Annotated in this window: 53 protein-coding genes and 1 pseudogene (1 of these 54 running past the window's edge); 29 read left to right on the top strand and 25 right to left on the bottom strand. The window is 69.9% G+C overall.

Annotated elements, in window-relative coordinates; all coding sequences use genetic code 11:
• The 6 genes in view from ABN273_RS49375 to ABN273_RS49350 are tightly spaced (at most 36 nt apart) and all read left to right on the top strand, a layout consistent with a single transcriptional unit that may run on beyond the window.
• Window positions 1-636, top strand: the 3' portion of a protein-coding gene (locus ABN273_RS49375) for an ATP-NAD kinase family protein (protein WP_349456595.1). 564 nt of this gene lie to the left of the window's left edge; only the last 636 of its 1,200 coding nucleotides appear in the window; its start codon lies off the left edge, out of view; it ends in the stop codon at window positions 634-636.
• Window positions 633-1,394 carry an SDR family NAD(P)-dependent oxidoreductase gene (locus ABN273_RS49370; RefSeq protein ID WP_349456594.1) on the top strand — a complete coding sequence of 254 codons (762 nt, stop codon included), beginning with the start codon at window positions 633-635 and terminating at the stop codon, window positions 1,392-1,394. The genes ABN273_RS49375 and ABN273_RS49370 overlap by 4 nt, the downstream gene beginning before the upstream one ends.
• A gap of 36 nt (window positions 1,395-1,430) precedes the next feature.
• A complete protein-coding gene (locus ABN273_RS49365; protein WP_349456593.1) occupies window positions 1,431-2,717 on the top strand; it encodes an ABC transporter substrate-binding protein in 1,287 nt (428 codons plus the stop codon).
• A gap of 2 nt (window positions 2,718-2,719) precedes the next feature.
• The gene (locus ABN273_RS49360; RefSeq protein WP_349456592.1) at window positions 2,720-3,646 is read left to right on the top strand and encodes a carbohydrate ABC transporter permease; all 927 of its coding nucleotides are present in this window, start codon (window positions 2,720-2,722) and stop codon (window positions 3,644-3,646) included.
• A 10-nt stretch (window positions 3,647-3,656) separates the two neighbouring features.
• The gene (locus tag ABN273_RS49355; RefSeq protein ID WP_349456591.1) at window positions 3,657-4,478 is read left to right on the top strand and encodes a carbohydrate ABC transporter permease; all 822 of its coding nucleotides are present in this window, start codon (window positions 3,657-3,659) and stop codon (window positions 4,476-4,478) included.
• Window positions 4,478-6,013 (top strand): amylo-alpha-1,6-glucosidase, encoded by a 1,536-nt coding sequence (locus ABN273_RS49350; RefSeq protein WP_349456590.1) that lies wholly within the window; start codon window positions 4,478-4,480, stop codon window positions 6,011-6,013. The genes ABN273_RS49355 and ABN273_RS49350 overlap by 1 nt, the downstream gene beginning before the upstream one ends.
• Window positions 6,014-6,145: 132 nt before the next feature.
• Here the strand turns inward: ABN273_RS49350 and ABN273_RS49345 are convergent, their stop codons facing one another.
• Window positions 6,146-6,880 carry a helix-turn-helix transcriptional regulator gene (locus ABN273_RS49345; protein ID WP_349456589.1) on the bottom strand — a complete coding sequence of 245 codons (735 nt, stop codon included), beginning with the start codon at window positions 6,878-6,880 and terminating at the stop codon, window positions 6,146-6,148.
• Window positions 6,881-7,281: 401 nt separating this feature from the next.
• Here ABN273_RS49345 and ABN273_RS49340 point away from each other — a divergent pair, with 401 nt between their 5' ends.
• From ABN273_RS49340 to ABN273_RS49330, 3 genes are read left to right on the top strand one after another with little or no spacing between them, the layout of a single operon-like run.
• A complete protein-coding gene (locus ABN273_RS49340) occupies window positions 7,282-8,709 on the top strand; it encodes a polysaccharide deacetylase family protein (RefSeq protein WP_349456587.1) in 1,428 nt (475 codons plus the stop codon).
• On the top strand, window positions 8,706-9,233 hold the full coding sequence (locus ABN273_RS49335; protein WP_349456586.1) for a SigE family RNA polymerase sigma factor: 528 nt from the start codon (window positions 8,706-8,708) through the stop codon (window positions 9,231-9,233). The genes ABN273_RS49340 and ABN273_RS49335 overlap by 4 nt, the downstream gene beginning before the upstream one ends.
• A gap of 1 nt (window position 9,234) precedes the next feature.
• Entirely contained in the window at window positions 9,235-10,389 is a 1,155-nt protein-coding gene (locus ABN273_RS49330; protein WP_349456585.1) for a hypothetical protein, read from the top strand.
• A gap of 73 nt (window positions 10,390-10,462) precedes the next feature.
• Here the strand turns inward: ABN273_RS49330 and ABN273_RS49325 are convergent, their stop codons facing one another.
• Entirely contained in the window at window positions 10,463-10,669 is a 207-nt protein-coding gene (locus tag ABN273_RS49325; RefSeq protein ID WP_349456584.1) for a hypothetical protein, read from the bottom strand.
• 86 nt (window positions 10,670-10,755) lie between these two features.
• Here ABN273_RS49325 and ABN273_RS49320 point away from each other — a divergent pair, with 86 nt between their 5' ends.
• The 3 genes from ABN273_RS49320 to ABN273_RS49310 all read left to right on the top strand — a co-directional run bounded on the left by ABN273_RS49320 (window position 10,756) and on the right by ABN273_RS49310 (window position 14,253).
• The gene (locus ABN273_RS49320; RefSeq protein WP_349456583.1) at window positions 10,756-10,935 is read left to right on the top strand and encodes a hypothetical protein; all 180 of its coding nucleotides are present in this window, start codon (window positions 10,756-10,758) and stop codon (window positions 10,933-10,935) included.
• A 95-nt stretch (window positions 10,936-11,030) separates the two neighbouring features.
• Window positions 11,031-11,387: a hypothetical protein gene (locus tag ABN273_RS49315; RefSeq protein ID WP_349456582.1), complete on the top strand. Its 357-nt coding sequence runs from the start codon at window positions 11,031-11,033 to the stop codon at window positions 11,385-11,387.
• 580 nt (window positions 11,388-11,967) lie between these two features.
• Entirely contained in the window at window positions 11,968-14,253 is a 2,286-nt protein-coding gene (locus ABN273_RS49310) for an SCO7613 C-terminal domain-containing membrane protein (protein WP_349456581.1), read from the top strand.
• Between the two features lie 148 nt (window positions 14,254-14,401).
• Here ABN273_RS49310 and ABN273_RS49305 read toward each other — a convergent pair whose 3' ends face one another.
• The 7 genes from ABN273_RS49305 to ABN273_RS49275 are packed head-to-tail and all read right to left on the bottom strand — an operon-like array spanning window position 14,402 to window position 21,120.
• Window positions 14,402-14,968, bottom strand: coding sequence for a gluconokinase (locus ABN273_RS49305; RefSeq protein ID WP_349456580.1), 567 nt, complete (start codon window positions 14,966-14,968; stop codon window positions 14,402-14,404).
• Entirely contained in the window at window positions 14,958-16,187 is a 1,230-nt protein-coding gene (gene manD / locus ABN273_RS49300; RefSeq protein ID WP_349456579.1) for a D-mannonate dehydratase ManD, read from the bottom strand. Before manD ends, ABN273_RS49305 begins: the two co-directional genes overlap by 11 nt.
• A gap of 51 nt (window positions 16,188-16,238) precedes the next feature.
• A complete protein-coding gene (locus ABN273_RS49295) occupies window positions 16,239-16,862 on the bottom strand; it encodes a bifunctional 4-hydroxy-2-oxoglutarate aldolase/2-dehydro-3-deoxy-phosphogluconate aldolase (RefSeq protein ID WP_349456578.1) in 624 nt (207 codons plus the stop codon).
• Between the two features lie 2 nt (window positions 16,863-16,864).
• Window positions 16,865-18,013: a galactonate dehydratase gene (gene dgoD / locus ABN273_RS49290; RefSeq protein WP_349456577.1), complete on the bottom strand. Its 1,149-nt coding sequence runs from the start codon at window positions 18,011-18,013 to the stop codon at window positions 16,865-16,867.
• Between the two features lie 5 nt (window positions 18,014-18,018).
• On the bottom strand, window positions 18,019-18,834 hold the full coding sequence (locus ABN273_RS49285; protein WP_349456576.1) for a carbohydrate ABC transporter permease: 816 nt from the start codon (window positions 18,832-18,834) through the stop codon (window positions 18,019-18,021).
• Window positions 18,831-19,772, bottom strand: a complete 942-nt coding sequence (locus tag ABN273_RS49280) for a carbohydrate ABC transporter permease (protein WP_349456575.1) — start codon at window positions 19,770-19,772, stop codon at window positions 18,831-18,833. Before ABN273_RS49280 ends, ABN273_RS49285 begins: the two co-directional genes overlap by 4 nt.
• Window positions 19,773-19,830: 58 nt before the next feature.
• Complete coding sequence (locus ABN273_RS49275; RefSeq protein WP_349456574.1) at window positions 19,831-21,120, bottom strand: ABC transporter substrate-binding protein; 1,290 nt, start codon at window positions 21,118-21,120, stop codon at window positions 19,831-19,833.
• Window positions 21,121-21,257: 137 nt separating this feature from the next.
• Between ABN273_RS49275 and ABN273_RS49270 the strand changes: the two genes are divergently transcribed.
• From ABN273_RS49270 to ABN273_RS49260, 3 genes are all read left to right on the top strand, one after another.
• Entirely contained in the window at window positions 21,258-22,019 is a 762-nt protein-coding gene (locus ABN273_RS49270) for a FadR/GntR family transcriptional regulator (protein WP_349456573.1), read from the top strand.
• Between the two features lie 82 nt (window positions 22,020-22,101).
• Window positions 22,102-22,692, top strand: coding sequence for a matrixin family metalloprotease (locus ABN273_RS49265; protein WP_349456572.1), 591 nt, complete (start codon window positions 22,102-22,104; stop codon window positions 22,690-22,692).
• A 10-nt stretch (window positions 22,693-22,702) separates the two neighbouring features.
• Complete coding sequence (locus ABN273_RS49260) at window positions 22,703-23,464, top strand: hypothetical protein (protein WP_349456571.1); 762 nt, start codon at window positions 22,703-22,705, stop codon at window positions 23,462-23,464.
• Window positions 23,465-23,492: 28 nt separating this feature from the next.
• On the opposite strand, the gene ABN273_RS49255 is transcribed toward ABN273_RS49260, so the two are convergent.
• The gene (locus ABN273_RS49255; RefSeq protein ID WP_349456570.1) at window positions 23,493-23,897 is read right to left on the bottom strand and encodes a DUF8820 family protein; all 405 of its coding nucleotides are present in this window, start codon (window positions 23,895-23,897) and stop codon (window positions 23,493-23,495) included.
• Window positions 23,898-23,928: 31 nt separating this feature from the next.
• A complete protein-coding gene (locus tag ABN273_RS49250; RefSeq protein ID WP_349456569.1) occupies window positions 23,929-25,236 on the bottom strand; it encodes a DUF6745 domain-containing protein in 1,308 nt (435 codons plus the stop codon).
• Between the two features lie 186 nt (window positions 25,237-25,422).
• On the opposite strand from ABN273_RS49250, the gene ABN273_RS49245 reads away from it, so the two are divergent.
• Together ABN273_RS49245 and ABN273_RS49240 are read left to right on the top strand one after the other, a co-directional pair.
• Complete coding sequence (locus ABN273_RS49245) at window positions 25,423-26,343, top strand: TIGR02996 domain-containing protein (RefSeq protein ID WP_349456568.1); 921 nt, start codon at window positions 25,423-25,425, stop codon at window positions 26,341-26,343.
• Window positions 26,340-28,223 (top strand): hypothetical protein, encoded by a 1,884-nt coding sequence (locus tag ABN273_RS49240; RefSeq protein WP_349456567.1) that lies wholly within the window; start codon window positions 26,340-26,342, stop codon window positions 28,221-28,223. The genes ABN273_RS49245 and ABN273_RS49240 overlap by 4 nt, the downstream gene beginning before the upstream one ends.
• 74 nt (window positions 28,224-28,297) lie before the next feature.
• On the opposite strand, the gene ABN273_RS49235 is transcribed toward ABN273_RS49240, so the two are convergent.
• Together ABN273_RS49235 and ABN273_RS49230 are read right to left on the bottom strand one after the other, a co-directional pair.
• Window positions 28,298-29,113: an ABC transporter permease gene (locus tag ABN273_RS49235; RefSeq protein WP_349456566.1), complete on the bottom strand. Its 816-nt coding sequence runs from the start codon at window positions 29,111-29,113 to the stop codon at window positions 28,298-28,300.
• Between the two features lie 20 nt (window positions 29,114-29,133).
• The gene (locus ABN273_RS49230) at window positions 29,134-30,039 is read right to left on the bottom strand and encodes an ABC transporter substrate-binding protein (protein ID WP_349456565.1); all 906 of its coding nucleotides are present in this window, start codon (window positions 30,037-30,039) and stop codon (window positions 29,134-29,136) included.
• A gap of 266 nt (window positions 30,040-30,305) precedes the next feature.
• On the opposite strand from ABN273_RS49230, the gene ABN273_RS49225 reads away from it, so the two are divergent.
• The 3 genes from ABN273_RS49225 to ABN273_RS49215 all read left to right on the top strand — a co-directional run bounded on the left by ABN273_RS49225 (window position 30,306) and on the right by ABN273_RS49215 (window position 32,082).
• Complete coding sequence (locus tag ABN273_RS49225; protein ID WP_349456564.1) at window positions 30,306-31,091, top strand: ABC transporter ATP-binding protein; 786 nt, start codon at window positions 30,306-30,308, stop codon at window positions 31,089-31,091.
• A gap of 2 nt (window positions 31,092-31,093) precedes the next feature.
• Window positions 31,094-31,378: a hypothetical protein gene (locus ABN273_RS49220; protein WP_349456563.1), complete on the top strand. Its 285-nt coding sequence runs from the start codon at window positions 31,094-31,096 to the stop codon at window positions 31,376-31,378.
• Between the two features lie 278 nt (window positions 31,379-31,656).
• Window positions 31,657-32,082 (top strand): Ohr family peroxiredoxin, encoded by a 426-nt coding sequence (locus ABN273_RS49215; protein WP_349456561.1) that lies wholly within the window; start codon window positions 31,657-31,659, stop codon window positions 32,080-32,082.
• 277 nt (window positions 32,083-32,359) lie between these two features.
• On the opposite strand, the gene ABN273_RS49210 is transcribed toward ABN273_RS49215, so the two are convergent.
• Together ABN273_RS49210 and ABN273_RS49205 are read right to left on the bottom strand one after the other, a co-directional pair.
• The gene (locus tag ABN273_RS49210) at window positions 32,360-32,965 is read right to left on the bottom strand and encodes a TetR/AcrR family transcriptional regulator (protein ID WP_349456560.1); all 606 of its coding nucleotides are present in this window, start codon (window positions 32,963-32,965) and stop codon (window positions 32,360-32,362) included.
• Between the two features lie 75 nt (window positions 32,966-33,040).
• Window positions 33,041-33,466, bottom strand: a complete 426-nt coding sequence (locus tag ABN273_RS49205) for an LLM class oxidoreductase (protein ID WP_349456559.1) — start codon at window positions 33,464-33,466, stop codon at window positions 33,041-33,043.
• 7 nt (window positions 33,467-33,473) lie between these two features.
• Between ABN273_RS49205 and ABN273_RS49200 the strand changes: the two genes are divergently transcribed.
• Complete coding sequence (locus tag ABN273_RS49200; RefSeq protein WP_349456558.1) at window positions 33,474-33,719, top strand: molybdopterin-dependent oxidoreductase; 246 nt, start codon at window positions 33,474-33,476, stop codon at window positions 33,717-33,719.
• 15 nt (window positions 33,720-33,734) lie between these two features.
• On the opposite strand, the gene tnpA is transcribed toward ABN273_RS49200, so the two are convergent.
• Window positions 33,735-34,151 (bottom strand): IS200/IS605 family transposase, encoded by a 417-nt coding sequence (gene tnpA / locus ABN273_RS49195; RefSeq protein ID WP_349456557.1) that lies wholly within the window; start codon window positions 34,149-34,151, stop codon window positions 33,735-33,737.
• 65 nt (window positions 34,152-34,216) lie between these two features.
• Between tnpA and ABN273_RS49190 the strand changes: the two are divergent.
• From ABN273_RS49190 to ABN273_RS49180, 3 genes and pseudogenes are all read left to right on the top strand, one after another.
• Window positions 34,217-34,288 (top strand): annotated as a pseudogene (locus ABN273_RS49190) (hypothetical protein); the annotation flags it as partial.
• Between the two features lie 586 nt (window positions 34,289-34,874).
• Window positions 34,875-35,336, top strand: coding sequence for a zinc ribbon domain-containing protein (locus ABN273_RS49185; RefSeq protein WP_349456615.1), 462 nt, complete (start codon window positions 34,875-34,877; stop codon window positions 35,334-35,336).
• A gap of 511 nt (window positions 35,337-35,847) precedes the next feature.
• Window positions 35,848-36,405 carry a CGNR zinc finger domain-containing protein gene (locus tag ABN273_RS49180; RefSeq protein WP_349456556.1) on the top strand — a complete coding sequence of 186 codons (558 nt, stop codon included), beginning with the start codon at window positions 35,848-35,850 and terminating at the stop codon, window positions 36,403-36,405.
• Here the strand turns inward: ABN273_RS49180 and ABN273_RS49175 are convergent.
• Genes ABN273_RS49175 through ABN273_RS49165 form a run of 3 tightly spaced genes read right to left on the bottom strand, consistent with a single transcriptional unit; the run spans window position 36,384 to window position 39,311 of the window.
• On the bottom strand, window positions 36,384-36,554 hold the full coding sequence (locus ABN273_RS49175) for a hypothetical protein (protein ID WP_349456555.1): 171 nt from the start codon (window positions 36,552-36,554) through the stop codon (window positions 36,384-36,386). The two genes, ABN273_RS49180 and ABN273_RS49175, sit on opposite strands and share 22 nt — an antisense overlap.
• Entirely contained in the window at window positions 36,529-37,959 is a 1,431-nt protein-coding gene (locus ABN273_RS49170) for a class-II fumarase/aspartase family protein (RefSeq protein WP_349456554.1), read from the bottom strand. Before ABN273_RS49170 ends, ABN273_RS49175 begins: the two co-directional genes overlap by 26 nt.
• Entirely contained in the window at window positions 37,956-39,311 is a 1,356-nt protein-coding gene (locus ABN273_RS49165; protein ID WP_349456553.1) for a hypothetical protein, read from the bottom strand. Before ABN273_RS49165 ends, ABN273_RS49170 begins: the two co-directional genes overlap by 4 nt.
• A gap of 371 nt (window positions 39,312-39,682) precedes the next feature.
• Here ABN273_RS49165 and ABN273_RS49160 point away from each other — a divergent pair, with 371 nt between their 5' ends.
• Genes ABN273_RS49160 through ABN273_RS49150 form a run of 3 tightly spaced genes read left to right on the top strand, consistent with a single transcriptional unit; the run spans window position 39,683 to window position 43,360 of the window.
• Window positions 39,683-41,536, top strand: coding sequence for a RiPP maturation radical SAM C-methyltransferase (locus tag ABN273_RS49160; RefSeq protein WP_349456614.1), 1,854 nt, complete (start codon window positions 39,683-39,685; stop codon window positions 41,534-41,536).
• Window positions 41,533-42,780 (top strand): MFS transporter, encoded by a 1,248-nt coding sequence (locus ABN273_RS49155; protein WP_349456551.1) that lies wholly within the window; start codon window positions 41,533-41,535, stop codon window positions 42,778-42,780. The genes ABN273_RS49160 and ABN273_RS49155 overlap by 4 nt, the downstream gene beginning before the upstream one ends.
• Before the next feature lie 31 nt (window positions 42,781-42,811).
• Entirely contained in the window at window positions 42,812-43,360 is a 549-nt protein-coding gene (locus ABN273_RS49150) for a DUF5825 family protein (RefSeq protein ID WP_349456550.1), read from the top strand.
• A gap of 18 nt (window positions 43,361-43,378) precedes the next feature.
• Here ABN273_RS49150 and ABN273_RS49145 read toward each other — a convergent pair whose 3' ends face one another.
• The 6 genes from ABN273_RS49145 to ABN273_RS49120 are packed head-to-tail and all read right to left on the bottom strand — an operon-like array spanning window position 43,379 to window position 50,787.
• The gene (locus ABN273_RS49145) at window positions 43,379-45,076 is read right to left on the bottom strand and encodes an ABC transporter ATP-binding protein (RefSeq protein ID WP_349456548.1); all 1,698 of its coding nucleotides are present in this window, start codon (window positions 45,074-45,076) and stop codon (window positions 43,379-43,381) included.
• 1 nt (window position 45,077) lies between these two features.
• On the bottom strand, window positions 45,078-46,874 hold the full coding sequence (locus tag ABN273_RS49140) for an ABC transporter ATP-binding protein (protein ID WP_349456547.1): 1,797 nt from the start codon (window positions 46,872-46,874) through the stop codon (window positions 45,078-45,080).
• A gap of 46 nt (window positions 46,875-46,920) precedes the next feature.
• A complete protein-coding gene (locus ABN273_RS49135; RefSeq protein WP_349456546.1) occupies window positions 46,921-47,694 on the bottom strand; it encodes an ABC transporter ATP-binding protein in 774 nt (257 codons plus the stop codon).
• Entirely contained in the window at window positions 47,691-48,740 is a 1,050-nt protein-coding gene (locus ABN273_RS49130) for a FecCD family ABC transporter permease (RefSeq protein WP_349456545.1), read from the bottom strand. Before ABN273_RS49130 ends, ABN273_RS49135 begins: the two co-directional genes overlap by 4 nt.
• A 2-nt stretch (window positions 48,741-48,742) precedes the next feature.
• Complete coding sequence (locus ABN273_RS49125) at window positions 48,743-49,771, bottom strand: FecCD family ABC transporter permease (RefSeq protein ID WP_349456544.1); 1,029 nt, start codon at window positions 49,769-49,771, stop codon at window positions 48,743-48,745.
• A complete protein-coding gene (locus tag ABN273_RS49120; RefSeq protein WP_349456543.1) occupies window positions 49,771-50,787 on the bottom strand; it encodes an ABC transporter substrate-binding protein in 1,017 nt (338 codons plus the stop codon). Before ABN273_RS49120 ends, ABN273_RS49125 begins: the two co-directional genes overlap by 1 nt.
• Window positions 50,788-51,153: 366 nt before the next feature.
• On the opposite strand from ABN273_RS49120, the gene ABN273_RS49115 reads away from it, so the two are divergent.
• Both ABN273_RS49115 and ABN273_RS49110 read left to right on the top strand, forming a co-directional pair.
• Complete coding sequence (locus ABN273_RS49115) at window positions 51,154-52,935, top strand: putative Ig domain-containing protein (RefSeq protein ID WP_349456542.1); 1,782 nt, start codon at window positions 51,154-51,156, stop codon at window positions 52,933-52,935.
• Between the two features lie 16 nt (window positions 52,936-52,951).
• Window positions 52,952-56,302 carry a putative Ig domain-containing protein gene (locus ABN273_RS49110; RefSeq protein ID WP_349456541.1) on the top strand — a complete coding sequence of 1,117 codons (3,351 nt, stop codon included), beginning with the start codon at window positions 52,952-52,954 and terminating at the stop codon, window positions 56,300-56,302.
• The last annotated feature ends 46 nt before the right edge of the window (window positions 56,303-56,348 follow it).

Genomic DNA, 56,348 nt, shown 5'->3' with positions numbered 1-56,348 from the left:
GAGGACGCCTACCGCCGCGGCCTGGTCAGCCCCCGGCTGTACGGCAGCCTGCGCGTCCCCGCCGCCCGCGCCGCGCTGTCGGGGCGCAAGGCCGGATCGTCAGGCGTGGCGCCCGCCACCACCGAGGGCGTCGCACGGGAGGTCGTGGCCAGGATGCGGCCCGGCGTCCGTTACGTCCTCGGGCCGGGCGCCACCACGCGGGCCGTCGGCCGTGCCCTGGGCCTCGCCACCACGCTGCTCGGCGTGGACGTGGTGGAGCTCGCTCCAGCAGGCGGCCGCCTGGTGGCGGCGGACGTCGCGGAGGCCGAGCTGTTCGGCCTGGTCAGCGGCAAGGAGTCGATGCTGGTTCTGTCGGTCATCGGCGGGCAGGGGTTCGTGCTGGGGCGCGGGAACCAGCAGGTGTCGCCCCGGGTGCTCGACGCGGTGCTCGATGGGGGCCGCTCGGGCCCGGGCGAGCGGCTGCTCGTCCTGGCCACCCAGCAGAAGCTCGCTTCGCTGAAAGGACGGCCGCTGCTGGCCGACAGCGGCGACGAGGACCTCGACAAGAAGCTCGGCGGGCACGTCCAGGTGATCACTGGATACCGCGAAAGCACGATTTATCGCATTTGTGCGGCAAGTGAGGAGTTCAACGGATGAAGACGCTCGACGGCAAGGTCGCGATCGTCACGGGCGGCGCCTCGGGCATCGGGCGGGCCACCGCCCTGCTCTTCGCCAAGGAGGGCGCCCGGGTGGTGGTCGCCGACATCGACGCGGCCGGCGCGGACGCCACCGTGGCGCAGATCGCCGCGGAGGCGGGAGAGACGACCGCTGTGGCGGTGCGGGCCGACGTCTCCGACCCCGAGGACTGTCGGCGCGTCGTCGGCGCCGCCGTCGAGACCTTCGGCGGCCTGCACGTCCTGTTCAACAACGCAGGCATCATCCGCCGCACCACCGCGCTCGACCTCGACGTCGAGGAGTGGGACCGCGTCATGGCGGTCAACGTCCGCTCGGTGTTCCTCATGTGTAGGGAGGCCATCCCCGCCATGACCGAGGGCGGCTCGATCGTGAACACGGGATCGGGATGGGGCCTCAAGGGCGGCGGCAACGCCATCTCGTACTGCGCCTCCAAGGCCGCCGTGGTCAACATGACCCGCGCGCTCGCCATCGACCACGCCAAGGCCGGCATCCGCGTCAACTCCGTCAACCCCGGCGACACCGACACGCCCATGCTGCGCGACGAGGCCCGCCAGCTCGGCGAGGACTGGGCCGCTTTCCAGTCCGACGCGGCAGACCGGCCGATGGGCCGCGCGGGCACCCCGGACGAGATCGCCCAGGCCGTGCTCTTCCTGGCCGGTGACGCGGCCAGCTACATCACCGGGTCCGCCCTCGTCGTCGACGGCGGCGGGCTCGCCTGACCCACACCCCCCACGCAACCCCCGAAGGAGCCGACCATGAACCGTGCCCTGGCAGTCCTGGGCATCCTCGCCGTCGCGACGACCGCGTGCAGCGGCAGCGGCGGCGGGAACGTCCCAGGAGTGAGCAGCGGATCCGGCCCGGTCACCATCCGCTGGTCCACCTGGGGATCGGCCGAGGACATCAAGCTCTACGAGAAGTTCACCGAGGACTTCGAGAAGCGCCATCCCGACATCAAGCTCAAGCTGGAGCCGGTCGCCAAGTACGAGGACTACCACCCCAAACTGCTCGCCCAGCTCACCAGCAAGACCGCCCCCGACGTGTTCTTCGTGGGCGACGACAACATCGGCAAGTTCGTCTCCGCCGGGGTGCTCACCCCGCTCAACGACAAGCTGGCCGGCCCCTCCTCCAAGAGCAAGCCCGAGGACTTCTTCGAGGGCGTCTACGGCGGCGCCAAGAAGGACGGCCAGATCTACGGCGTCCCCAACGACACCAACCCCGAGGTGCTCTGGTTCGACAAGAAGGCGCTCAAGGAAGCCGGCATCACCGAGGACCCCGCCGCGCTCAACGAGGCCGGGCGGTGGACCATGGCCACGTACCTCGACATGAACGCCAAGCTCAAGGCCGCCGGCAAGGCCGGGTCGATCTTCTGGAACTGGTACGGCTCCACGTACTCCATGATCAACGGCTTCGGCGGGAAGATCTGGGACGGCGGGAAGTTCGTCGCCACCACCGACCCCAAGGCACGCGAGGCCCTGCAGGCTCTGGCCAAGGGCTACCAGGACAAGACCTTCCTCAGCGCCGACACGCTGCCCGACAGCAACGGCCCGAGCACGCAGTTCCTCAAGCACAAGGCCGGCTTCTACGCCGGAGGCCGGTGGATGATCGACTCCCTGAAGAAGGGCGGCGAGCTGGCGGACTACGACATCGTGCCGTTCCCCTCCCAGACCGGCCGGCCCATGCCCGGCGCGGTGGCCGCCTCCTATCTGGCGCTCAACAAGGACACCAAGCTGCCCGAGCAGGCGTTCACCTTCCTCACCGAGTTCGTCAGCAAGGAGGGCCAGCTCATCAGGCTCAAGGGCGGCGGCGCCGCGCCGTCCGTGAAGGGTGCCGAGCAGGTCGTCCTCGCCGACGGCTACCCCGCCCACGCCCAGACCTTCCTCGACGTGCGCGACACCGGCTTCGCGAACTACCCCGAGGAGGTCGCCGTGCCCGGCCTCACCGCCGACATCAACGAGCACCTGATGAAGGTGTGGACCGGCAAGGTCGGCTTCGACGAGGGCATGACCCAGCTCCAGAAGCTCGTCGACGGCAAGCTGGGCTAGCCGTGACCGTCCTCACGCGGGCCCGGCCCCGTACGGTCCACCGCGCGCGGCCCGTGCGCAACCGCGACGGCTGGTGGGCCGCGTTCTTCCTCGCGCCGCAGGTCGCCGCGCTGCTGGTGTTCCTCGTCTTCCCGCTCGGCTTCGCCGTCGTGCTGGCCTTCATGCGCTGGGACGGACTCGGGCAGAAGGAATGGGTCGGCTTCGACAACTTCGCCGCCCAGCTCTCCGATCCCGAGTTCGGGCTGGCGGTGTGGAACACGGTCAAGCTGGCGCTGCTGACCGTGCCCTTCGGGCTCGGCCTCGCGCTGCTCATCGCCGTCGCGCTGAACAACGTCAAGGGCGGCGGCTGCTACCGGGTGCTGTACTTCCTCCCGGTGGTCACCAGCTCCGTGGCCGTCGCGCTGATGTGGCAGATCATCCTGGCCGGCAACGACTACGGCGTCCTGAACTCGTCGCTGGAGCGCTGGTTCGGCATCACCGCGCCTGACTGGCTCGGCGACCCCGGCTGGGTGATCGTGGCCATCGCCGTCGTGACGGTCTGGTCGTCGCTCGGCCTCAACGTGGTGATCTTCCTGGCCGGGCTCCAGACGATCCCGCCGCAGATCGTCGAGGCCGCGCGCATGGACGGCGCGGGCAGCCTGCGCATCTTCCGCTCGGTCACGCTGCCGCTGCTCTCGCCGACGATCTTCTTCTCCACCGTCGTCGCGGTGATCAGCTCGTTCCAGGCCTTCGACCAGATCTACGTGCTGGTGGACCCCGAGGACAACGAGGGCGCGAGGACGATCGTCTACCAGGTCTACGAGCTGGGCTTCAAGGACTTCCAGTTCGGCATGAGCAGCGCCGCCGCGCTCATCCTCCTGGTCCTGACGCTGCTCGTGACGCTCGTCCAGTTCGCGGCGCAAAAGCGCCTCGTCCACTACGACTCGTGAGGGGGCCGGCATGCGACCCAGGCAGGTAGCCTTGCACGCCGGGCTCACTCTCGGCGGGCTGGCGATGCTCTTCCCGTTCGTCTGGATGCTGCTGACGTCGTTCAAGGGCGTGCGGCAGATGCTGAACAACCCGCTCGACTGGCTGCCCGACCCGTGGCGCTGGGAGAACTATCCCGACGCGCTCGGCGCGATGCCGTTCGGCGCCGCGTACTGGAACAGCTTCTACATCGCCGGGCTGAACGTCACGCTCACGCTGCTGACCTCGGCCATGGCCGCCTACGCCTTCGCCCGGATCAGGTTCCGCGGTTCCGGCGTGCTGTTCGTGGTGTTCCTGGCCACCCAAATGGTGCCCGCGCAGGTGACGGTCGTGCCGCTCTACCTGATGCTGGCCAGGTTCGGCTGGATCGACTCGCACCTGTCGCTCATCGTGCCGAGCATCGCGAACCCGTTCGCGGTGTTCCTGCTGCGCCAGTTCATCAGGGCCGTGCCCGTGGAACTGGAGGAGGCCGCCAGGATCGACGGGGCGGGCCGCTGGCGCTGCTTCTGGAACGTCGTGCTGCCGAACATCCGCCCCGGCCTCGGCGCGCTCGGCATCATCGCCTTCCTCGCGTCCTGGAACGCCTTCTTCTTCCCCCTGATCTTCCTGAACTCGCCCGAGCTCGCCACGGTGCCGCTGCTGCTCAGCCAGTTCTCCGGCCAGCGCACGGCCGTGGACTACGGGCTCATCCTGGCCGCCTCCGCGATCGCCGTCGTGCCGACGCTCATCGCCTTCCTCATCGGCCAGCGGAAGATCATCAACTCGATGGCCGCTTCCGGCCTGGGAGGTCGCTGATGCCGGACCTACGCGAACGCCCGTTCACCGACCGCGACTCGCGGCTGCTGGTGATGGCGGCGGACGACGGCTCGCTCTGGATCGCCAGAGCCCGGTACGAGACCAGGCTCGTCGACGCGACGCTGCTCACCGGCCTGCGGATCCTTTCGGGGAGCGGCGAACTGCCGGTGCTGCGGGTGCTGCCGGACCGCGTGGAGTTCGCGGCCGGCGTGGCCATGGCCTTCGCGGGACCGGACACGCTCGTCCTGACCGGTGCGGGCGCGCGGGCCGTCTGGGACGGCGGCGAGGCTGACATCGACGGCTGCGTCACCCTCATCGGCCCGGATCGCGCGAGGCACGACGCGGCGGCGGTGCTCGACGCGGCCGCCGCACGGTGGCGCGACTGGTTCGCCCGCATGCCCGCCGTGCCTGCGGACCTGCGCGAACGAGCGGAGGACGCGTGGTGGACACTGGCGGTGAACCTGGTACGGATCCAGGGCCGAGAGTCACTCGTCCCCGCCAAGAACGGCTACGTCGGCCTGTGGAACTGGGACTCCTACTTCCACGCCATCGCGCTCAGGCACGCCGACCCCGCCCTGGCCAGGGAGCAGATCCGCATCCTGCTCGACCACCAGCGCCCCGACGGCCTGATCCCCGACGTCGTACACGACCACGGCGTGCTGGCCGAGACCACCGACCTGCCCCGCTCCGACCTGGCCAGGCTGGCCGAGCACGTCGGGGGCGGGCCGATCGGGGACGTCGTCCCCGTCACCAAGCCGCCGCTCACTGCCTGGGCGGTGTGGAAGATCCACGAGGTGGACCCCGACCCCGACTTCCTCGCCGAGGTCTACGAGCCACTGGCCCGCTCCCAGAAGTGGTGGTTCAGGCACTCCGACCCGGACGGCGACGGCCTGGCCGAATACCTGCACCCGTACTCGTCCGGCCTGGACGACAGCCCCATCTGGGACGGTGGCCCCCGCGCCGAGCCGCCCGACCTGAACGCCTACCTCGCCCTCCAGCACGACCGCCTGGGCGACATCGCACAGGCGCTCGGCAAGGACGCCGCACCGTGGCGAGCCAGGGCGCAGGCCCTGGTGGACCGCATGATCGCGCGCCGGTGGAACGGCACGAGGTTCGCCACCGTGGTCGGCGGGCGCGAGGCGGACGTGCGCACCCCGCTGGAGCTGATGCCGCTCTTCACCGGGCGGCTCCCCGCGGGGATCGCGGACCGGCTCGTCGCCGACCTACGCTCGCCCAGCTTCTGGGCCGAGCACCCGGTGCCGACCGTCGCCTTCGACGACCCGAGATTCGACCCCGAGGCCATGTGGCGCGGACCGGTCTGGCTGAACGTCAACTACCTGCTCATCGACGGCCTGCGCCGCTCGGGGCATCGGGGGACGGCCGCCGAGCTGCGCGAGCGTACCCTGGCCATGGTCCGCGACGGTGGCGGCCTCCACGAGTACTGGAACCCGCTGACCGGCCGCCGCGCGGGCCGCGCGACGACCGCCTTCGGCTGGTCGGCCGCCCTCTTCCTGGACCTCGCTCAGGAGGGCTGACCGGCACCAGACGGCCGAACCTGCCGGCCGCCGGTTCAGCCTGCCGGGCGGGCGCGGAACACCATGTTGGCCAGGTACGTGCCGTTCGCCCGGTGGACGGTCGCGCCGCGAACTCGGCACTGGTGGGCGGGGTCAGCTCATCGGACGGCGTTTCCACTCGGCGGTCAGCTCGGCCAGGCTGCCACATCCCGTCTTCTCGAGGATGCGGGTGAGGCGTTTCTCGACCGTGCTCTCGCTGACGTTCAGCCGCCGCGCGATGTGCTTGTGGCCCAGCCCGAGCACCACCAGTTCGGCCACGTCGCGCTCACCTGAGGTGAGGTCCCGCACGGAGGCCGGTACGAGGTTCGCGTCGAAGTACGGGCTCAGCAACGGGCCCAGCGTGGCCGCCATCAGCAGGTCGCTCGGCCCGATGGCGTGCCGATCACCGTCGAACGGCACCCCCAGCGTGCTGACCGCGCCCGTGGCCGGGGACCTGACGACGATCTTCAGCATGTCGTCGATGCCGTGGCGGCGCAGGAACGTGTCGGCGAAGTCCCGCTCCGGCTCGGTCGCCCGCAGGCGGAGCTGTCCGAGGGTCGCCGCACCGTGGCGGGTCAGGCGGGCGACCCCGTCGTGCGAGGCGAACGGATTGTTCCAGCGCCAGCGCTCGACGTATTCCTCCACGAAGTCCGGCTGGAACATGGTGAGGTACTGCTCCTCACCATCGCTTCCCAGCGCCAGATACGCGGGGTTCTTGGCGACGAACGCGTCGATCCACCCGAGATGGACGGCCACAGCCTCGGCCAGCACCGGATAGAGCTCCCCCTCCCGAGCCCCGGCCACTTGCTCCAGCACCTTGATGAGCCTTCGGTATTCCAGCTGTTCCACGGATCCGCCATCGCACTCGTTGCTCGCTTCGGGGGCAGCCGGTGTGGTGGGCTGCGGCGTTCTCGCCTGCTCAAGGATTCCGTAATGGGCGGCCGTTCATCCATTACTTGACCAAGGAATCCGCTTCAAAGGCCCATGTCCCACGGCACCCGCGGTCGCGGGTGCTGGCGAATCCGGCAAATGCCTCAATCGGGCCCTCCGTGGTGGCTCCGGCCCACATGGTTGGTGTTCCTCTCGGCCGATCGCGGTGATCGCGAAAAACTTCCGCGCCAGGTCGCAAAGATCGCCCCACCCTGGCGCGTCCTTATGCCAACAAAACGCGAGGAACGTGCATCTATCTGATTACAGGCCCAGTGCGTGTTTTGTCCTCGTTTGTCAAGAAGAGCGGAGTTCTGGCGGCCGTGAAACCCTCAAACATGATCATCATGCTGCTCGTCCTCGCCGGGCTGGCGGCGGCGGGCTGTGCGGCCACCGGTTCGGCACCGACGCAGGCAGGCCGGCGTACCCCCGCGGTCCACGCGGCGTCACACCACGCCGACGAGATCGCGACCGTCTCGCCGACCTGGATCGACGGTCTGCGGGTGGTCCGTCCCAGCGGTAACGACCCCTCCTGCCCCTGGTCGATCGCCTATCCGCAGGTGCCGGGCGCCGAAGCGTTCACTGCGGCGCTGCGCCGCATGGTGGAGGCCAGGCGCACCGACTTCCTCGCCCAGGCGTGCGACCAGGCCGATCCGGAGCTGAACCTGGACTTCGCGTTCCTGGTCGCCTCGGGGGACGTCATCGGGGTGCGCTACACCGAGTGGTGGCTCGGCGGCGCCGGCGACGGCCTGTCCACCACCACCCGCTGGTACGACGCCCAGAGCGGCACGGTCCTGCCCGCGACCGCGCTCGTCGAGCCGGGCTCGGTCGGAAGGCTCACCGCCGAGCTGGACAAGGCCCTGTCGAGGAAGGAGGGCTTCGACGCGCAGGCGCTGCGCACCGTCATGGCCGACAGCGCCTCGCGAGCCCGCTACCTGGACGATCTGGCGTTCACCGCAGGCGGGGACCTGGTGGTGACCTTCGATGAGAGCGTGGCAGGGGTGGCGCCCGCCGGGCAACTCCAGGCCGTGCTGCCGGCGGCGGTCGCACGGCCGCTGCTGTCGGGCTTCGGCCGGCGGGTGCAGCAACAGGTCTTGGAGCCCGAGCGGCGCCTCGACCTGGACGGCCGCGCCTCCCCGACGCCCACCCTTCCCCCGGCAGGCTCGGCGGAGACCGCTGACTGTCACCGGGTGAAATGTGTGGCCCTGACGTTCGACGACGGCCCCGGACCTTACACACAGACGCTGCTGGCCCATCTGGCCGGGTTCCATGCCCGCGCCACGTTCTACGTCGTCGGGCAGAACGTGGCGATGAGCCCGAACGTGGTGCGCCAGACCGCCGAGGCGGGGCACGAGATCGGCAACCACAGCTGGTCCCACCGCGACCTGACCAGGCTGACGGCGGCCCAGGTGCGCGATGATCTACGCCGTACCGACGAGGCCATCAGAAAGGCAGCGGGTGTGACGCCGAACACCGTCCGTCCCCCGTACGGGGCCGTCAATGACGTCGTGCGGGCGCAGACGCCGCACCCCCTCGTCCTGTGGAACGTGGACACCCTGGACTGGAAGCACCGCGACGCCGCCCAGGTGACCCGCGCTGCCGTGTCGGGGGCCAGGCCGGGCGCGATCATCCTTTTCCACGACATCCACCCGACCACGGTGGCGGCCATCCCGCGGGTGCTGCGCACGCTCTCCGCCCGCGGCTACCACTTCGTGACGGTCACCCAATTGCGTGGCGAGGTCTCCCGATGATCAGGGATTCCGCGGGCCGGCGCGCGTTCGACGAGTTCGTGGCGGCGCGCTCGCCCGCGTTCATCCGCCTGGCCTATCTGCTGACGGCCGGGGACCAGCACGCGGCCGAGGACCTGCTGCAGGCCAGCCTGGCCAAGACGGCGCTGAAATGGCACAAGATCGAGGACCCGGAGGCATACCTCCGGCAGGTGATGTATCGCCAGCAGATCTCGTGGTGGCGGCGCAGGAGGGAGTACGCCGTCGCGGAGCTCCCCGAGCGGCCGGCCGCGGACACGACGCACGACGTCGAGCTCAAGATCGTGATCCAGGACGCGCTCGGCAAGTTGACCTCCAAGCAACGGGCCGTGCTCGTGCTCCGCTACTTCGAAGACCTGTCGGAGTCGACCGTGGCCGCCACACTCGGCTGCAGCATCGGCACGGTACGCAGCACCGCCCACCGGGCCCTGGCCCGGCTCCTGCGGCTGTGCCCCGAGCTCCACGACCTGTACGCCCGATCCACGGCCACCCACGGGAAGGAACGCTGACATGAGCACTGAGGAACTGGTGAAGGACGCGCTCGGTGCGGTGGCCGACCAGGCCAGGCTGCCGGCCGGCGTAGCGCAGGCCGCGTGGCGGCAGCGCACGCGCATGCGGATCAGGCGGGCGGCGACCACCGCGGCCGCCCTGGTCGCCGCCGTCACCGTCGGCGTGATCACGGTGCCCTCCCTCGTCGCACGGGAGAATCCGGAGGTCGCCACCGGCCGCATCGCGGGAGACATCGCGGCCGATCCCGGCCGCTCCACGCCGGTGGAACGCGTCGCCGCCGGGCGCGTCACGCTCACCGCGTACGCCTCCTGCGAGCACAACTGCTCCTGGTACCTGCTCACCTACGCGGGTACCGGAGGCTACACGCACGGGCGATGGGGATGGGTCGACGTGGCGCCCTCGGGCCGGACGGCCGCGGTGCTGGAAGAGACGCTGCCCGCCCGCCGGATCGGCCTGGTGGACACCACCGCCGCCAGCGTACGGCGCTGGATCTATCTGGGCCGCGCGGCGGCAGGGAGCGTCGCCTGGTCCCCGGACGGGAAGCGGCTCCTCGTAACCACATACGACCGCGTCCCCGGCATCTTCGCCGACCCCGCAGCGGAGCCGGACGCACGCCAGGTCAGGACCGGTTTCGCCATCGTGGACGTGGAGAGCGGCAAGGCCGCCTTCCACGCCCTGCCCGGCGCCCGTGACTCCGCCGGCCTGCGCAACGACCTGTCGTGGAGCCGTGACGGCTCGCTGATCTGGGAATGGACCGGGGCGCGTCAGCAGCCCCGCAAGTACTACGACCTCACCGGGCATTCTCGTACCGGCCCCGCCGAGGAGTCCTTGAGTGACCAGACGGCCGGGCTGTCTCCCGACGGCCGGCGGCTGGCCATGGGCGGCAGGCTCGGCTCAGCACCTTTCGTCACCGACGTCGCCTCCGGCGAGACCACCCTTCTGGCGCCAGGCGGCGGTCTCGCGATCACCCAGTTGCTGGCCTGGGCCGACGACACGCACCTGATCGCCTGGGCCCGGTACGGCGCGAACGACAAGTCCCACTACCGCCTGGTGCTGGTCGATGTGACGGGCAAGCAGAAGGTCACCTCGCTCACCGGCTGGACCGGCGCCCTCAGCCGTCCGAACTGGCTGCCCGTCCTCACCACCGGACCGTGATCCGCGGCGGTCTTCCCTCCCTGACATCGCCTCCCGCGCTGCTCGAGGCCCGAGTCCGCGCCACGCGCTCCGGTCATTCGCCGCCCAGGTCCAGCAGGACCTTGGCCGCCATGGAACGATCACCGGCCAGGTCGAACGCTTCGACCGCCCGGGCCAGCGGACGGGTGTGGCTGATGACAGGATCGACCGCCAAGCCCGAGGCCAGGAGCGACAGCGCGTCGTCGAATTCGTGGTCGAAGCGGAAGGCGCCCCGCATGGTGATCTCCCTGGTGACGACCACGTTGCCCAGGAACCCGGTCTTGCCGGGCGGGAGCAGCCCGAGGAGGACGACCGTTCCGCCGGCTGGCGGACCGCACCAGCCATTTCATGCCGCCCGCACTGCTGCGCTCGCAGCTCGAGGCACTGGACCCGCTGGAGGCGGACGAGAAGGGCGTGACGGTATCCGTGGACGCCGCGCCGGGCGAGATCACCCGCCGTGCGCTGGCCGCGATGCCATCAAAGCTCGCGATGGAACCGAAACCGGACTTCCGACCGTCCTCTCGATAGAAGGGATAGACCAGTTGCCTACCAGTAGCATCCGCGCCATGACACTGCGTAGGTAAACTCCACTGGACCCCCGTTCGAGCAAGGAGTACGAATCGGTGAATCCGCACGCACTTGCCCATCGGGCACACCGACACGGCTGGGATGTGCAGACCGTCCCGCGATCCTCCGGCCCTACGGTCATCCTGGAGCGTGACGGCTGGCGTCTGGAAATCGCGTTCGACGGTCACGCACCCAAGGAGGCCACCGCCAACGAACCCGGTCACAACGTCGGCAGACAGCTCAACCTCCGCTCGATCAACGACTTCGTGCACCAGCCACGGACAGATCGGTTAGCTCGCCCATGCCGCGACCGGCGGCAGGGCGCCCGTCGCGCAGGCGACCACGCGGGCGAGCATCTCGACGACGGACACGGCGACCGCGAGCAGGACGCCCTGCGGGATGATGATCGATGATCGTCATCCGACATGGGTGACGATCATCTGAGCATCCAGGGCTCGCCGTTGCCACGCCTCGGGCCCGGCTCGCGCTGCCATCGGTGGTGTCGCGGCGCTCGCCCGCCGTAGCCGGAACGGTTACCTGAGCGCCATCGGCTCCTGAAGGCCGAGCCGTCTGCGCAGCACTAAAAGATCTTGCTTCTGATCCGGCGGTCGCGCGCCGTCTCCCGCGCGGCTTCGTGGGCGACCACCGGCAGCACTGATACGCAGGTGCCGGCGGTGGGCACGATGCCGGCGTGCATTGCCTGCACCATCTTCCGATCGGTGTGCGCGGCCGGCGCTGAGGTTGCGGGCGTGAGCGCACAGGTGTCGATCCGTTCGCGGAGGACCGCTGTTCCCGCTGACAGTGGTTCGAAAGGACGTCGCGGTGAAGTATGGGTCACCTCGACAGGTTTAAGGCGGAGTATCGGTGCGTGGAAGTATGAACTGTCCGGACTGCGGTGCGGTGTTGTCTGGAACCGGGCCCCAGGAGCCGGTGTCCAGGTGCCCGAGGTGTGGGCTGCCTCTGCAGGGACCCGCCGCGCACGAGCTCTGGCAGGTGGACCAGGCTCTCGCCGGGCTGAGGGATCAGCAGGCCAGGCTGCAGGCCCGCCGTACGGAACTGCTCGGCGTCCTGCGCGCCGGCGCGGCGGATGACGGGGCGGCAGGCGCGGGGGCCGGACCCGGAGCTTCGGGGCCCGGTGCCCCGACGCGGGAGGTCTCCCCGGGCGCCGCGAAGAACGTCCTGCTCATCCTCGGCGGCCTGCTGCTGACGGTGGCGGCGGTGGTGTTCACCGTGGTGAGCTGGGGGCGGCTGGGCATGGGCGGGCGCGCGGCCGTGCTGGCCGCGTTCACCGCGCTGGTCCTGCTGGCGCCGGTCGTGCTGATCCGGCGCAGGCTCACCGCGACGGCCGAGACCGTGGCCGGGTTCGCGGTCGCGCTGCTGCTGCTCGACGGGTACGCGGCCAGGCGGGTGGGATTTCTCGGGGTCGACGCCCTCGACGGGCTGCACTACACGGCGGGGGTGCTCGGGCTCACTGCGCTCATTCTGGTGGCCTATGCCCGGGTCACCCGGCTTCGCGGACCCGCTCCGGTCGCCGTGGTGCTGGCGCAGCCGGTCCTGCCGCTGCTGGTCGGCGACTTGTCGGCGACCTGGCTGGTGGCCATGCTGGTGGCCACGGCGGCGCTGGACGTCGCCCTGGTCCGCTACGGCCGGGGAGCGGTGAGGGTGACGGCCGCCCTGGCCGGCAGCGGGATCGCGAGCCTCGCCCTGCTGGGCGGCGCGCCGTACGCGCTGGGGTCACCGTCCGCCGGTCAGGCCCTGGTCAGGTCGGTGCCGCTGGTCGCGCTGGCCCTGCTCGGCGGGTTCGTGACATGGCTGCTGGCCAGGCCGGGCAAGGCTCAGGAGGAGATATGGGCCTCCGCGGTCACCGTCGGAACCGCGCTCACGCTGATCGCCGTGCCGGCCGCGCTGGCACAGCCGGCGCTGGACGGTCCGGGCACGGACTGGCGTTCCCTGGCCTACCTCGTTCCCGCACTCGCCGTGGTGCTCGCCGCCGCCTGGCTGCCCTGGCGGAGGGTACGGCTGGCGGGCATGGCCACCGGCGGGCTGGTCGCGCTGCTGACCACGCTGACGCTGCTGCCTCGGCTCGTGGCCACGCTGGCGGCGCCGCTCGCCTGGCTGGACGTGCTCTGGACGGGCACGTGGAACGGACGGCAGTGGCAGCTGGGCGAGATGGCGTCGCCGGCGGACGTGGTGGTGCTGGGCGTGGTGGCGGCCGGCCTCCTGGCGGCGGTCGTGCGCGGCGCCGGCGGGTGGCCGATGAAGGCTGCGGTCGTGCGCGGCACTGGCGGGTGGCCGATGAAGGCGGCGGCGTCCGGCGCACTGCTGTCCGGGGCGCTCATGGTCGCGGTCGCCCCCCAAGCCTTCGCGATGCCCCACGCGGCGGCGGTGGCGGTGCAGGCGGTGCTGGCCGTCGCGCCGGCGGTGGCCGCCACACTGGGCCGGGCGCCCTGGTGGGCGGTGGCATGCGCGCTCGTCGCCGGTCCGGCCTCGGTACGGGCGGCGGCGTACGCGTTCGGCAGCGAGCCGGCGACGCTGATCGTGCTGCCCATCCTGGCGGTGGCGGCCGCCGCCATGGCGCTGTCGGCCAGGCTGAAGGAGCTCCGGGTCTGGGGACTGGGCTTCGCCGCGCTGTTCCTCGGGCTGGAGGCCGTGGCGGTGGGGTTCTCGCTGGGCCTGCGCGTACTCGTTGCGGCGAGCGCGGGGTTCGCCGTGGCCGGGGTGCTGGTGCTGCTCATGTCGCTGTGGCCGGGCTCGGCCGGCCGAGGCGGCGTGAACGGCCTCAGGTACACCGGCGCCACCCTGCTGTTGCTGGCCTCGTGGCTGCGGCTGGGGGCGGACGAGGTCACCGTCGTCGAGGCGTACACGGTGCCGTGCTCGCTGGTCCTGCTGGGATCCGGCTGGTGGCGGCGGCGCGGCGCACCGGTTTCGTCCTGGGCGGCCTATGGTGCGGGCCTCTCCTTCACGATGTTGCCCAGCCTGGTGGCGGTCTACTCGGACACGGAATGGCGGCGGTCGCTGGCGCTCGGCGTGCTGGCGCTGGCGGTGTTGTTCGCCGGAGCCCGGTTCCGGCTCCAGGCGCCCACGGTGATCGGAGCCGTTGTGGTCGCCGGGGTCGCGGTGCGGGAACTGGCACCGTACGTGTCGGAGTTGTTCCTCGCGGTGCCGCGCTGGGTGCCGATCGCCGTGGGCGGGCTGCTGCTCGTGGTGGTCGGGGCGACGTACGAGGCCCGCATGCGGGACCTGCGCCGGTTGCGTGACACCCTGACGGCGATGAGTTGAGGTCCGCCATCGCGTCGCCTACCCTCGCTGGTCGAGCGGCAGCGTCGATACGCGATCGGTCTGCCGCTGGGACCGACAGGAATCCCAGCCGTCAGTCCGCTGCGATCCAGCCAGAGCTCAGCAAGACGTTTGTCAACGCCCTCATCAGTCATCGCAGGGTCGGCGAGTCGCCAGTTAGATCCCAGCGTTCCGCCGGCGGCAGGCCGAGCTGGGCGACCGCCGCCGCCACCAGCTCGTCCGGCGGCAGTGCCACCTCCAGCACCATCCCGGACTCGTCCGGGTCGAGGTGCTCCAGGATCGCCCGCTGCGAGTCGAGCAGGCTGGCCGACATGTAGTGGTCGGTGCGGCGGGTCATCCGGTCCCGGATCAGCTCCGCGGACCCGTCGAGATGGACGAACTCCACCTCCGGCGGGCCCTGCCGTAGCACGTCCCGGTAGGCGCGCTTGAGCGCCGAGCAGGCCAGCACCGTGGAGACGCCTTCGGCGTGCCGGGCGGCCATCCAGGAGGCCAGGTCACGCAGCCACGGCCAGCGGTCCGCGTCGTCCAGCGGGATGCCGGCGCGCATCCGAGCCACGTTCGCCTCCGGGTGGAACCTGTCCGCCTCGGCGAACCGCAGCCCGGTCAGCTCGCTGATCCCGCGGGCCACGGTGGTCTTGCCCGCGCCCGACACGCCCATGACGACGATGTGCCGGGTGGCCCGGTGCTCACCAGTCATGGACGGTGCCGTCCTTGAGCCGGTTGAACGGCAGGTACGCCGGTTGGTACGGGAAGCGCGCCGCGGCCTCCTCGTCGAGCTCCACGCCGAGTCCCGGCAGTTCACCGGGGTGCAGGTAGCCGTCGGTGAAGCTGAACGACTGCTGGAACACTTCGTTGGTCGCCGGGCCGTGCTGCATGTACTCCTGGATGCCGAAGTTGTGGATCGCCAGGTCCAGGTGCAGGGCGGCGGCCATGCCGACGGGCGAGATGTCGGTCGGGCCGTGGATGCCGGACTTGATCTGGTACTGGGCGGCGTAGTCGAGCAGCTTCCGCATGGCCGTGATCCCCCCGGTGTGGGTGACGGCGGAGCGGACGTAGTCGATGAGCTGTTCGCGGATCAGGGTCTGGTAGTCCCACACGGTGTTGAAGACCTCGCCGATGGCCAGCGGGGTGGTGGTGTGCTGCCGGACCAGGCGCAGCGCCTCCTGGTTCTCGGCGGGGGTGCAGTCCTCCAGCCAGAACAGGTCGTACGGCTCGAGGGCCTTGCCGAGCTTGGCGGCCTGGATGGGGGTCATCCGATGGTGCCCGTCGTGCAACAGCGGCAGCTCGGGGCCGAACTCGTTGCGCACCGCCTCGAAGACGCCAGGCAGGTGGCGCAGGTAGGCGCGGGTGTCCCAGTCCTCTTCTGCGGGCAGCGCGGTGCGCTGGGCCGGCTCGTAGTCGTACCGCTTGCCGTCGACGCTGGGCTGGGCGGCCACGCCGTACACGGCGTTGATGCCCGGTACGGAGGTCTGCACCCGGATCGACCGGTAGCCCATCTCCAGGTGCTTGCGGATCGAGTCGAACAGCTCCTGCAGGTCGCGGCCCGAGGCGTGCCCGTACGCCATGATCCCGTTGCGGGAGGCTCCGCCGAGCAGCTGGTAGAGCGGCATTTCGGCGGCCTTGGCCTTGATGTCCCACAGCGCCACGTCCACGGCCGCGATGGCGGCCATGGTGACGGGCCCGCGCCGCCAGTACGCCGAGCGGTAGAGGAACTGCCAGGTGTCCTCGATGCGATGCGGGTCCCGCCCGATCAGCAGGGGGACGACGTGGTCGGCCAGGTATGACGCGACCGACAGCTCCCGCCCGTTGAGGGTGCCGTCGCCCAGCCCGGTGATCCCCTCGTCCGTCGTGATCTTGAGGGTGACGAAGTTGCGGTCAGGGCTGGTGACGATGACGTCCGCTGCGATGATCTTCACCTAGGTGCCTTTCTCACAAGTGGTGTCGCCGGGCTGCAGGCCGACCGGGGTTCATGACGTCGCGGCGAGGTAGGCGCGGGCCCGCTCCCGCAGGGCCTCCAGGTCACCGCCGGACGCCGCATCGCCGATCAGCGGCCCCCCGACGCCGACGGCGATCGCGCCGGCGGCGAGGTAGCCGGGCAGTTCGGCCAGGCCCACCCCGCCGACCGCGACGAACGGGATGTCCGGGAACGGGTCGCGCAGCGCTTTCAGGTACGCGGGCCCGCCCAGCGAGGCCGGGAAGAGCTTCACCGCGGCGGCGCCCATCTGGACCGCGGCGTACGCCTCGGTCGGGGTGAGCGCTCCGGCGGCGACCGGGAGCCCGCGGCGGGCCGCCTCGCCGATGGAGTCGACCACGGCGGGGGTGACGACGAACTGCGCGCCGGCCGCGGCCACGTCGGCGACGGCGGCCGGGGTGAGCACGGTGCCGGCGCCGACCAGCGAGCCGGCCGGGGCGGCCGCCCGGATCGCCGCGATGGCATCGAGCGCGCCGGGCGTGGTCAGGGCCACCTCCACCACGCGGACGCCCTCGGCGAGCAGCGCGGTGCCGGTGGCGATGGCGGCGGCGGTGTCGGTGCCGCGGATGATCGCCAGGAATCGGGTGGCGGCGAGTGTGGCGGTGAGGTCGAGGGTCATGGTCACCATTCCGCGTAGGAGCCGTCCCGGTGCCGCCAGATGGGGCTGCGCCAGGCGTGTCCGGTTTTGTCGGCGGAGCGGACGGCCTGCTCGTCGATCTCGATACCCAGGCCGGGCGCGGTGAGCCGCTCGACGTGTCCGTCCACGAACGTCAACGGGGTCTTGTCGAGGCAGTAGTCGAGCACCTCGGCGCCGAGGTTGTAGTGGATGCCGATGCTCTGCTCCTGGATCAGGTAGTTCGGCGTGGCGAAGCCGACCTGCAGGCAGGCCGCTAGGGCGATCGGGCCGAGCGGGCAGTGCGGGGCGAGCTGCACGTCGTACACCTCGGCGAGCGCGGCGATCTTGCGTACCTCGGTGATGCCGCCGGCGTGCGAGAGGTCCGGCTGGGCGACCGCGATGCCGGCTTGGAAGACGGGCAGGAACTCCTGCCGGCTGTAGAGCCGCTCCCCGGTCGACACCGGGATGGTGGTCGAGCGGACGAACTCGCCGATGAGGTGCGAGTTCTCCGGGACGACCGGCTCCTCCATGAACAGCGGCCGGTACGGCTCCAGCAGCGGCGCCACCCGGCGAGCGTTGGCCAAAGTGAACCGCCCGTGCAGGTCGACGGCGACGTCGCGGTCGTCGCCGAGCACCTCGCGGGCGGCGGCCACCCGGGCGACCACGCCGTCCAGCTCGGCGACCGAGGCGACCGGGCTCATCTTGCCGGAGGCGTTCATCTTCACCGCGGTGAGCCCGGCCTCGACCTGGGCGGCGATGTGGTCGCGGACCTCGCTGGGCTCGTCGCCGCCGACCCAGCCGTACACCCGGATCCGGTCCCGGACCGGACCGCCGAGCAGCTGGTGCACCGGGGCGCCGAAGTGCTTGCCGGCGATGTCCCAGAGGGCCTGGTCGAGGCCCGCCACGGCACTCGCCAGGATCGGACCGCCCCGGTAGAACGAGCCCTTGGTCAGCACCTGCCAGTGGTCCTCGATGCGCAGCGCGTCCCGGCCGATCAGCAGCTCCGCGAGCTGGTCCACGGCGGCGCGGACGGTCTCGGAGCGCCCCTCGCAGGTGGCCTCGCCCCAGCCGGCTATCCCGGAGTCGGTCTCCACCCGGACGAAGAGCCAGCGGGGGGCGACAAGAAAGGTCTCTATGCGCGCGATGGTCGTCATGCCGGTCAGCCCTTCGTCGCGCCGGCGGTGAGGCCGGAGACCACGTACTTCTGCACGAACAGGGCGATCACCATGATCGGCAGGGTGACCACGGTGGCCGCGGCCATCAGGCCGCCCCAGTCGATGCTGGCGTAGCCGACGAAGTCGAAGATCGCCACGGGCAGGGTCTTGGTGTCGGCGTCGGAGAGCACGAGCGCGAACATGAAGTTGTTCCAGGAGAAGATGAAGGACAGGATCCCGGCGGTGGCGATGCCCGGCACGGACAGCGGCAGCATGATGCGGCGGAACGCGCCGATATGAGTGAGCCCGTCGACCAGCCCCGCCTCCTCCAGCTCCTCGGGCAGGCTGTCGAAGTAGCCCATCATGATGTAGACCACCAGCGGCAGCGAGACGAACATGTGGCTGATGATCAGCACCCCGAAGCCGCCGACCATCTTCAGGTTGGAGAAGACGTAGTACCAGGGCACCAGCAGCGAGACGCCGGGGATGACCCGGGCCATCAGCACCACCAGCGCGGACTTCTGCATGTTGAACCGGCTCATCGAGTACGCGGCCGGCACGCCGAGGACCAGCGACGCCACGGTCGCGGCGAACGCCACCCAGAGGCTGTTGACGATGAACTCGACGTAGTTCGCCTGCTGGAGCACCTTGGCGTAGTTGTCCATGGTGGGCGAGAAGGCCAGCGCCTTGCCGGGGTCGTAGATGTCGACGTTGGTCTTGAACGACGCGGCGATCATCCAGAGCAGCGGCGCGACCAGTGACAGCACCACGAAGGTGAGCGCCACTACCCGGAACACCTGGTACGCGGGCCGGGGCTTCATCGCTGCGCCTCCTTGCGCCGGGCGGTCAGGGCCCACATCGCCCCGATGATGATCAGGAAGAAGAGGATGAGGACGGTGGAGGAGATGCCGTACTCGTTGTAGTCGAAGCTGAGGCCGTAGGCGTACACGTTGAGGGTCTCTACCTCGTGGAACGAACCGCCGCCGCGGCCCTTCGTGGCGTACAGGATGTCGAAGGTCTTCAGCGCGTCGATGCCGCGCAGCAGGACCGCCACGGTCAGCGTGGGCGTCAGCAGCGGGAGGGTGACGTGCCGGAAACGCTGCCAGGTGCTGGCGCCGTCGATGCGCGCCGCCTCCTGCGGCTCGTCCGACAGCGAGGTGAGCCCGGCGAGCAGGATCAGCACCACCATCGGCGTCCACTGCCACACGTCGATGAAGATCGTGGTGGGCAGCGCCGAGTGCTGGCCGGCGAGCCACGGCTGCGGCCCGATGCCGAACCAGCCGAGGATCTGGTTGGCCATGCCGATGTTCGGGTCGAAGATGAGCCGCCACATCATGCCGACCGCCACCGGAGTGGCGACGAGCGGCATGAGGATGGCGACCCGTACCCACCTCTGCCCCTTGAACGGCCGCCAGAGCAGCAGTGCGATCGCCATCCCGAGGACCACCTCGAACAGCAGCGCGACGACGGTGAACGTGGCGGTCCGCCCGACCGCGGGCCAGAACCGGTCGGTGTCCGACAGGACGTCGAGGTAGTTCTGGATGCCCACGAACTCGCTCTCCGCGCGGACGGATCCCTCGGCGTCGGTCAGGCTGAGGTAGCCGGTCCAGGCCAGGGGGAACACGAGCAGCGCGGCGACGAAGGTCATCGCGGGCGCGGCGAAGAGCCACTTGCGGTGGTCGTTGACCCAGACCACCCAGCCGGGCGTGTCGGGGGCGGCGGAGGCGCTGCGCGGCGCCTTGGTGGTGATCGTTGCCATGAGGTCTCCAGGGGTGGGCGGGTGGCGGGCGCTCGCCCCCGCCACCCGCGCGTGCCGCTTACTTGGCCTCGTCGTCCAGGAACTTCTGGAACGCGGCGTTGGCCGTGTCGGCGGCCGCCGCGGCGTCCTTGCCGGTGATCGCGTCGACGATCGGCTGGCCGACGATCTCGCGGGACTCGGCGACCTTCACGACCAGCGGCCGGTCATGACCCACCCCGGCCTTGGTGCTGGCCGCGATGGCCTCCACCAGGTCCTTCGGGAAGGTCGAGGTGCCCTCCGGGTTGGCCCAGACGGAGCTGCGGGCGCCCGGCACGCCGGACTTCTGCTGGGTGAGCGTCTGCGCCTTGCTGGTGGCCCACTCGATGAACTTCCAGGCGTTGCCCGTGTTCTCCGAGCTGGAGTTGATGGCCAGTGCCCACGACGGGATGTTGTACGGCTTCGAACCGCTCGGCCCGGCCGGGAACGGCGCGAAGCCGACGTTGTCCGAGACCTTGGACTTGGCCGGGTCGGTGGCGTTCTTGTAGAGCGAGTTCGCCTCGGTGTAGAAGGCCGCCTTCCCCTGGGTGAAGATGGCCATCGCCTCGGGCCAGCCCATGTCGGTGCTGACGTTCGCCGGACCTGAGTCCTTGATCAGCCCGCCGTAGAAGGCGTACGCCTGCTTGGCCGCGTCGCTGTTGACCGCGGCCTTGCCGCTGCCGTCGACGAAGTCGCCGCCGAAGCTGTAAAGGAAGCTGGAGAACTGGGTGACCGCCGGCGACTTGCCGGTACGGGCGACGAAGCCGGCGACGCCCGGCTCGGCCGTCTTGACCTTGGCGGCGGCGGCCTTGAGCTCGTCGAGGGTCTTCGGCGGGGCGCTGAGGCCGGCCTTGGCGAGCAGGTCCTTGCGGTAGTAGAGGACCTCCTGCTCGGTGATGATCGGGACACCGACCGGCTTGCCCTCGTACGTGGTGGCCTCCACCGGGCCGGACTGGAAGTCGCTGAAGTCCCAGTCCTTGTTGGCCTTCACCTGCTCCGACAGGTCGGCCAGGTACTTGTTCTTGGCGAAGAGCCTGCCCTCCTGCAGGGGGCGGTACATCATCACGTCGATGTCGGACGAGCCGGCGTTCAGCTTGACGTTGTACTGGTCGGAGAGCTGGTCCTCGCCGAGTTGGGTGATCTCCACCTTGAGCCCGGTCTGCTTCTCGAACTCGGGCAGCGCCTGCTTGATGTTGTCCGTCCACACGTGGTTGGCCAGGGTGACCCGGACCGTCTTGGACGCGCCGCCGCCGTCGCCGCCACCGCCACAGGCGGACAGGCTCATGGCGGCAACCACGGCCAGAGACGTACCGATTATCGATCGACGTCGCACGTCGTCTCTCCTTTCTGTCATGGTCGCCGCCCCCCGGAAGAGCGCCACACACTCGTAACATCTGCTTAATGCCGGGATGCTAGGCCCAAAAAGCTGATTTATTCAAGAGCTGGGCTTCAACTGATATGCTTTGTGCCGTGAACCAGTCCTCCCCAGGGGGCGCACCCACCCCGCATGCCTCTGCCGAGGTAGGGCTGCACGCACGCGTCCTCGACCACCTCGGCACCGCCATCTGCAGTGGCGACGTGGCCGCCGGTTCCGTCCTGAGCATCGAAGACCTGGTCGACCGCTACCAGGTCTCCCGCTCGGTGATCCGCGAGGTGCTGCGGGTGCTCGCGTCCATGGGACTCATCGAGACCCGGCGCCGGGTCGGGATCATGATCCAGCCCGCCGTGGTGTGGAGCGTCTTCGATCCGCAGGTGATCCGCTGGCGGCTCGCCTCGGACGGGCGGATGGCGCAGATGCGCTCGATCACCGAGCTGCGGACCGCGATCGAGCCGCACGCCGCCTGGCTGGCCGCCGAGCGGATCGGCGACGACGAGGCGAGCGAGCTGGTCGGGCTCGCGGCCAGGATGTGGGCCGCCGGGAAAGCCGGCGACGAGGCGCGCTTCCTCGACCTGGACATCGACTTCCATCGGCGGGTGCTGGCCGCCTCCGGCAACGAGATGTTCGCGAAACTGCAACTGATCGTCGCCGAGGTGCTCGCCGGACGGCACCATTACCACCTGATGCCGCACTATCCGGACGAGCAGGCGTTGCAGCTGCACACCGACGTGGCTCAGGCGATCCAGCGGCGGGACGGCGAGCGGGCCCGGGAGGCCATGGTGGGGATCATGGAGCAGGGGTTCGCCGAGATGAAGTCAATGTGGGCGCAGGCCGTCGAGCCGGGCGGTGCTTGACCGGCGCACCTGACGCCGGCTTGATCGGCGCGTGACTTACGGGCAGGATACTCGGACGTCCGTTTGTCCCATTTAGGATCACATGTCTTACAGAACGCTTTTGCCGGCGCTCGTCCTCGCGGCGGCGGTCATCGTGACGGCCTCGCCCGCCGGCGCCAACGGGTTCGGCTCGGAGAACGGCTGCTGCCCCTTCGCGGACAACGCCAAGCACTGGTACACCTCCGAGACGCTGGAGACGCGCACCAGGAGCGCGGCCAGGGCCGCCATGCTGAAGCTGGACTCCCAGACCGACATGACCGTGGCCTACGACAGCACCCCCGACCCGAGCACCGACGTCGAGTCGTTCGACCGCTACTACGTCGACCACTGGGACCTGGACTGGGACGGCTCCAGCACCGGCTACAACCTCTTCGCCTACTCGAAGTGCGTCAAGAGCATCCCGCCGGCCGACAGCACCCAGGCCTGGCGCTGCGACCAGTACGAGGTCCGCTACGACCTGAAGGATATCGACTGGATGAGCACCACCCAGCGGCAGGCGCTGGCCTGCCACGAGATCGGGCACACGATCGGCCTCGACCACTCGACCGAGTCCGGCTCCTGCCTGCGCACCGGCTCCCACACTGTCATCCAGTACGGCACGCATGACGTCGCCCACATCAACGGCCGTTACTAGGAGACCGGCGATGAGACACCTCAAGCTCCTCACGGCCGTCGCCGCCTTCGCCGCCCTCGGCGGCTGCGCCCAGGCGCCCGCCGCGAAGCCGGCGCCCCCCTCCTTCTGGTCCCAGCTCCACGCCAGCAGTGGGACCGGCGAGTACCTCTTCGACTCCCTCGACGACATCACCCCGGGTGCCAAGCCGTCCGGCGTGTTCCGCCCGGCCGCCGCGCTCGTCGAGGGCACGGTCGTCGGCGTGGAACCGGGCATCGCCTACGCCTCGGGCGACGACTCGGTCACGCCGCGGGTCGTGCCCTACGACAGCGAGGAAGCGGCGATCCGCTGGGCCAGCGTCGTCATCAAGGTCGACAAGGTTCATGCGGGCAAGCTCGGCCGCGGCTTCGCCTCGGGCCAGATCCGGCTCAGGGTCGAGCAGCCCACCGGCACGACGCTCGAGGGGCTCCGCACGTCCCTCGGTACGGCCGGGCGCGGCCTCTTCTACCTCGACAGCGCCCTCGACCGAGCCAGGCGGCGGCCCGCCGCACAGGCGGCCCAGGCATACCAGGCGACCGTCCAGCTCCCGATCGGCCAGGGCGTCTTCATCGAGGAGAAGCCCGGCGCGCCGCTGATCGCCCCGCTGGCCGACGAGGAGCGTGCCGCCCAGCTCCTCGGCGGCGGCGTGCAGACGAGAAGCGCAGGGTCAGGCGCTACGACGCTGGCCCAGCTCCGTGGCCGCGCCCAGCAGTCAGCCTGCGAGACGGGCACGGCGACAGACCAGTCCACCTGCTGACGCGCTTCCAGGAGGGGGCGATGCTCCCTCAATCGGCGACCAGCCGGGTCTGGTCGGCCTGCTCGCGCTGGCGCCGCAGCTCGTAGGTGCCCGGGGCGATGCCGGTGAAGGCGTGTTCGGGGTGCGCGAGGTAGGCGGTCGCACCCTCTGCGACGGTCAGCACTCCGAGCACCATTCCGCCGCCGAAGCGCTCCGGGTTGAAGAACACCTTGCCGGTGGCGAGCAGGAGGTGGGTGTTGGCCCCGGCCTGGCCGCGGACGATCGGGACCCCGGCCTCGGGGACGGGGGTACGGGCCTGGTCCCGGTTGGCCGGTACGACGGCGACATCGCCCTGGAACTGCAGGCCGGACAGGACGGGGATCTCGGCCTGCCGGTCGAGGTGCTCGTCGACGGTGACGCCGAAGGTGGCGATGGCCTCTTCGATGGTGGGCATCTTCTCGGACTCCTTTGCCGGTGGGCGGGGGTCAGGATCGTCGTTGCGCCGTGGCGTACTGCGCCGAAGTGAGCCCGTAGGTCCAGGCGGCGGCCTCGATGGGGTCGGTGCAGTCGGCGGGGACGGTGAGGCCGAAGCGGCGGCGGGTGCCGTCCCGTTCGACGGTGCCGTTGGTGCACAGCAGGACCCGCACGTGTGTGGTGTAGATGTCCGCGGGGACGTCGTGCAGGGTGAGGGTCTGGCCGGGGTTGCCGGGGTCGGGCACGGCGGGTCCGACCTGGTCAAGCCGGGCCTCGGTGATGAAGCGGTCCCAGCCGCGGCGTTCGATGGCGCAGCGGCGGATCTCGGCGTTGGTCTCGCGGAGGATCTCGTCGGTGGTGAGGGTGTCCTCGATGACGGCCTGGGTGACGTGGGTGCCGTGCCAGAAGTAGACCCCGAACCCGTCGGCCCAGCCGGCCGCGGGGCCGTCGGCGCGGTGCGGCCGGTGCGTGGCCCCGGCGCCCTCGCCGACCTGCTCGAGGTGAATCTCGGCCGGACGCGGACAGAGCATGACGAAGTCCTGGAAGGGCCACCACCACCAGCCGGCGGGCGCCTGCTCGGCGATCCGCTCCGCGATGGGTCGCTGCGGCTGCTTCTCGTCGAGCGGCAGGGCCGCGGTCTGCTGGAAGTGGCCGACGAGGTTCAGCCAGGTGCCGGAGCGCTGGAAGCCGAGGTGGGCCCGCCACAGCCGGCGCACCTCGCCGCGGATCGTGTCCTGCCGCGGCCCGCCGACCGCCGTGTCCACCGCCGCCCGTACGGCCTCGTCCGACGCCCCGGCGAGCGTGGCCAACGGGCTGGTGGGCAGGATCCGGCTTTCCTCGCGAGGGAGAGTGTCGTGCGCCGCTTCCCGTACTGCTTCGTGCGGCGCGTCCCGCACGACCGCGGCCAGCGCGGAGCGCATCGTCGCGGCGATCTCGGCGTGCAGGGCGGTGGCCGCCGCGCCGTGCACCGGATCGCTCATCGCGCCGTCCGCCGCGGCCTGGACCGCGGTGCGCACAGCGTGGCCGACGGTCTCGCCGGCGGTGTCGTCCACCGCTCGGTAGACGGAGTCCAGGACGCGGTTGTTGCGGTGGCCGGTGCTCAGGCAGGCGGCGATCGGTGCGGCGAACGCGCCGACGAGCGGTGACGACACCCAAACGACCCGTTCCGGGAACGGGACCCCGATCTCCCGATAGCAGGCACGGGCGGCGGACTCCCACGCCCGCCTCTCGGCGGTGTCGTCCCGGCCGCGCTCGGCCCGGGGCGTGCGCGCCGCCTCCCGTTCGCCGGCCGTCGAACGGGCTGGACCCGGTGGATTCACGGTGGAGACCTCCAACTGGGGCGGGCCCCCTGACTCCGCCCGAGGACGCCGCGATGTACACCGTGCCCACGCCGGTGATCATGACTCGGCGCAGCACGATACCTGCCCGCTAGGACAATTTGCGGCCGTTTGCCCGACGACGTTCGTCGCCTTGACACATTTGTCGATCTCCGTACATTCGTACAAATGCAAGTGACCGCCGTCGAAGACGCGTTACGCGCTCATCCCGATGACCTCGCCTCGTGGCGTGCCTACAGCGACTGGCTGCTGGAGCAGGGCGACACCAGAGGCACGCTGATCCGCCTCGAGCAGCGCCTGCCGCTTACCCGCCCCGCCGATCGCCCGGCCGTGGAGCGGGAGATCGCCGCCCTCGTCGCGGAGCACGAGGGTGGATGGGACGACGGGCTGCCGGCGACGGCGCGTGTGCTGGCCCGCCGGTACGGCTTCGCCGTGGAGGTGGCCGTCCAGTGGTCGGACGACGTCCGCGAGGCCGTGGAGGAGGTGCTGCGCGGCCGGTTCGTCACCACGCTGAGAATCACGTCCGACGCGGCGGCCGGCGAGGACGACTGGGACGAGGACGACTGGGACGAGGACGACGACGAGTGGGAAGACGGCCCGGGGGCCGCGGTGCGCGCCGGGCGCCTGGACATGCAGGTGCTCGACGGGCTGGATTTCGGGCGACTCGTCGAGCTTGACCTCTCCTATCTGGATCTCGGTCCCGACGGCGCCGAGATCCTCGCCGCCTCGTTCCGCACGGACCGGTTGCGGGCGCTGGAACTGCGGTACTGCCGCATCGGCGACGCCGGTCTGGCGGCCCTCGCGGCGTCCCCGTACCTGGGCGGACTACGCCGCCTGCACCTGCAGCGCAACAGGGTGACCGCCGAGGGCGTGCGTTCCCTGCACCGGTTCCCGGAGCTGACCGAGCTCGACCTGCGCTACAACGACATCGGCGCGGCTGGCGCGGAGGCCCTGCTCGCCGCCCCGTTCGCCGGGTCCCTCGCGCGGCTGTGGCTGTACGACTCCGATGTGGGTCAGGACGGCGTGCGGAAACTGGCGCACGCCGCGAATCTTCCGTCGGGGCTGCGCAGCTTGTGGAGGTGCGTGTGAGCATCGAACTCCGGGATCGGTTCTTCGTCCTGTCGAGCAGGGACGTGCCCGCCGAGGAGGCCGCCCGGTATCGGGCGGAGGTGGACGCGACCGACGCCGAGCCGGCCGCGACGGTGGACGGACTGGACATCTCATGGCATCCGTCGGCGCGGTTCAAGGCGGTGCGGTTCATCGACGCCGAGCGGATCGACGAGCGGGTGCGGGATCTGTTCGCCCGGCCCAGCGCGGACGCGCCGTACCTGGCGGCGGTGTTCGTCGATCCGCACGAGTTGTCCTTTCGCACGTTCGAGAACATCGTCCCGCTGGACCGCCTGTTCGAGGACGTGCCGTTGGAAGCGGAGCTGGCCGGACGGGCGGAGCACGCGGAGGGGGTGTTCTCGTTCGCGCTGCGGTTGCCGGCGGCGGCCCAGGCCCGGCTGACGCAGCTGGACGAGCTGAAGCTGTACGTGCCGCCGCTGAACGCCGCATCCAGGGGTGGTGAACGGTTCATCTTCCACTCGGCGCTGCTGGCCGAGGCGTTGTCCGCGGCGGTGGCCGACGCGTTGCCGCCGGCGATCGTGGCGGGGTTCTCGCATGTGAACCCGGTGTTCCGGTGCAACCGGTTCGAGCCAGGTGACGCGAACTTCCACCGGCATCGGGACACGCCGTACTTCGACGCGGCGCGGCGGCACATCTCCCGGTACACGGTGCTGCTGTACCTGACCGGCGGTACGGGGTCGCCGGCGCTGGACCTGATCGGTGGCGCCGCGCTCGGCGAGATCGGTGAGTTCACGTGCGTGATCTTCGATCAGCGGTACGAGCACGAGGGCGCCCCCTACCGCGACGGCCGCAAGGTGTTCCTGCGTACCGAACTCGTCTTCACCGCCGACGAGGTCACCGAGGCGCCGGAGATCGGTGAGCTGTTCAGCAAGGCGTGCTACCTGACCGGGGAGAGCGTGTTCGCGCCGGAGCTGGCCCGGCATGCCGACGCCTACTACAACCAGGTGGCGGCCGCCCACTGGAGCGGCTTGGGGAAGGGCCCCACCCGCGAGACCTTCGTGCACAAGGAGTTCCGCGGGGTGCACTTCGTGGCCAACGGCTACGACTTCTGGTTCGCCAAGACCGACGCGTTGCCGCTGGCGGAGTGCGCTGCGCTCACCCTTCTCGACTACTTCAACTGCAAGCTCGGCGATACCGCCTTCCGGGCGCTCTGCCGGACAGAGGTGATCGAGTCCGACGACGCCGGCTGGATCCCGGAGTTCCTGCGGACCCGGCACGGCGGGTCCGTCATGACGCGGGTGGACAAGTCCGCGTTCTTCCCCGAGCCGGAGCGGCCCGACCGCCAGATCTGCTGCCCGTTCCACTCCTCCGGAGGCTACGACCCCACGCGGCACGACGAGATCATCGAGCTCTACACCGAGGCGCAGTCCTTCGCCAAAGCGCACATCCTGCCCGCGCCGATCCTCATGCTCGGCGAGGACGTGGCCCTCGACCCGGACCAGTTCGTCATCCAGGACAACCTCATCCACGTGCTCGGCAAGGACGCCCTCAAGCCGGTGAACTTCGCCGCCTGCTGGAACGACGAATCGATCCCCGAGGACTACGTGACCGTCGCGGCCAAGGTCGGCGTGGCGCAGTTCCTCGTCCCGCCCATCATCTACACCGAGTCCGCCGGCTGCTACCACCTCAAGTTCGACTTCTTCCGCAACTCCTGGATGGTCGACCACCGGCGGGCCACCATCCCGATCCCGAGGATCACCGAGGAGCAGTGGGCCGACCCGGAGGAGAGCAGCGCCTGGCGGCGCTCGGTGGACGACTCGCTCATCGACGACGAGCATCCGCTGCCGCCCAGCGACCTGTGGGACGACGACGATGACGACTGGGACGACGAGGACGACTGAAGCGGCGAGGACCTCGACGATGCGGCGGCTCCTCGGGGAGGGGGCGATCAGCAGGGTGGCAGCACCTTTGAAGGTCAGCGCTCCGAGGTGGTTTCGCGTACCCAGGGCAGCGCCAGTCGCTCGACCAGCACCAGGGCGGTGTAGAGGGCGACGCTCATCGTTCCCAGCAGGGTGATCGCCGCCCAGGCGGTGGCGCTGTCTGCGATTCCGCTGTACTGGACGATCTGGTAGCCGAGGCCGCCCTCGCCGGCCTGGAACTCGCCGATCACGGTGCCGATCGCGGCCAGCGGCATGGCGACCTTCAGCCCGACGAAGACGTGCGGGAGCGCGGCTGGAAACCGTACTTTGCGGAAGGTCTGCCAGCGCGAGGCGTCCAGGGATCGGGCCAGTTCGGCGAGTTCGGCGGGCGTCGTGGTCAGGCCGGTCGTGGTCGAGAGCACGATCGGGAAGAAGGAGAGCAGGAAGACCATGGTCAGGATCGGCCGCTGCCCCCAGCCGAGTGAGACGACCAGTAGCGGCCCGAGCGCGATCTTCGGTACCGCGTTGATCGCCACCAGCAGGGGCGAGAACATCCGCTCGGCCGCCCGCGAGGCGGCCAGGAGCAGGCCGATCAGCACTCCGGCGACCACGGAGATGAGGAAGCCGGCCACCGTCTCCAGCGTTGTCGTGGCCAGTCCGCCGAGCAGTTCCGCCGACTTCGCCTGGAAAGCGGCCAGGACCTCGTCGGGCGGCGGAAGCACCGCCGGATGGAGGAGGGGGAACGCCGAGGTGACCAGCCACCAGGCGCCGATCGCGACCGCGAGCCCGAGAGCGGGCCAGCCCACCGCCGCGACCGTCGCGCTTCCGCGAACGACACGTCTCGCGGGTCGGGTGTCGCCCGCCTCGGCCATGTCACATGCTCCTCGTCGGGTCAGGGCTTCGGTGTCAGGTCTGCGCTGATGAGCTGGTCGGGGGTCAGCCCGGCCGGCATGGCGCCGTTGTCCTGGAGAAGCTCGATGCTGCGGGCGACCCGCTTCGTATCGATTGTGCCGACCACGTCGCCGGAGCCCTCCGGCCGGACGAAAGCACTCATCAGGGTGCACTCGGCGGCGGCGGGGGCGGCCGACGATGCCGGGACGTTCTTCTGGAGGATCCGGCCGGCCTCGTCCGGATTGTCGATGCTGTGGACGAGCCCCTTCATCAGGGCCGCGATGAAACGCTTGGCCAGGTCCGGCTGCTCCCGGGCGATCTTGGTTGTGGTGACCAGCACGTTGCCGTAGAGATCACTCATCACATCGCTGTAGGGGAGCACGACCGCCTGCCTGCCCTTGGCCACCGACTCCACCGTCGGCTCGCCCACCACGAACTGGCCGATGCCCGCCACGCTGCCGCTGGCCAGCAGGCCGATGAGGTTGGCGGGCGCGCCGTTGACCCAGGTGACCTTCTTCGCGTCGACGCCGGCCAGCTTGGCGTAGGTGGGGAAGAGGTTGCGCACCACCGAACCCGGGCTGTCGGCGAGTGTCTTGCCCTCCAGGTCCTTCGGCGTGGCGATCCCGTTGCCTTCGAGGCTGATGAGCGCGGCCATGGTGCGCTGCTGGACTCCGGCCACCACGACGATGCTCCTGGCGCCGCCGTTCCCGCGCGCCAGCAGCAGGCCGGTGAGGTCGACCGGGGTGAACATCGCCGCTCCGGCCTCGATCTTCGAAATATTGTCGCCCGTACCGCCCCCGGGCTTGATGTCCACGTCAAGGCCGACTTCACGGAAGAATCCCTTGTCCTTCGCGACCCAGGCGTACGAGTCTCGCCCGAAGTTGCCGAACGAGGTCAGATAAGTCACCTTTTCTAGAGGTTTATTGCTAGAAGTCGACGCCTGCTGTTGATTGTCGGGATTGCTGCAAGCAACTACGAACGTGCAGGTCAAGGCGAGAGCGGTGACAGTACGGGTGAGCCTGCTCATGCACCGTTTCCTTTCATCCGACGCCGATGGGCCTGCGAAGGGACGTTGACAAATGGTATCTAACCCCATGAGACTTCCAATTCTTTTCAATCCGTATACGCTGGTTCGACTGGATTAAAACCGCAGTCAGATGGAGGGCTGCGCGCATGATTGAGCTGGCTGGGGTTTCCCGCAGTTTCGGTGGACGATCCGGGGTCGTGGAGGCGCTGCGCGGTATCGACCTGACCGTGGCCGAGGGCGAGTTCGTCGCTCTGGTCGGCCGATCAGGATGCGGTAAATCAACCCTTCTGCGGCTCATCGCCGGTTTGTTGCCGCCGACCGAAGGTGAGATCAGGGTCGCCGGCGAGCAGGTCACCAAGGCGCGGCGCGACATCGCGCTGCTCTTCCAGCGGCCCGCGCTGCTGCCCTGGCGGTCGGTCATCGACAATGTGCTGCTCCCGGTGGAGATCTTCGGCTGGCGCCGGGCGGCGCATCGCGAGCGCGCCATGCGACTTCTGGAGCTGGCCGGGCTGGCCGGCTTCGAGAAGCGCCTGCCGCACGAGCTGTCCGGCGGCATGCAGCAGCGGGTCGCCCTCTGCCGGTCGCTGATCGGCAACCCCCGGGTGATGCTGATGGACGAGCCGTTCTCCGCGCTCGACGCGATCACTCGGGAGGAGCTGTCGGTGGAGCTGCAGCGCGTGCACATGGAGAACGCGTCGACCATCGTCTTCGTCACCCACTCCATCGACGAGGCGGTGCTCCTGGCCGACCGGGTGGTGGTTCTCACGCCGCGTCCTGGACGAATCCGGGAGACAGTCGAAATCCGCATTCCGCGCCCGCGGACCCTGGGCCGTGACGCCCATTTCGAAGAGGTCGCACGATGCAGCGCCGATCTGCACGAGCTGCTGGTGGGGTTGGGCACGTCGGCGGTGGCCCGGGACAGAGGACAGTGAGCATGCGCGTGTGCGTCTTCACCGAACCGCATCGCGGCGCCACCTACGACGATCAGCTGCGGATGGCGCGGCTGGCCGAGGACGGCGGGTTCGAGGGCTTCCTCCGCGCCGACCACTACCGGTCCATGGAGCTCGAGGGCGGCCTGCCCGGCCCCCTTGCACGTACCGAGCGCGTTGCCCCCGGAGGACCCGGTGATCGGCTCACCGGCCCAGCTCGTCGAACGGATCGGCGAGTTCGCCGCGATCGGCGCCACCCGGGTGCATCTGCGCCTGCTCGACCTGACTGATCTCGATCTACCTGGAGTTGATCGCAGCCGAGGTGCTGCCGCAACTCGACAGTGCGCGTTGATGTGCCAGCTGGTGGCAGCGGTCGGACGACGATCCCGAAAGACGGAGGTCAGGAGGAACGAGACGGCAGTCGGCGCACGATCCCGCCCAGCACCGCACCTTCGTCACCACCTTGACAGGTGACGGCTGATACTGCGAACATCGTCACCAGTTAGACGGGTGATGCAGTTGGGTGTGCCCGTTCGGAATGAGAAATGCGCATCGGGAAGGAACCGCCATGGCTGCCAGCTACACCGGGGTCGTCACCGTGACAGGAGAGGGTCGCAACGGAGGTCGCGTCGCGGCCGATGACGGTCTCCTCGACACCACCCTCGCCATCTCCAAGGAGCTGGGCGGAGCCGGGGGCGCCACGAACCCCGAGCAGTTGCTCGCCGCCGGCTGGGGCGCCTGCTTCCTCGGCGCGGTCAGGAGGGCGGCGGCGCAGCGCAAGGTGCGGCTCACGAGCACGAGCATCACGGCCGAGGTGACCCTGAACCACGGCGACGACGGCGAGTTCGGCCTCGCCGCCGTCCTCAACCTCGAGCTGGGCGGCGTGGACGACCAGACCGCCGCCGAGCTCGGTGCGGCCGCTCACCAGCTCTGCCCCTACTCCAAGGCCACTCGCGGCAACATCCCGGTCACCATCCGGGCGACCGCCGCCTGACACATCACCGGCCGGCGTCCTGCCCGGCGGGCTTCACCACGGAAGGGAGCATCCCGTTGCGCATATCGAGTCTCATGAAGGCGCTGTCGCTGGCCGTGCTCGCGATGGCCGTCGCCCTCGCCTGCTTCGCCCAGGTGTTCTGAGCGCATGTCCTGAGCGCATGTCCTGTGCGTGTGTCCTGTGCGCGTGTCCTGTGCGCGTGTTCTAAGTACGAACGGGCCGGACGGCGGGCGGGGCGACAGGCCGCGTCCGCCGCTCCCGGAGGGCGAGCCCTCCGTCAGGGCGACGCGAGCCTGCTCGCGCGCAGGTGGGCGATGCCCATGTCCAGGGCCGCTTCCAGATGGCTGGTCTCGCCGGTGGACATCTGGATCAGTACGCCGCCCTGGATGCCGGCGAGCAGGGCGGCCGCCGCGCGCTCGGGGTCCAGGTCCGGGTCGATCTCGCCGGCGTCCTGCATGTGCCGCACGCCGGCGGCGATCTCGGCCTGCCAGCGGTGCATCAGCTCGGTGACCACGGCCTGTGCGCCGGGCGTGCGGCTGCCCAGCTGTGACGTGACGGAGTTGAGCGGGCACAGGCGGCCCTGCCGCCGGTAGCGGTCGACGACCTTGTCGCGCCACGACTGCCAGGCGGCCCAGGAGGTGAGGTCGCCGAGCTGGGGCTGCTGGTCCTCCAGCACCCGGTCGGCCTCGAAGCGGGCCACGGCCAGGAGCAGCTCCTCCCGGCCGTCCGGGAAGTAGTGGAAGAGCTGGCTCTTGCTCGTCGCCGTCCTGGCCAGCACGTCGTCGAGCGTCATGCCGGCCACGCCGTGCTCGCGGATGTGCGCCGCCGCGCCCTCGAGAATGCGCTGCCGCGTCGCGGCCCCCTTGCGGGTGAGTGTGCGCATGACCGCCCTCCAGACTGGACTTGCGAGTCCATATTAACTGGAGTACGCATCACGGAGGGCGGCTGGCCGAGAAGATCACGCCAGCAGGTCCGCAAGCCGGTCGATCTGCTCGATGTCGTCGGACCAGCAGCTGAGCATCACCTCGTGCGCTCCGACGTCCCGGTACGCGGCGACGGTTTCCCGGATCTGCGTGGCGGTGGTCGCCATCGCCTCCATGGACTGCGCGGCCAGCTCCGGCGCGAACGCGTAATAGCGCAGCAGCGACGCCCGCGCCTCCGCCACGGTGGACTCCGGACCCGGCGCGACGTTGATCTGGCCTACGAGCAGTGGCTCACCCTGCCTGCCGGCGTCCTTCCACTGCCGTCTGACGAGTTCGAACAGCGCTCCCGCGTATCCCGGTGGAGCCGGGCATATGTAGCCGGTGCCCCAGCGGGCGACCCGGGCCAGCGCCGGCGGTGCGAACCCGCCGAACACGCCCTTCTCGGGGTGCTGCTCTCGCACCTCCTCTGTGCGTCCCGATGGCAAGGCGGTCCGCTTCACCTGCTTCGACGGCGTCTACAACGAGAGCCTGACGCTCGAGCAGGCCCGCCGCCCCGACGTGCTGGCGGCCCTGGACGTGCTGGATGCACCGATCAACCACGACGACGGCGGTCCCGTACGGCTCTACGTCGCGCCGATGTACTTCTACAAGTCGGCCAAGTGGCTGTCCCGGCATCTCTGTCACGGCGGAGCTGGGGCAGACCGGAGCGCGTAGCGCGGACCTGGGGCGTCAGACTGGTCGGCGTTGCTGTTCGATGTACTGTCTGATGATCGATAGTGGGGCTCCGCCGCAGGAGGCGGCGAAGTATGAGGGTGACCAGAAGGGGCCGTGCATGATGGCGCGGTTGACGCGGCCGGTGAACTCCTTGCGCAGGTAGTGGGAGGAGACTCCCTTGAGGGAGTTGACGAGCTTGGAGACGGCCATCTTGGGCGGGTAGTGGACGAGGAGGTGGACGTGGTCGTCCTCCCCGGTGAACTCGCGTAGCTCGGCCTCGAAGCTGTCACACACCTCGATCATGATTTCCTCGCAGCGGCGCAGCATCGCGTCGTCGAAGACGTTCCTACTGTATTTGGTGACGAAGACCAGATGGACGTGCATCGCTGAAACCACATGTCTGCCGCGTCGAAAGCCCGTCTCTTGGCTCATAGACCGGATGATAGTGTGTTCGAGTAGCTGTTAGGTGAGAGGGCGGTGGGGGAGGTGTTTCGCACGTGTTGGCGGGGCGCAGGTACCGGCTGGAGTTCGACTTCGGCCAGGTTCTGATCGCCGAGAAGGTGGCAGGGATCTGCCGCAGCGTGTGGAACACCGCCTTGGAGCAGCGCCGGGAGTACCGGCGGCGCGGCGCGTTCATCGGCTACGCGCAACAGTGCGCCCAGCTGGCCGAGGCCAAGGCGGACTTTCCCTGGCTGGCAGAGGCGCCCGCCCAGGTCCTGCAGCAGATCCTCAAGGACCCGGACCAGGCGTGCCGCCGCCACGGCACCTGGAAGATCCGCTGGAAGAGCCGGGCGCGGTGGAAGCCGTCGTTCCGCTTCCCCACTCCCGCGCACACCCCGGTGGAGAAGCTGGGCCGTAAGTGGGGGCGGGTGTTCTTGCCCAAGTTCGGCTGGGCCAAGTTCCGCCTGTCCCGCCCCTTGGGTGGGCGGGTCAAGTCTGCCACCGTCTGTTTCGACGGACGGCACTGGTTCGTCAGCTTCCTCATCGACGACGGACTGCCCGGAGCTGCCGAGCACCTACTGCCCGGCACCGAGGCCGGGGTGGACCGGGGCGTGGTCACCGCCGCGACCACCTCGGAGGGGGAGTTCTTCGACCGCGCGCATGTGACCGAGCACACCGTCTCCACCCACACCCCACCCGGCGAGGGCGAGCCTGGTGGCGCGTTCCTTTCCGCCAAGGAGGCCGAGCGCTACCTGCGGCTCCAGCGCCGCCTGGCCCGCACACAGCGAGGGTCGAAGCGGCGCAAGAAGGAGCGGCCTCAACCAGGCGATCCTCAACAAAGGCGGGTACGGGCTGGAGAGGGCGCTGATCTCCAAGGCGCGCTACACCGGCAGCGTCATCGTCAAGGTCAACCCCGCGTACACGTCCCAGACGTGCTCGGCGTGCACGGCGGTGGACCCGAAGTCCCGCGAGAGCCAAGCGGTCTTCAGGTGCACCACGTGCGGTCATGTCGAGCACGCCGACGTCAACGCCGCAAAGAACATCAAAAACCGCAAGGCGGCCGGGCTGGTCGTCTCAGGACGTGGAGACCTCCAGGCACCGGCCGGGTCCGTGAAGCGTCAAGCACCCCGTTCCATAGCTCGCCGTTCGCACCCCGCACCACGAGCTGCCGCCTAAGCGGCACGGGAATCCCCGCCCTTCACTTCACTTCAGGGCGGGGAGCAGGTCAATGGGAGGAGTACGGCTATGACGTCGACGGCTGCATCGCCCAGGCGGCCTGAGCGCTTGCGCTGCGATTCAACCGGGCCGAGCGCCTGGTCCACCGGGTCGCCGCCGCGCTCCTGCTGCCCGTGCTGTTCCTCTTCGGTCTCGCCTCATCCGCGTTCCGTGCCGACCTGTGCAGGCTCAACCGGCTGGCCCCGTACGAGGTCATGGGAGGTGGCCTTCGCTAAGGCCGTTGTCGACGGTGGACGGCTTCTGACGCGAAAGCCGCCTCCCCGGCGGTGGAGGAGGCGGTGGCCTGCGCCATGCGGTGGCACGTGCCTGCCCGGGTCCTCGGACAACCGGGCCGCCGGCAAACTGCCGGCGGTGGCCGCGCCCACTACTACGTAGTCGTACCCGACCGACGTCACGAGTTGAAGCGGTGACGTCGATTGCGCGGCTTAGAGTCACCTGTCAAACTGGTGATGTGAAGCACGTGTTCCTGTGCGGCAACCCCGCGCTCGACTTCGCCGGCACGCTCCGCGCGCGCCGCACGGAGCGCTTCGAGACGCTCGACGTCCCGGACCGGCTCGACGCCTGGTACCTGGAGTCCGGCGTCGTGGACGCCGTCTCTCCCTGCCGGGAAGCGGATCTGGCCCAGGCGGTGGCGGTACGCGAGGCCATCTACGCGCTGGTCACCGCCCGGCTCGCGGGTGACGGATATGACGGCGAGGCGCTCGCCCTGGTCAACGAGACGGCCCGCAAGCCCCCGGCGGCGCCCCAGCTCACGGCCGAGGGGCGGTGGGTCGAGGCGAGCCCCGCGCAGGCGCTGTCCACCGTGGCCCGGCACGCCATCGAGCTGCTCAGCGGGCCCGAGGTGCCGCTGATGAAGGAGTGCGCCAACCCCGAGTGCACCAAGATCTTCATCGACCGGTCGCGGGGCGGGCGCAGGGAGTGGTGCGGCATGGAGTCCTGCGGCAACAAGATCAAGGCGGCGGCCTACCGGGCGCGCAAGAAGGAGGCTCAAACGGCCGGCACGCGCTGATCGCGCCTGCTCGGGGACCTCCTGATCGTCAGGGCGAGCGCGGCCAGGCTCAGCAGCCCGGCCGCCACGATCGGCACGTCACCGAGGATGTACAGCCCGAGCAGCGCCGCGCTCTGCGCGACCCTACCCGCTCGTACGGAGCCAGCCACGCGCGGCTGCCACGACGTCCCTGGTGAGGGTCACGGAGTGGCCGATGTAGTGGCCAGGATCGAAGACCTGGTCCAGTTCCTCCGTCGTCAGCAGCGGACGCAGGTCCGGCTGCTCGGCGAGGGCGGCGCGCAGGTCGACGCCCTTGCTCTGGGCTTGCTGGCTCACCTCGTAGACCCTGCGGTACGCCGTCTGCTTGCCCAGGTGCGGCGCCAGGGCGAGCATCAGTGCCTCGGTGGCGATCTGGTCGCGGACGCAGTGGAGGTTCGCGGTGATGCCGCCGGGGTTCGGCACGAGGCTGTCGATCACAGAGCCGAGCGTCTCGTAGGCGCGAAGGCAGTAATGCGAGACGTCCGGAACACAGGCCCATTCGATGCGCCAGGATCTGGAGTCACGCTCGTGCTCGCTGCCCATCGTGGCCATGGCGGACACCACCTGGCCGGCGGCAAGCCTGGACATGACGACGACCTGCTCGCAGTCGTCCGGGTTGCGTTTGTGCGGCATCGTGCTGCTGCCGATGGTGCCCGGCTGCCAGATCAGGTCGAGTTCGCCGAGCTCGGGGCGGGACAGCGTGCGGATCTCGTCGGCGATGCGCCCGGCCGTCGCGGTGCAGGCGGCGAGCGTCATCACATACTCGGCCACTCTGTCCCGCGCCGAGTGCCAGGCCATCAGAGGGCTGGTCAGGCCCAGCCGGGCGGCGACCCGGGTCGCCAGCTCGCGGCCGTGCGGGCTGAATGACGCCGACGTGCCGACCGCGCCGAAGAGTTGGATCGCCAGCACCCGTGGGCGCATGGCCACCAGGCGTTCCGCGTGCCGGAGCAGCTCGTCGAGCCAGGAGGCGATCTTGAGCCCGAAACCGATGGGAAGCGCGGGCTGGGCGTGGGTGCGCCCCACCGCGACGGTGGCGGCGTGCTCCTCGGCCAGATCGGCGAGCCGGTCGACGATCGGGCGCAGCAGCCGATCCAGTTCGTCCAGCACGTCCCGCATCTCCAGAGCCTGACCGGTGTCCTGGATGTCCTGCGTGGTGGCGCCGTAATGAACGTATTCGCCGGCACCGTCGGGGCAGGCACTCGCGAGCGCGTTCAGCAACCCCACCAGAGAATGTCGGGTGCGCCGGATATCGGCGTGCACCTGATCGAGGTCGATGAGCTCCACGCGGGCCCGTTCGCCGATGAGGCCGGCGGCCCACCCTGGGATCAGGCCCAGTTCAGCCTGCGCGGTTGCGAGCGCGGCCTCGATGTCGAGCCAGCGCTGGTAACGGCACATGTCGCAGAAGATGCGCCGGCTGGCGACGGTGGAGTAGCCGAGCCCGGAGAACGCGGAATCGGTGATGTGGCTGCGCGTATGCGTACAGCCGGTCTGGCCGCCGGATCCGGACGCGGTCGAAGGGGTTTCCTGAACGGTCATCTCGCCTGCCTCTTCTGGCTGGAGTACTCGAAGACAGGGGCGACTTTCACGCTTCTCCTGGCGCCCATGTTGATTACGGCCTTGGTGTCGGCGGGCGCGGCCCTGGCATGGGCACCCGCGTAGCCTGCCGGCGTCATGAAGATCCCCCAGACGACCTCGTGCTCTTGTATGTCGCCGGTCAGCGGGTCGACCACCGGTTCGGTGGCGGGGATCACGCGCCGTTGCACGATGTGGCCCAGTTCGCATGCCTCGGTCAGGTGGCGCTCCCACTCCTGGTCGGAGACCTTCCAGCCGGGGACGATCCCGCTTCCGCTGTGCCCCGCGAAGGGTTTGACGATGAGCTCCTCCCGGTGCTCCCGGCAGTAGTCGACGAGGTCCACCTCGGCCCCGTCCACGGTCACCCGTCCGGTCGTCAACCTTCTGGTCCAAGGCAGCATCCGGTCGATCAGCCGTCTCTCCTCGTCCGAGAACGCGTCGCGCCACCGCTCGTCCGACAGGAGAGCAAGGCAGCCCTTGTTCTCGAAGAGCTCGCTGCGCAGGCTGGTCCACAGGACTGTCTGCCCATTCTCGTGCGCACGCAGGATCTGCTCCGCGTCGTGCCCGCTCGCGACGAGCTCCTGCGTCATGAAGTAACGCAGCACCACGTCGATCGCCCTGCCGCGCAGGAGCAGCCGGCCGCGGCGCTCGCTGACCTGGCTCACGTCCCCGAGCACGACCTCGAAGCCCAGCTGCTCGAGCATGTCCCGGATGGAATGGTAAGTAATGGCGTGTCGCTCGATGCCGCCGACACTTTCCACCACTCCGATGACCGGCGCGGCGCCGCCCGTGACGGGGAGGGCGGCCTCTGCCAGAGCTTCGGCCACGCGAGTGCCGGTACGGACATAGCTCAGGCCATGGTCGTCCGCGAAACGCCGGAAGTACTCGTCTTCCAGCAAGTACCGGCAGGTCTCCGCGCGCGCGGTCCCGCCGAGCGGACTGCCGATGTTGTACTCGAGGAGCTTGAACGAGGTGCCGTCGTGGTAGAGGTCCGCCCGGCCGTACAGGGGATGCGGGTCGGGCAGTCGCAGGATGAGCGCTGCCCGCCGCGGGTCGATCCCCAGCGCTGACGCGTACCGGTCGAGGTCGCCGGCGAAAAGCCGGTCAGGAAGCGTGGTGAGCAGTGTGAAGAGGTCGGCGAGATCGCGCGCGCAGTCCAGCAGGGCGGACCGGTCGGCGAAGAGGGGGCGCGCCAGCAGGCTTGCCTCGAAGAAAGCGCGCTGATTGTCCGGGAACGGTGTCCGCGCAATTACGTTCCGGAGCGGATTGCCCTCGTCAAGACATTCTTTTATATAGGCTTCCGTGACGCTGTCCATGCGGAGTCACCCCTACTGCCGGTTGGCCGGTGCTGTCACGCGGCGGGTAATGTACCAGAGTGGCCGTCCGCCCCGACAGAATGCGGATGACGTTCTTGACACCCTTGACCGCCTCGATCTTGACAGTTAGCATGACGCTGATCAAGTGTCAGGGGACACTCGATTCCTGACACGATTTTGCTCACCATGGAGGCCGTCATGAGCAATTTCGAATTCGCCGACATCGTCATCGTGGCCCAGGAAACCGACGAGACCGTGGCCCCGCACGGCATTCTGTGCCAGGGCTGATTCCCGGCGGTAGCGGGGAATGACATCGGGCCCAGGGTGTACATATAGACAGCGGGAAGAACGTGAAGGCACTGCTCATCGTTATGCCCTGGGCCTCACTGCATCGGCCGGCACTCGGTGCGGGAATTCTTGCCCAGGTCGGTCGCGACATCCCGGACTGCCGGACATCGCAGTTGTATGCGAATCTGGAGTGGGCTGACTTCCTGCAGGAGGAGTCCGGCGGCGCCATCAGCCCGGTCGACTACAACAACGTTGCCGACCGGTATTTCGCGGGCGCGGGTGAATGGGTCTTCGCGAGCGCGCTCTACCAGCAGCCCCGCTGGCGAGAGCGGGAGTTCAGGGACCACCTCGCTGATGAGGAAGGTCTGGACGCCGACCTGTTATGCACGATGCAGCAGCTCGCACCCCGTTTCATCCAGCGGCTCTGCGATCGGCTGGTCGCCGAATCGTATGACCTGGTGGGATTCAGCACCACCTTTATGCAGAACGTGCCCTCACTCGCCCTTGCCCGGGCGCTCAAGTCGGCGCGGCCGGACACCACGATCGTCTTCGGCGGCGGAAACTGCGACGGAATCCAGGGCGCCGCTCTGCACCGGAACTTCCCGTTCGTCGACCTCGTCGCCAGGGGCGAGTCGGACCATATATTCGGGCAGCTCGTGGCGGCGGTGCGGAGTGCGGACAGCAACCTCCTCCGGCGAATTCCCGGACTCTGCTGGCGAGCTTCTGACGGCCGTTCGATCGCTAATCCGAGCATGGCCGCACCGCTGCTGATGAAATCGGTCCGGCGACCCTGCTACGACGAATACTTCGACACCCTGGTAAAGACCGGTCTGGACGCCTGGGTGGAGCCTGAGCTGGTGCTGGAGGCGTCCCGCGGATGCTGGTGGGGGGAGAAGCACCATTGCACGTTCTGCGGGCTCAACGGATCGGCCATGAAGTTCCGGAGCAAGGCGCAGGGCGATTTCGTCGACGAAGTGCACGAGGCGGTCCTGAAATACCGTGTCCTGGACATCTCGCTGGCCGACAACATCCTGGACATGAAGTATTTCGACGAGTTCCTGCCGCGCCTGGCGGAGCTCGACTGGGACGTGCGCATCCACTGCGAGGTGAAGGCCAATCTCACGCTCGACCAGGTCAGGGCCCTGCGCCGGGCCGGTGTGGTCAACATCCAGCCCGGCATCGAGAGCCTGAGCACCCGCACGCTCAAGCTCATGGACAAGGGCGTGACCGGCGTGCAGAACGTGCGCCTGCTGCGCGACTGCCAGCAGGAGGGCGTCACCGTGGACTGGAACTGGCTCTGCGGTTTCCCCGGCGAGGACGAGGACGAGTACGACGCGATCATCGGCCAGCTCCCCGCCCTGGTGCACCTCCAGCCACCGTCCGGCGTGTCCAGGGTGGCGCTCGAGCGGTTCAGCCCCTACTTCGAACGCCCGGAGCTGGGGTTCGAGAACGCTGGGCCGGCGCGCGTCTTCCAGTTCGTGTACGACCTGCCGCAGTCCGAGCTGGAGCAGCTCGTCTACCTCTTCGACAGTCCGCGGCAGGGTGTCGGCGAGGAAACGGAGTCGCGGCTACAGGACGCGATCGCGCTCTGGAGACGGAGGTTCGGCCGCGGCACGCTCAGCTTTTCCAAGAGCGACGGGCAGCTCACCGTCCACGACCGCCGCGCGGGCTGGCCGGTCCGAGACCACCTGCTTGAGCCCGGAGGGCGGGCCGAGGCATACCTGGCGTTGGGCAGAGGCCGTACGCCGAAGTCGTTGGAGACGTTCCTGCGCGACACCCACGGCATCACTCCTGGGTACGGCCGGATCGCTACATGGCTCGACGAGTTCACCGCCCACGGTCTGGTGTTCGCGGAGGCTGGGCGGTACATCGCGCTCGCGGTCGACGAAAGCCTTGCCACGGGGACCACACAGGCGGCGGCCACCGTCGAGGCATGATGACACCGCTCCCCGCGCCCTCGGCGCCGAGCAAGACCTCGATCTTCAAGAACCGGAACTTCCGCAAGGTCTTCGCGGCCGGCGCGGTCAGCACCCTCGGCACGCAGTTGAGCGCCCTGGCCATCCCCCTGACCGCGGTCGGCGCGCTGAACGCCACCCCGGGCCAGATCGGCCTCCTGGGCGCGTTGAGCATGATCTCGTTCCTGCTGTTCGGCCTGCCCGCCGGTGTCCTCGTCGACCGCGCGTCACGCCGCCGGATCATGATCGCCGCCGATTTCGGCAGAGTGCTCGTGCTGGCTTCCATTCCCGTCGCGTCGCTGCTGGGCGCGCTGACGCTCCCGCAGCTGTACGTGGTCGCCTTCGTCACGGGCACGTTGACCCTGCTGTTCACTGTCGCGTCACAGAGTTTCCTGCCCTCCATCGTCCCACCGGAGCGGCTCGCCGAGGCCAACGCGAATCTCGCCTCCTTCAGGGAGGGCAACGCCATCGCCGGACCGGTGCTCGCCGGGCTCCTCATCCAGCTCGTCACGGCCCCGCTGGTCATCCTCCTGGACGTATTGAGCTACCTCTGGTCCGGTGTGGTCATCTTCAGCATCAGGCGCGTGCCCGAGCCCGTCGCCGCCAAGCAGTCCATGGCCCGCAGCATCCTGGACGGCGTACGGTACGTCTTCGCACACGAGCTGCTGCGCCCGATCGCAGCGGCCGGCGCGCTCAGCAATCTGGCCGCGCTCGTGACGCTGACGATGATGCCGATCTACTACGAGCGTGTGCTGGGGCTGCCGACCGGGATGTTGGGCCTGTTCATGGGCGGTGGCGGGGTCGGCTTGTTGCTGGGGGCCTACACCGGGCGGTGGCTCGCCCGATGGATCGGCGAGGGGCGGGTGCTGTGGGTCTTCGGGATGGCCATCGTCCCATTCGCATTCCTCGTGCCCGGGGCGGCGCCCGGCGCTTGGCAGTGGATCGCGACGGGAGCCTGGCTGGTGGTGTGCTATCAGAGCGGCATGACCAACGTCCTGTTGATCAGCTTCCGGCAGCGCATCACCCCAGGGGAGATGCTTGGCCGGATGAATGCGGTCATGCGCTTCACGCTGACTGGAGCGTCGGCGCTCGGAGCGGCGCTGGGAGGCGCGATCGGGGAATTCGCCGGCGTGCGGAGCGCCCTTTACGTCGGTGTCGCGGTGACCGGCCTGGTCTGGATCCCCTACTTCTTTTCCCCCATGCGTCACCTGCGCAGGCTGCCCTGAACCTGAGCCGCGAACGAATCGGAGCCGCACCATGAGCTACCCGAGCCGAGCCGACCTCACGGCGCTCTCCACGCGTGACGTCGTCGATATTCCCGGGACGATACGTCTCGATCCCGGCTCTCCCCAGGAATACCTGGAGGCGATCCGGTTCCTCAGGGACTGCGCGGCATGCGGGGTCACTGTCCACTGGACGGGAGAGTGCCCTACCCCTGCCGTCGCTGACGCGCTCACCCATCTGCCGCCTCCGCAGGCTCCCCTCGCGGCGGGGCTGCACGAGCAACTGCGCCACTGGCGGGCGGCGTACCGGCGGGGCGCGTTCTACCTGCGCAGGGGGCCTGGCTTCCGGATCGTTCACGACCGCCGGCCACTGCATGCCAAGCCGCTGCGAATGATCGTCGGCGACGACCGCCTGATCGACGCCATGGAGGCCGGCGACGAGGTGATCCGCATCGAGGACCATCCGGTCCCGCCGGCCATCCGGCACCTGGTCAAGGCCGGGCTCATGCTGGCCGCAGGCGACTATGCCCTGACCCTGCCCTATCGGCTCACCGCGTGGCCGATCCCCGCATACAGCGTGTAGGACCGGCGCTCGTCCAGGTCACCGGGCCACGGCCAGACGGTACTCCTCGTCGGTGGTGAGGAGGTTCCGGTGCGTGTCCTCCGCGGCGATGACGCCGTCGTCCAGGACGAGGACCCGGTCGGCGGCGTCCAGGAGGGCCGGGCTGCTGGTGATCACGATGGTGGTGCGGCCCCGGCGCAGCTCGGCGATGTTGCGCGCGATGAGCTGCTCGGTGACCGCGTCGACCGCTGTCGTCGGGTTGTGCAGGACGAGGACGTCGGTGTCGGCGGCGAGGGCGCGGGCCAGAGACAGCCGTTGGCGCTGCCCGCCGGAGAGGTTCGCGCCGCGGTCGCGGACGCCGTAGTCGAGTCCTTCGCGGTGGAGGGCGACGACGTCGGTGAGCATCGACGCCTCGACGGCCTCGGGGACCATCCGGCTGGTGCCGGACGGGTCGATGTTCGTGCGGAGGGTGCCCGCGAAGATCTCCCCGTCGTACGGGTTCACCAGCATGTGCTCGCGGACCGCCTCGATCGACAGGTCCGCCGTCTCCTGGCCGCTGACCCGTACCACACCCTCATACGCGCTGGGCGGGACGTTCAAGGCCAGGACCGATGCCAGGTCGGCCGCCGCGCGCGGCTGGTAGGCGGCGATCGCCACGAACTCGCCGGCGGACACCTGGAACTTCAGCTTGCGCAGGGACCCGTACCGGACGCAGTCGACCTCGAGGTCGCCGCCCGCGGACGGGCGGTCCCGCCCCGGGGTCATCACCGGCGGCGCGGCCAGCACCAGGGCCATCCGCTCGGCCGACGCGCGCGCGATCATCACGTACTTCGGCATCTCCGAGAACAGCTTGAGCGGTTCCATGATGAACTGCGCCAGTCCCACGGCCATGACGAGCTGCCCGATGGTGATCCGGCCCTGGAACGCGAGCCACCCCGCCGTCAGGGTCACGGCGGCGGCGAGTATCGCGTTGAGGGCCAGCGCGGCGCCCGCGTAAGCGCCGTTCACCCTGGCGACGGTGATCGCCTGGTGCTTCGCCTCCGTGCTGACCTTCCGGTAGGACAGGAACGCCGCGTCGTTGCCGCCGAAGCCGTGCAGCGGGCGCAGGCCGGTGATCAGGTCGGCGACCTTCGCGCCCGCCCGTGCCACCCGGGCCTGCTGTTCGCGGGTGCTGACGCCGATCCGCCTGGACATCACGCTCAGGATCGACAGGATCGCGACGGTTCCCACGATCACCAGCAGGCCGAGATGGATGCTGGCCATGCCCAGGGCCACCGCCGTGATCAGCACCGCGACCAGCGAGCTGATCAGCAGCGGCGCCACCTCGATGATGTCGGCGGTCTGGTCGGCGTCCTCCGTGGCGATGGTCAGCACCTCGCCGGACTTGAGATCGACGTCCCTGGCCACCGGCTGAAGCCCGCAGGCCGCGACCTGTACCCGCCAGCGGTGTGCCTCGGTCGTGTTGGCCTTCTGCAGGATGCGCATCCCGAACCGCCACGACAGCGACACGGTCGTGATGATCACGGCCAGCGCGGCTATCGACAGGGCGAGCGAGCCGAGGCTTCGCTCCCGCATCGTGTGCTCGACGATCAGGCCGAGCGCGATGGGGAAGGCGGTCTCACCCGCCTGGTACATGCCCATGAGGACGGTGCCCCAGGTCATGGCGCCGATGTTGCGACGCAGCGTGGTCCAGAGGATGCCCGACCCCGTGCGGGGCCGCGGTCCGATCAGCCGCAACTCAACTACCCTCTCGCCAAGCCCGCCAGAGTCGCGCGTACCGGCCGCCCAGGGCCAGCAACTCCTCGTGAGTCCCCTGCTCGACCACGCGTCCCGAGTCCAGCACGGCGATCCGGTCCGCCGCCATCGCCTGGGTCAGCCGGTGCGCCACGAACAACGTGGTGCGGCCCCGGCACGCGGCCAGCACGGCCCGCTCCAGTTCGGCGGCGCCCTCGCTGCCCGCCTCCGCGGTCGACTCGTCGAGCACGACCACCGGCGACCGGCCCAGCACCAGCCGGGCCAGGGCGATCTGGGCGACCTTGGTGACGTCCAGGCGCTCGCCGCCCTCGCCGACCATGGTGTTCAGCCCATCGGGCAGCGCGTCGGCCCACCCGTCGGCGCCGACCGTGTGCAAGGCGTCCATCAGTTCGGCGTCGGTCGCGTCCGGCGCGGCCAGCCGCAGGTCGTCGGCGAGCGGACCGGAGAACATGTGCGTCTCCTGCGTCAGGATGCTCACCAGGGCCCGCGCCCCGGCCTCGTCCAGGTCCGCGAGGTCGGTCGACCCGATGCGCACCGATCCGGCCTGCGGGGTGCCGATGCCCGCGATCAGCGCGGCCAGGGTGGTCTTGCCCGCGCCCGTCGCGCCCACCAGCGCGAGCGAGCCGCCGGCCGGGATCGCCAGGTCGACGTCCAGGAGCACCGGCTCCTCGGAATCGGGGTAGCTGAACGTCAGTCCCTCGACTGTCACCGGGTACGGGGCGACGTCCGCGGACGCGGCGGCGGCACTGCCCACCAGCCGGTCCCGAGCGTCCACTGGGGCCTCGCCCAGCACCCCGACCAGCCGGGTCAGGCTCGCGCCCGACTTCTGCGCCTCGTCGAAGGTGAACAGGATGGCGCCCAGCGGGTTGAACAGCCGGTGGAACACCAGCGGGGCCGCCGACACCTCGCCCAGGCTGGCGGCATCGGCCTCCAACAGGGCGTACCCCACGACGACGATCAGGACCAGCCCGATGAACTCGGCGCGGTTCTCCCTGCCGACGAACCGGCCGAAGAGCCGGAACACCTCGATGCCGAGATCGCGCACCCGCCACGACTCACTGGCGACCTTCTCGCGGAAGGCGTGCTCAAGGCGGTACGCCCGGACCGTGTCGATCCCGTTCAGGCCACTGATCAACGCCTGCGCACGGTCGGCCTGGGCCGCCCGCTGCTTCCGGTAGAGCGGTGCGGACCGGGGCAGATACCAGCGCAGGGCCAGCGCGTACGCGGGCAGCGCGCCGGCGCCCGCCAGGCCGAGCCGCCAGTCCAGTCCGAACATGCCGGCCGTGGCGATGACGACCAGCACTCCCGCCGAGAACACCGTGGGGATGGCCGTGCGGATGCCCTTGGACAGCACGGCCACGTCGTCGCCGACCCTGGACAGCACGTCCCCCCGGCCGACCTGCTCGATCCGCGCGCTCGGCATTCCCAGCACCGCCCGGACGGCGCCCTCCCGCAGCCGCGCGAGCAGGTCCGCGCCCAGCCGTCCGATCAGGTACGTCGACGCCGCGCTGGCCGCCGTGCCGAGCAGCGCGGCGGCCACCATCAGCGCGCCGATCGTGACCAGGATCGACGGCGGCTCGCCGTTGATCACCCCGTCGACCACCCGGCCGAGCAGGAGCATCGGCAGCACCGCAAGCGCCGCTCCGGCCACCGTGGTGAGCACGGTGGCGACCGTCAGCCATGGCACTTCGCGGCAATGCGCCGCGACCCAACGGGTGGCCTCGCGTCCGGTCGAGGTGCGCAGGGTGGCCGGGGCGACGCGGGTGTCGGTGGCGCTCACATCCGGGCCAGGACCGCGCGGCCCGCCCATGGCAGCCGTGGCGCCATCAGGAAGGCACCACCATCGGCGTGCCGGCGACCGGGTCGGGGACCACGACGCAGTTGAGGCCGAAGACCTTCTCGACCAGCTCGGCGGTGATCACCGCGGTCGGCTCGCCCTCGGCGACGATGGCGCCCTCCGCCATCGCGATGACGTGGTCGCAGAAGCGGCAGGCGAGGTTGAGGTCGTGCAGGACGACCACGATGGTCTTGCCGGACTCCGCGTTCAGCTTCCGCAGCAGCCGCAGCAACTCCACCTGGTGATTGATGTCCAGGTAGGTAGTGGGCTCGTCGAGGAGCAGCAGATCGGTGTCCTGGGCGAGCGCCATCGCCACCCAGACGCGCTGCCGCTGGCCGCCGGAGAGCTGCCGGATCGGGCGGTTGACCAGGTCGGCGGTGCCGGTGGCGTCGAGGGCGCGGGTGACCGCGTCGTCGTCGTGCTCGGTCCAGCGGCGGAACCACCCTTGGTGCGGGTAGCGGCCGCGGGCGACCAGGTCGGCGACGGTGATGCCGTCGGGCGCGAGGGGGGTCTGCGGCAGCAGCCCGAGTGTCTTGGCCACCTCGTGGGTGCTCATCTCGGTCAGTGCCTTGCCGTCGAGGTACACGGCGCCGTGGCGGGGCTTGAGCAGCCGGGCCAGGCCGCGCAGCAGCGTGGATTTGCCGCACGCGTTGGCGCCCACGATCGCCGTGACCTTGCCGTCCGGGACCTGGACGTCGAGGTTGGTCACGATCGCCTGGTCGTCGTAGCCGAGGGTCACGCCCTCGGCGCGTAGTCGGGTCATCCACCCGCTCCTTGCCGGTTGGTGGTGGCCAGCAGCCACAGCAGGTAGGGCGCGCCGACCGCGCCGGTCACGACGCCGGTGGGCAGCGGCGTCGGCAACAGGTGGACGGCGATGAGGTCGGCGGTGAGCAGCAGCGCGGCGCCGGCCAGCGCGGCCGGGATGATCCCGCCCGTGGCGGGGCCGAGCAGCCGGTTGGCGATCGGTCCTGCGACGAGTGCGACGAACACGATGGGGCCGGCCACGGCGACGGCCAGGGCCGTCAGCACCACCGCGGTGGCGAGGAGGCCGGCGCGACCGAGTTCGGTGCGGATGCCCAGCGCCCGTGCCGTGTCGTCGCCGAGTTCGAGCGCCCGCAGCTGCCGCTGCAGCAGGACCGCGGTGGGCAGGAGGAGCACCAGCGCGCCGAGGAGGAGCCGCAGTTCGGCGGCGTTGGCCTGCCCGACGGAGCCGGTCAGCCAATGCATCGCCTGCCGGGCCTCGGACAGCCGGGCCCGGGTCAGCATGTAGCCGATCAGGCCGTCGAAGAAGAGCACGGCGCCGATGCCGATGAGGATGAACCGGTAGCCGGCGACGCCGTCGCGCCAGGCGAGCACGTACATCAGCAGGGCGGCGGCGACGGCCCCGGCGAGGGCGAGCGCGCTCACGGCCAGCCCGCTGACCTGCAGCAGCACGATCCCGGTGACGGCGGCGAGCCCGGCACCGGAGTTGATGCCGACGAAATCGGGGGACGCGAGAGGGTTGCGCAGCAGCTGCTGGAAGATCGTCCCGGCGGCGCCGAGGGCGAGACCGACGGCCAGCGCGGACGTCGCGGTGGGCAGCCGCAGCTCCCGGACGACGAAGTCGACGCTGGGGTCGTCGCGCAGTTGGAGCACCGAGGCGATGACCTCGCCCGCGCTGAGCCGGAAGCTGCCCACCATCATGGTGAGCACGAACAGCGTGCTGACGGCCAGGGCCAGCGAGCTCGTCACCACAAGCGAACGGGTGGCCCGGCGACGTCGGGTGGTGCGGAACGCACCGGCGGTCGCCGCGGTCGTGGTGGCTGTCATGGTCACACCTCCGACAGCCGGCCGTAGCGGACGATGCCGACGAACGCCGGCGCCCCGAGCACCCCGAGGACCACACCGACCTGCAGCTCGTCGGGTGCGGCCACCACTCGGCCGAGCACGTCGGCCAGCAGCAGCACGATGGGGGCCAGCAGCATGGAGTACGGCAGGATCCACCGGTAGTCCGGGCCGCAGATGAACCGCGCGATGTGCGGTACGACCAGCCCGACGAAGACGATCGGTCCGCAGGCGGCCGTGGCCGCGCCGGCGAGCACCGCGACCACGCCGAACGCCAGCACGCGGGTCCGGGTGACCCGCTGGCCGAGGCCGCGGGCCATGTCCTCGCCGAGCGCGAGCCCGTTGAGCGCCCGCCCGAAACCCAGCGAGGCGACCAGCCCGAGGATGAGGAACGGCGCGACCCCGGTCAGGATCGGGGCGTACCGTCCGGCCAGCGATCCCACCTGCCAGAACCGCAGCTCGTTGAGCGCGTCCACATTGGTCATCAGGATCCCGGTGGTCACCGAGACCAGTCCTGCGGTGATGGCCGCGCCGGCCAGGGCCAGCTTGACCGGGGTGGCGCCCTCCCGGCCGAGCGACGCGATCGCGTACACCAGCGCCAGGGCTCCGATCGCCCCGGCGAAGGCGAACCAGATATAGGCACCCGCGCCGCGCACGCCGAGCACGGTGATGGCGAAGACCACGAAGACGGCCGCGCCGGAGTTGATGCCCATGATGCCCGCGTCGGCCAGCGGGTTGCGGGTGACGCCTTGCAGGATGGCGCCGGCCACGCCGAGGGCGGCGCCCACCAGGATGCCGAGCAGCGTGCGGGGCACGCGCAGCTCCAGCGTCACCGTGCTGTTGATCGACCCGTCGGTGTCCAGGCTGCCCAAGGCGCGCAGCACCTCGGGCAGGCCGATCGAGCGCGAGCCCAGGGTGACGCTGAGAAAGGCGACCAGGGCCAGTAACAGGCACAGCACGGCGATCCCCGGCCCGAGGGCCGAGGCTCTGCGCGCGAGGTGTGTCGAGCTGGTCATCAGCTGCCGAGGTTCGGGTCCGCGGCCTTGATCGCCACCGTCAGCTTGTCCAGCTCGGTGGCGAAGTGGCCGTACGTGTGCAGCCAGTAGGCCGGCCACGACACGACCGCCTCCGCCTTGGCCGCCTTGATCTTGAACCAGGTGGGCTGCTTCTTGCCCCACTCGGCATTGGAGGTGGGCTTGTAGCTACGGCCGTCCCACAGGATCAGGTCGGGCTGGTACTTGTCGGCGTTCTCCCAGCTCAGGTTCTCCCAGTACGGGAAGCCGGGGTCGGGGCTGTCCGGGTTGATCACCTTCAGCCCCCAGCGCTGGAAGTCCAGCAGTTCGGGCGCGTACTCGGGGTTGGCCACGTACACCTTGTCGTCCGCGGGCAACATCGCGGCCGCCGTGAGGCCCGGCTTGGCCGCGACCGCCTCCTTGAACTTGGCGAGCGCCTCGTCGAAGCGCTTCTTGTTCGCGGCGATCTGCGGGGAGTCGACGTCGGCTCCCAGGCTCCTGGCGAGGTCCTCATACCCCTTGGCCAGGTCGACGATCGACTTGCCCTGGGAGACACCCACCACCGGGGCCAGCTCGGTGAGCTTCTTGCTCTTCTCGTCGACGCCTTCCTCCAGGCCGGAGTGCGCCTTCTCCGCCGGCCACCAGTCGCCGACGATCAGGTCCGGCCGCAGGGCCGCGGCCTTCTCCACGTCGATCTTGCCCCACTCCTGGCCGAGGATCTCGATGCCGGTCAGGTCGAGATCTTTCAGGTTCGCGTCGGTCTTGACCGACTCGTCGGCGTAGATGCCGACCGGCTTGATGCCGAAGGACATCAACGCGGCCGCCTCGCCCGCGTGCGCGATGATCCGCGTCGGGGTCTTGTCCGCTTTGACGACCTTGCCGGACCCGTCGGTGAACGACCAGGGGCCGGAGGGTGCGGCGGAGGCTGCCGTGGTAGTGCCGGATTTGCCTGCTGAGCCGCAACCGGCGAGCACGACGCTCAGGGCGGTGAGTACCAGGACTGGACGCCATGCGCGCATGGTGGAGCTTCCATTCTCGTGTTGGGTGGGGCCACCAAAAAGGTCAACAGTTAGGCAAGGCTAACCATAGTTTCGGCTTTTGGCTAGAACAGCGTGATCAAGCCCACTGGGTCCGAGACGCGACGGCATAGACAACGGTTTCGGGAACGGACGGGCGGTCGCGAAGTCGTGCGGGCTCCCCTTCGTTGCCGGGCTCCGCGCACAGGCCCGGAACTCGCCTGGTGAGAAAGTTTCGGCCAAGCGGTTCCCTTCGTAAGACATCCGCGATATACCTACACACGATCTAGACAACGGTTTCTACGCCACCGGGCTCCGCCTCCTGATCCCAGTACCAACCCGAGCCCCTCACCCCGAAGGAACCCCCCAATGACCGACCCCCACGGCATCGGGCTCACCCGGCGCACCTTCATCCAGGCCGCGGGCGCAACCGCCGCCGCGTACTCCCTGATCAGCACGATGACCGGCACCGCGAGTGCGGACGACAGGTCCGAGGCGGCCGACCGGCTCGTGGTGTACCCCGTCCCTGCCGGAGTCCCGACCAACGGGAGTTTCTCCGTCAAAGCGCGTACTCCGAACGGTCAGTGGCAACCGGTACCTGTCCTCCGAGGCCTGACGAAGACCATCAACGAGAAGACGGGCTCCGGCATCGTCCGGAACACCTCGGTCGCCACCTTCGACTTCAACGGCACCGTGGAGGTCGAGGTCACCTCGTCCAAGGGCGCCATCGGCTCCGCGCGGATACGGCCGCTGTCGTACGGCATCCAGCACGAAGTGGCCGGCGACACCGTGCGCTTCACCCTCAGCGAGCCGCGCAACCTCTCCATCGAGATCAACGGCGACATCTTCGACAACCTGCAGCTGCACGCCAACCCGATCGAGGCGCAGCGGCCCGAGCCCGGCGACCCCGATGTCATCTACTTCGGCCCCGGTCTCCACACCGTCACGGACAACGTGGTGAAGGTGCCCAGCGGCAAGACGGTGTACCTGGCCGGCGGCGCGGTGCTGAAGGCCCGGGTGGAGTTCAACAAGGTCGAGAACGCCCGGCTGCTCGGCCGGGGCATCCTGTGGAACGCGGACGGCGGCGTCTTGGCGGCGTTCTCGAAGAACATCGAGATCGACGGCATCATGGTGCTCAATCCGCGTAGCGGCTACGCCTGCACTGTCGGCCAGTCCAAGCAGGTCACCGTGCGCAACCTGCACTCCTACAGCCACGGCCAGTGGGGTGACGGCATCGACGTGTTCAGCAGCGAGGACGTCCTGATCGACGGCGTCTTCATGCGGAACAGCGACGACTGCATCGCCCTCTACGCCCATCGCTGGGACTACTACGGCGACACTCGCAACGTCACCGTACGCAACTCCGTCCTGTGGGCCGACGTCGCGCACCCCGTGAACATGGGCACCCACGGCAACCCGGAGAAGCCCGAGGTCATCGAGAACGTGGTGTTCAGCAACATCGACGTGCTCGACCACCGTGAGCCGCAGATCCTCTACCAGGGTTGCTTCGCTCTGAACCCCGGAGACAGCAACCTCATCCGCAACGTCCGCATCCAGGACGTGCGGGTGGAGGACTTCCGCTGGGGCCAGCTGATCAACATGCGGGTCATGGCCAACCGGTACAACGCCACGCCCGGCCGCGGCATCGAGGACGTGTACGTGCGCAACCTCAAGTACGACGGCACGCACGCCAACATGTCGCTCATCGTCGGCTACGACGCGGACCGCCCCGTCAAGAACGTCACCTTCCAGAACCTGGCGATCAACGGCACGGTCATCGCCGACACGATGAAGAAGCCCGGCTGGTATCTGACTCAGGACACAGTGCCGATGTTCGTCAACGAGCACGTGAAGGGCCTCCGCTTCCTGGACTCCGCCGCGGCCGCGGCCACCGTCGCGCCGGAGATCACCAGTGCGGGCGAGGCCACGGCCACCGCGCGCCAGATCTTCAACCATCTGATCAGCGCCACCGCGCTGCCGACGTCGTTCGATGCCGAGAGCCTGCCGAATGGCCTCACCGTCGACAAGAACACCGGTCTGATCTCCGGGACCCCGCAGGTCCCCGGTACGTACACGGTCACCGTCTCGGCCACGAACAGTGTGGGCACGGCGACGAAGTCGCTCACCCTCACCGTGTCGCACCCCGCCTGAGCAAGAAGGAGTTGCTGTGCTTCCCCTCAGCCGACGGTCGTTCCTCGGTGCGGCGGGGCTCGCGGCCGTGGCAGGAAGCGGGCTGCTGTCCGCATCCGCCACGCCCGCGTGGGCCCTGGACACGGGCGAGGTGTTGGCCTTCGCGCATCCCGGTCTGCTCCACTCCCGCGCGGATCTGGACCGGATGAGGTCCGCGGTCGCGGCCGGACGCGATCCGATCGCCTCCGGCTTCGCCGCGATGGCCGCTCACGCCCGCTCCCAGTACACCTACGCCGTCCAGAACACCGGACAGATCACGACCTGGGGCCGCGGTCCGACCAACTTCGCGAACCAGGCCGCCGCCGACGCGGCCGCCGCGTACCAGAACGCCCTGATGTGGGCGATCACCGGCGATGTACGCCACGCCGACAAGGCCCGCGACATCCTCGACGCCTGGGCTGCCTCGCTCACCGGCATCACCGGCGCAGACGGGCAGCTCGGCGCCGGACTCCAGGGCTTCAAGCTGGTCAACGCCGCCGAGATCCTCCGGCACAGTGGCTACGACGGCTGGCCCGAGGCGTCGGTGCGGCGCTGCGTCCGTTCCTTCACCGACGTCTGGTACCCGGCGGTGTCCGGCTACTGCCTGTACGCCAACGGCAACTGGGACCTCGCCGCGCTCCGCACGATCCTCGCCATCGCGGTGTTCTGCGACGACCGGGTGATGTTCGAGGACGCCCTGCGGTTCGCGACGGCCGGGGCCGGCAACGGCTCCGTGCTCCACCGCATCGTCACCGCCGCCGGCCAGGGCCAGGAGTCCGGCCGCGACCAGCCTCACGAGCAGCTCGCGGTCGGCCTGCTCGCGGACGCGGCCCAGGTCGCCTGGCAGCAGGGCGTGGACCTCTTCGGCTTCGCCGGCGACCGGATCCTCGCCAACTTCGAGTATTTCGCCCGCTACAACCTCGGCGACGACTCCGTGCCGTTCACCGCCGACCTCGACCGTACCGGCAAATACATCAAGACGGCCGTCTCCAACCGGCAGCGCGGAGTGTTCCGGCCCCTGTGGGAGATGGCGTACGCCCATTACGTGGGACGCCTCGGCAAGTCCGCCCCCTACACCGAGAAAGTGATCTTCCGGGGTACGGGCGGGACACGCGTGGTCGAGGGCTACGACGACGACCACCCGTCGTGGGGCACCCTCACCTTCGCCGGTACGGAGCGCGGCTCCGGCGTGCCGGCGGGGACGCCCACCGCTCCCGCCGGTGTGACGGCGGCGTCCGGGGAAGCGGGCATCGACCTGACGTGGCCGGCGGTCGTCGGCGCTCGGACCTACGCGGTGTGGCGGAAGGAGCCGGGCGCCGACGCGTACACGCTGCTCGTGGACGGGCTCACCGGGACCTCGTACACGGACCGCGCCACGGCCGCCGGCCGTGCGTACGCGTACACGGTCGCGGCGGCGGGCGGCCAAGGCGCCGGTCCCCGGTCGCTGCCGGTTGTGGCCGCCCATGGACTGCCCGCTCCGTGGCGTACCGGCGACATCGGCGAGGTACGGCCGAAGGGCTCGACCGGGTACGACGGTGAGCGCATCACCATGGAGGCGGGCGGCACCGGAATCGCCGGGGACGCCGACTCCTTCCGCTTCGCCTGGTTGCCGCTGCCGGGCGACGGCGCCGTCACGGCCCGGATCGTGTACCCGCTCAGCTCGCAGTACTCCCAGGTGGGCGTCATGGTGCGCGGCTCGCTGGAAGCGGCCGCCCCGCACGCGGCGATGCTACTGCAGGGCCTGCCGCTGCACGCCTGGAGCGGGGTGTGGACGGTACGGGCCAAGCCCGCCGGCGCCACGCGCGGCACCGGCTCCACACCCGTGCCGCCGTCGCAGCGCCCGTCGATCACTGTCAACGCCGCCTTCCCGATCTCCGAGCTGGGGCCGCTGCCCGAGTCGGCGACGCCGTTGGAATGCCCGTACGTGGAGGCCGCGGGCGACGGCTACCGGCTGCGGAGGCCCTACTGGGTGCGGATCACCCGCAAGGGAGCGCTCCTCACGGGAGAGATCTCGCCGGACGGACACGAGTGGACGAAGGTGGGGTCGGACGAACTGCCGCTGGGCGAGCACGCCCTGGTGGGGCTCGCCTTCACCTCGTGCCTGGGGGTCGCGGAGGACTACGCGGAGGCCGGTACGGCGTGCTTCGACGACGTCACGGTGGAGGCCCGCGGCACCAGCTGGTCGGTCTCGGAGCCGCAGAGCGGCGTGAGCGAGGTACGGGCGGTGGGGGACGACTCCGCGGTCCGGCTCGAGTGGCGGGATGACGACCTGTCCGGGCGGTACACGGTGTGGCGCGGGGACACCGAGCGCGGCCCGTACCGGGTGCTGGCCACCGGCGTCGCGCCGGTCGGCTTCGGGACCCGGACCCGGTTCAGGGACGCCACCGGCGTGCCAGGGAACACCTACCACTACGTCGTCGCGCGCGCGAACGCGGCAGGAACGGGGCCGCGTTCGCGCCCGGTGAGCGGCCAGATGCCCCAGCCGTCCGGGCCGCCCGCGCTGTCCGTGCCGACGACCGCGTACGGCAACGCCGCACGGCCGTTCCGCCTCGTCGTGCGCGCGACGGGCGATCCCGTACGGTTCACTGCGACGGGCCTGCCCGACGGGCTGAGCCTCGATCCCCGAACCGGTCTCCTGTCCGGGACCCCGGCCACGGCGGGGGAATACTCCATCCGGCTGACGGCGGAGAACGCGAAAGGCTCGGGCACGGCGGCACTCGCGCTGACCGTGGCCGCCGCCCCGCCCGACCCCTGGGCGTACCGCGACCTCGGCGACGTGGCCTATGACGAGCGGCTCCTCGGCACATACGGCGTGGTGATCGTCCGCACACCCGGGATCACCCACCACGACAACGGGGCCTTCACCGTGCGCGGCGCGGGCGCCGACCTCAACGTCAACGGGCAGGGCGCGAGCGCCCAGCTCGCGTACGTGCCACTCACCGGGGACGCGGAGGTCACGGCCCGCCTGACCCGGCCGACCGGAGCGCCCGGGCGCGTCGGGGTGGTGATGGCGAAGTCCCTCAACCCGTTCGACCTGATGGCCGGCACGGCGGTGACCGCCGGAGGGAGCGGCGTGTGCCAGTTGATCCGGCGGGCCAAGGTGGCAGGCAGCGCGCCGGCGGTGAACGGCCCCTCGTTCTCCGGGGCGCCGCTGTGGCTGCGGCTGCGGCGCTCCGGCCTGGTCTTCACCGCCTCCGTGTCGGGCGACGGCGAGACCTGGACCACAGTGGGGCAGGACACCCTGGCGGGCTTCGGTGACGCCCCGTACTACGCGGGCCTCGCCGTGACGTCCGGGAGCCAGGACGTCCTGGCCACCGCCGTGTTCGACCAGGTCACATGGCGTACGTGAGCTGAGTGGCGCCGCGCCCTGGGGGCGGCGCCACTCAGCTCACGTA

Origin of the sequence: Nonomuraea sp. B19D2 (genome assembly GCF_040137845.1) — a bacterium.
Classification (GTDB): Bacteria; Actinomycetota; Actinomycetes; order Streptosporangiales; family Streptosporangiaceae; genus Nonomuraea.
The sequence above is the reverse complement of the archived record's forward strand: the minus strand, read 5'-3'. Positions and strand labels throughout refer to the sequence as shown.

What these genes read in the sequence shown, in the direction of transcription:
- ABN273_RS49370 (WP_349456594.1), top strand. Translation starts at nt 633, where the DNA reads ATGAAGACGCTCGACGGCAAGGTCGCGATCGTCACGGGCGGCGCCTCG.
- ABN273_RS49365 (WP_349456593.1), top strand. Translation starts at nt 1,431, where the DNA reads ATGAACCGTGCCCTGGCAGTCCTGGGCATCCTCGCCGTCGCGACGACC.
- ABN273_RS49355 (WP_349456591.1), top strand. Translation starts at nt 3,657, where the DNA reads ATGCGACCCAGGCAGGTAGCCTTGCACGCCGGGCTCACTCTCGGCGGG.
- ABN273_RS49350 (WP_349456590.1), top strand. Translation starts at nt 4,478, where the DNA reads ATGCCGGACCTACGCGAACGCCCGTTCACCGACCGCGACTCGCGGCTG.
- ABN273_RS49335 (WP_349456586.1), top strand. Translation starts at nt 8,706, where the DNA reads ATGATCAGGGATTCCGCGGGCCGGCGCGCGTTCGACGAGTTCGTGGCG.
- ABN273_RS49330 (WP_349456585.1), top strand. Translation starts at nt 9,235, where the DNA reads ATGAGCACTGAGGAACTGGTGAAGGACGCGCTCGGTGCGGTGGCCGAC.
- ABN273_RS49320 (WP_349456583.1), top strand. Translation starts at nt 10,756, where the DNA reads ATGCCGCCCGCACTGCTGCGCTCGCAGCTCGAGGCACTGGACCCGCTG.
- ABN273_RS49305 (WP_349456580.1), bottom strand. Translation starts at nt 14,968, where the DNA reads ATGACTGGTGAGCACCGGGCCACCCGGCACATCGTCGTCATGGGCGTG.
- ABN273_RS49295 (WP_349456578.1), bottom strand. Translation starts at nt 16,862, where the DNA reads ATGACCCTCGACCTCACCGCCACACTCGCCGCCACCCGATTCCTGGCG.
- dgoD (WP_349456577.1), bottom strand. Translation starts at nt 18,013, where the DNA reads ATGACGACCATCGCGCGCATAGAGACCTTTCTTGTCGCCCCCCGCTGG.
- ABN273_RS49285 (WP_349456576.1), bottom strand. Translation starts at nt 18,834, where the DNA reads ATGAAGCCCCGGCCCGCGTACCAGGTGTTCCGGGTAGTGGCGCTCACC.
- ABN273_RS49280 (WP_349456575.1), bottom strand. Translation starts at nt 19,772, where the DNA reads ATGGCAACGATCACCACCAAGGCGCCGCGCAGCGCCTCCGCCGCCCCC.
- ABN273_RS49265 (WP_349456572.1), top strand. Translation starts at nt 22,102, where the DNA reads ATGTCTTACAGAACGCTTTTGCCGGCGCTCGTCCTCGCGGCGGCGGTC.
- ABN273_RS49260 (WP_349456571.1), top strand. Translation starts at nt 22,703, where the DNA reads ATGAGACACCTCAAGCTCCTCACGGCCGTCGCCGCCTTCGCCGCCCTC.
- ABN273_RS49255 (WP_349456570.1), bottom strand. Translation starts at nt 23,897, where the DNA reads ATGCCCACCATCGAAGAGGCCATCGCCACCTTCGGCGTCACCGTCGAC.
- ABN273_RS49245 (WP_349456568.1), top strand. Translation starts at nt 25,423, where the DNA reads ATGCAAGTGACCGCCGTCGAAGACGCGTTACGCGCTCATCCCGATGAC.
- ABN273_RS49235 (WP_349456566.1), bottom strand. Translation starts at nt 29,113, where the DNA reads ATGGCCGAGGCGGGCGACACCCGACCCGCGAGACGTGTCGTTCGCGGA.
- ABN273_RS49225 (WP_349456564.1), top strand. Translation starts at nt 30,306, where the DNA reads ATGATTGAGCTGGCTGGGGTTTCCCGCAGTTTCGGTGGACGATCCGGG.
- ABN273_RS49220 (WP_349456563.1), top strand. Translation starts at nt 31,094, where the DNA reads ATGCGCGTGTGCGTCTTCACCGAACCGCATCGCGGCGCCACCTACGAC.
- ABN273_RS49215 (WP_349456561.1), top strand. Translation starts at nt 31,657, where the DNA reads ATGGCTGCCAGCTACACCGGGGTCGTCACCGTGACAGGAGAGGGTCGC.
- ABN273_RS49210 (WP_349456560.1), bottom strand. Translation starts at nt 32,965, where the DNA reads ATGCGCACACTCACCCGCAAGGGGGCCGCGACGCGGCAGCGCATTCTC.
- tnpA (WP_349456557.1), bottom strand. Translation starts at nt 34,151, where the DNA reads ATGAGCCAAGAGACGGGCTTTCGACGCGGCAGACATGTGGTTTCAGCG.
- ABN273_RS49170 (WP_349456554.1), bottom strand. Translation starts at nt 37,959, where the DNA reads ATGACCGTTCAGGAAACCCCTTCGACCGCGTCCGGATCCGGCGGCCAG.
- ABN273_RS49165 (WP_349456553.1), bottom strand. Translation starts at nt 39,311, where the DNA reads ATGGACAGCGTCACGGAAGCCTATATAAAAGAATGTCTTGACGAGGGC.
- ABN273_RS49160 (WP_349456614.1), top strand. Translation starts at nt 39,683, where the DNA reads ATGCCCTGGGCCTCACTGCATCGGCCGGCACTCGGTGCGGGAATTCTT.
- ABN273_RS49155 (WP_349456551.1), top strand. Translation starts at nt 41,533, where the DNA reads ATGATGACACCGCTCCCCGCGCCCTCGGCGCCGAGCAAGACCTCGATC.
- ABN273_RS49150 (WP_349456550.1), top strand. Translation starts at nt 42,812, where the DNA reads ATGAGCTACCCGAGCCGAGCCGACCTCACGGCGCTCTCCACGCGTGAC.
- ABN273_RS49135 (WP_349456546.1), bottom strand. Translation starts at nt 47,694, where the DNA reads ATGACCCGACTACGCGCCGAGGGCGTGACCCTCGGCTACGACGACCAG.
- ABN273_RS49130 (WP_349456545.1), bottom strand. Translation starts at nt 48,740, where the DNA reads ATGACAGCCACCACGACCGCGGCGACCGCCGGTGCGTTCCGCACCACC.
- ABN273_RS49125 (WP_349456544.1), bottom strand. Translation starts at nt 49,771, where the DNA reads ATGACCAGCTCGACACACCTCGCGCGCAGAGCCTCGGCCCTCGGGCCG.
- ABN273_RS49120 (WP_349456543.1), bottom strand. Translation starts at nt 50,787, where the DNA reads ATGCGCGCATGGCGTCCAGTCCTGGTACTCACCGCCCTGAGCGTCGTG.
- ABN273_RS49115 (WP_349456542.1), top strand. Translation starts at nt 51,154, where the DNA reads ATGACCGACCCCCACGGCATCGGGCTCACCCGGCGCACCTTCATCCAG.